The 57,671-nt window shown below is 39.1% G+C and carries 47 protein-coding genes, 3 tRNA genes and 2 pseudogenes; 33 read left to right on the top strand and 19 right to left on the bottom strand.

What is annotated here, in order from left to right; translation table 11 throughout:
- Positions 1 to 280: 280 nt before the first annotated feature.
- Both ACDG22_RS04080 and ACDG22_RS04075 read right to left on the bottom strand, forming a co-directional pair.
- Positions 281 to 1,984, bottom strand: coding sequence for a S41 family peptidase (locus tag ACDG22_RS04080; protein WP_270212597.1), 1,704 nt, complete (start codon positions 1,982 to 1,984; stop codon positions 281 to 283).
- A 42-nt stretch (positions 1,985 to 2,026) separates the two neighbouring features.
- Positions 2,027 to 3,013: an adenosine kinase gene (locus ACDG22_RS04075; protein WP_007570322.1), complete on the bottom strand. Its 987-nt coding sequence runs from the start codon at positions 3,011 to 3,013 to the stop codon at positions 2,027 to 2,029.
- Positions 3,014 to 3,091: 78 nt separating this feature from the next.
- Here ACDG22_RS04075 and ACDG22_RS04070 point away from each other — a divergent pair.
- The 3 genes from ACDG22_RS04070 (at position 3,092) to ACDG22_RS04060 (ending at position 3,363) form a co-directional block, all read left to right on the top strand.
- Positions 3,092 to 3,165: transfer RNA gene (locus ACDG22_RS04070), tRNA-Asn, on the top strand.
- Between the two features lie 25 nt (positions 3,166 to 3,190).
- A tRNA-Asn gene (locus ACDG22_RS04065) sits at positions 3,191 to 3,267 on the top strand.
- 22 nt (positions 3,268 to 3,289) lie between these two features.
- A tRNA-Asn gene (locus tag ACDG22_RS04060) sits at positions 3,290 to 3,363 on the top strand.
- 82 nt (positions 3,364 to 3,445) lie between these two features.
- On the opposite strand, the gene ACDG22_RS04055 is transcribed toward ACDG22_RS04060, so the two are convergent.
- Together ACDG22_RS04055 and ACDG22_RS04050 are read right to left on the bottom strand one after the other, a co-directional pair.
- A complete protein-coding gene (locus ACDG22_RS04055; RefSeq protein WP_155162804.1) occupies positions 3,446 to 4,438 on the bottom strand; it encodes an ISAon1 family transposase in 993 nt (330 codons plus the stop codon).
- Entirely contained in the window at positions 4,404 to 4,790 is a 387-nt protein-coding gene (locus tag ACDG22_RS04050) for an ISAon1 family transposase N-terminal region protein (RefSeq protein ID WP_007565224.1), read from the bottom strand. Before ACDG22_RS04050 ends, ACDG22_RS04055 begins: the two co-directional genes overlap by 35 nt.
- A 190-nt stretch (positions 4,791 to 4,980) precedes the next feature.
- Between ACDG22_RS04050 and ACDG22_RS04045 the strand changes: the two genes are divergently transcribed.
- The 3 genes from ACDG22_RS04045 to ACDG22_RS04035 all read left to right on the top strand — a co-directional run bounded on the left by ACDG22_RS04045 (position 4,981) and on the right by ACDG22_RS04035 (position 8,607).
- Positions 4,981 to 5,910 (top strand): magnesium transporter CorA family protein, encoded by a 930-nt coding sequence (locus ACDG22_RS04045; RefSeq protein ID WP_022126102.1) that lies wholly within the window; start codon positions 4,981 to 4,983, stop codon positions 5,908 to 5,910.
- 46 nt (positions 5,911 to 5,956) lie between these two features.
- A complete protein-coding gene (locus tag ACDG22_RS04040) occupies positions 5,957 to 6,904 on the top strand; it encodes a 2-hydroxyacid dehydrogenase (protein WP_336312496.1) in 948 nt (315 codons plus the stop codon).
- Positions 6,905 to 7,110: 206 nt separating this feature from the next.
- Positions 7,111 to 8,607, top strand: a complete 1,497-nt coding sequence (locus ACDG22_RS04035; protein WP_370858789.1) for an arylsulfatase — start codon at positions 7,111 to 7,113, stop codon at positions 8,605 to 8,607.
- A 152-nt stretch (positions 8,608 to 8,759) separates the two neighbouring features.
- Here ACDG22_RS04035 and ACDG22_RS04030 read toward each other — a convergent pair whose 3' ends face one another.
- Positions 8,760 to 9,485 carry a hypothetical protein gene (locus ACDG22_RS04030; RefSeq protein WP_177593482.1) on the bottom strand — a complete coding sequence of 242 codons (726 nt, stop codon included), beginning with the start codon at positions 9,483 to 9,485 and terminating at the stop codon, positions 8,760 to 8,762.
- Between the two features lie 245 nt (positions 9,486 to 9,730).
- Between ACDG22_RS04030 and ACDG22_RS04025 the strand changes: the two genes are divergently transcribed.
- Positions 9,731 to 11,599, top strand: coding sequence for a tetratricopeptide repeat-containing sensor histidine kinase (locus ACDG22_RS04025; protein ID WP_177593480.1), 1,869 nt, complete (start codon positions 9,731 to 9,733; stop codon positions 11,597 to 11,599).
- Complete coding sequence (locus ACDG22_RS04020) at positions 11,596 to 12,222, top strand: response regulator (protein ID WP_177593478.1); 627 nt, start codon at positions 11,596 to 11,598, stop codon at positions 12,220 to 12,222. The genes ACDG22_RS04025 and ACDG22_RS04020 overlap by 4 nt, the downstream gene beginning before the upstream one ends.
- Positions 12,223 to 12,784: 562 nt before the next feature.
- On the opposite strand, the gene ACDG22_RS04015 is transcribed toward ACDG22_RS04020, so the two are convergent.
- The 8 genes from ACDG22_RS04015 to ACDG22_RS03980 form a co-directional block, all read right to left on the bottom strand.
- Entirely contained in the window at positions 12,785 to 15,265 is a 2,481-nt protein-coding gene (locus ACDG22_RS04015; protein WP_442439630.1) for a family 78 glycoside hydrolase catalytic domain, read from the bottom strand.
- Between the two features lie 144 nt (positions 15,266 to 15,409).
- Positions 15,410 to 17,191: an IS66 family transposase gene (tnpC, locus tag ACDG22_RS04010; RefSeq protein WP_370858787.1), complete on the bottom strand. Its 1,782-nt coding sequence runs from the start codon at positions 17,189 to 17,191 to the stop codon at positions 15,410 to 15,412.
- A gap of 86 nt (positions 17,192 to 17,277) precedes the next feature.
- The gene (gene tnpB, locus ACDG22_RS04005; protein WP_370858786.1) at positions 17,278 to 17,622 is read right to left on the bottom strand and encodes an IS66 family insertion sequence element accessory protein TnpB; all 345 of its coding nucleotides are present in this window, start codon (positions 17,620 to 17,622) and stop codon (positions 17,278 to 17,280) included.
- Between the two features lies 1 nt (position 17,623).
- Positions 17,624 to 17,992 carry a hypothetical protein gene (locus tag ACDG22_RS04000; protein WP_227994625.1) on the bottom strand — a complete coding sequence of 123 codons (369 nt, stop codon included), beginning with the start codon at positions 17,990 to 17,992 and terminating at the stop codon, positions 17,624 to 17,626.
- Between the two features lie 19 nt (positions 17,993 to 18,011).
- Positions 18,012 to 18,689, bottom strand: a complete 678-nt coding sequence (locus ACDG22_RS03995) for a hypothetical protein (RefSeq protein ID WP_370858785.1) — start codon at positions 18,687 to 18,689, stop codon at positions 18,012 to 18,014.
- A gap of 91 nt (positions 18,690 to 18,780) precedes the next feature.
- Positions 18,781 to 19,113, bottom strand: a complete 333-nt coding sequence (gene tnpB, locus ACDG22_RS03990; protein WP_148330882.1) for an IS66 family insertion sequence element accessory protein TnpB — start codon at positions 19,111 to 19,113, stop codon at positions 18,781 to 18,783.
- The gene (locus ACDG22_RS03985) at positions 19,107 to 19,472 is read right to left on the bottom strand and encodes a hypothetical protein (protein ID WP_270230878.1); all 366 of its coding nucleotides are present in this window, start codon (positions 19,470 to 19,472) and stop codon (positions 19,107 to 19,109) included. Before ACDG22_RS03985 ends, tnpB (ACDG22_RS03990) begins: the two co-directional genes overlap by 7 nt.
- A 251-nt stretch (positions 19,473 to 19,723) precedes the next feature.
- Positions 19,724 to 21,376 (bottom strand): DUF6377 domain-containing protein, encoded by a 1,653-nt coding sequence (locus tag ACDG22_RS03980; protein ID WP_270231004.1) that lies wholly within the window; start codon positions 21,374 to 21,376, stop codon positions 19,724 to 19,726.
- A gap of 231 nt (positions 21,377 to 21,607) precedes the next feature.
- Here ACDG22_RS03980 and ACDG22_RS03975 point away from each other — a divergent pair, with 231 nt between their 5' ends.
- The 6 genes from ACDG22_RS03975 to ACDG22_RS03950 all read left to right on the top strand — a co-directional run bounded on the left by ACDG22_RS03975 (position 21,608) and on the right by ACDG22_RS03950 (position 27,179).
- A complete protein-coding gene (locus ACDG22_RS03975) occupies positions 21,608 to 21,817 on the top strand; it encodes a Sec-independent protein translocase subunit TatA/TatB (protein ID WP_270231003.1) in 210 nt (69 codons plus the stop codon).
- Between the two features lie 23 nt (positions 21,818 to 21,840).
- Complete coding sequence (tatC, locus tag ACDG22_RS03970; protein WP_270231002.1) at positions 21,841 to 22,638, top strand: twin-arginine translocase subunit TatC; 798 nt, start codon at positions 21,841 to 21,843, stop codon at positions 22,636 to 22,638.
- A 27-nt stretch (positions 22,639 to 22,665) separates the two neighbouring features.
- The gene (locus tag ACDG22_RS03965) at positions 22,666 to 23,739 is read left to right on the top strand and encodes a Gfo/Idh/MocA family protein (RefSeq protein WP_270231001.1); all 1,074 of its coding nucleotides are present in this window, start codon (positions 22,666 to 22,668) and stop codon (positions 23,737 to 23,739) included.
- A 43-nt stretch (positions 23,740 to 23,782) separates the two neighbouring features.
- Positions 23,783 to 25,258: a Gfo/Idh/MocA family oxidoreductase gene (locus tag ACDG22_RS03960; RefSeq protein ID WP_270231000.1), complete on the top strand. Its 1,476-nt coding sequence runs from the start codon at positions 23,783 to 23,785 to the stop codon at positions 25,256 to 25,258.
- A 42-nt stretch (positions 25,259 to 25,300) separates the two neighbouring features.
- Positions 25,301 to 26,176, top strand: coding sequence for a 3-keto-disaccharide hydrolase (locus tag ACDG22_RS03955; protein ID WP_270230999.1), 876 nt, complete (start codon positions 25,301 to 25,303; stop codon positions 26,174 to 26,176).
- A gap of 88 nt (positions 26,177 to 26,264) precedes the next feature.
- The gene (locus tag ACDG22_RS03950) at positions 26,265 to 27,179 is read left to right on the top strand and encodes a sugar phosphate isomerase/epimerase family protein (RefSeq protein WP_270230998.1); all 915 of its coding nucleotides are present in this window, start codon (positions 26,265 to 26,267) and stop codon (positions 27,177 to 27,179) included.
- 248 nt (positions 27,180 to 27,427) lie between these two features.
- Here the strand turns inward: ACDG22_RS03950 and ACDG22_RS03945 are convergent, their stop codons facing one another.
- Positions 27,428 to 27,829: a transposase family protein gene (locus ACDG22_RS03945; protein WP_270230997.1), complete on the bottom strand. Its 402-nt coding sequence runs from the start codon at positions 27,827 to 27,829 to the stop codon at positions 27,428 to 27,430.
- Between the two features lie 17 nt (positions 27,830 to 27,846).
- Positions 27,847 to 28,335, bottom strand: coding sequence for a helix-turn-helix domain-containing protein (locus tag ACDG22_RS03940; protein WP_270230996.1), 489 nt, complete (start codon positions 28,333 to 28,335; stop codon positions 27,847 to 27,849).
- A 197-nt stretch (positions 28,336 to 28,532) separates the two neighbouring features.
- Between ACDG22_RS03940 and ACDG22_RS03935 the strand changes: the two genes are divergently transcribed.
- From ACDG22_RS03935 to ACDG22_RS03925, 3 genes are all read left to right on the top strand, one after another.
- A complete protein-coding gene (locus tag ACDG22_RS03935; protein WP_004295325.1) occupies positions 28,533 to 29,879 on the top strand; it encodes an IS1380-like element IS616 family transposase in 1,347 nt (448 codons plus the stop codon).
- A gap of 253 nt (positions 29,880 to 30,132) precedes the next feature.
- Positions 30,133 to 33,276: a SusC/RagA family TonB-linked outer membrane protein gene (locus tag ACDG22_RS03930; protein WP_270230575.1), complete on the top strand. Its 3,144-nt coding sequence runs from the start codon at positions 30,133 to 30,135 to the stop codon at positions 33,274 to 33,276.
- Positions 33,277 to 33,294: 18 nt separating this feature from the next.
- Entirely contained in the window at positions 33,295 to 35,274 is a 1,980-nt protein-coding gene (locus ACDG22_RS03925) for a RagB/SusD family nutrient uptake outer membrane protein (protein ID WP_270669200.1), read from the top strand.
- Positions 35,275 to 35,527: 253 nt separating this feature from the next.
- On the opposite strand, the gene ACDG22_RS03920 is transcribed toward ACDG22_RS03925, so the two are convergent.
- A complete protein-coding gene (locus ACDG22_RS03920; RefSeq protein WP_370858784.1) occupies positions 35,528 to 36,886 on the bottom strand; it encodes a transposase in 1,359 nt (452 codons plus the stop codon).
- A 397-nt stretch (positions 36,887 to 37,283) separates the two neighbouring features.
- Between ACDG22_RS03920 and istA the strand changes: the two genes are divergently transcribed.
- Together istA and istB are read left to right on the top strand one after the other, a co-directional pair.
- Entirely contained in the window at positions 37,284 to 38,891 is a 1,608-nt protein-coding gene (gene istA, locus ACDG22_RS03915; protein WP_007566682.1) for an IS21 family transposase, read from the top strand.
- 6 nt (positions 38,892 to 38,897) lie between these two features.
- Positions 38,898 to 39,620: an IS21-like element helper ATPase IstB gene (gene istB, locus ACDG22_RS03910; RefSeq protein WP_040311749.1), complete on the top strand. Its 723-nt coding sequence runs from the start codon at positions 38,898 to 38,900 to the stop codon at positions 39,618 to 39,620.
- A 271-nt stretch (positions 39,621 to 39,891) separates the two neighbouring features.
- Here the strand turns inward: istB and ACDG22_RS03905 are convergent, their stop codons facing one another.
- The 3 genes from ACDG22_RS03905 to ACDG22_RS03895 all read right to left on the bottom strand — a co-directional run bounded on the left by ACDG22_RS03905 (position 39,892) and on the right by ACDG22_RS03895 (position 46,931).
- A complete protein-coding gene (locus tag ACDG22_RS03905) occupies positions 39,892 to 43,038 on the bottom strand; it encodes a glycosyl hydrolase (protein ID WP_270230384.1) in 3,147 nt (1,048 codons plus the stop codon).
- Between the two features lie 33 nt (positions 43,039 to 43,071).
- The gene (locus ACDG22_RS03900) at positions 43,072 to 44,826 is read right to left on the bottom strand and encodes an alpha-L-rhamnosidase-related protein (RefSeq protein WP_270230385.1); all 1,755 of its coding nucleotides are present in this window, start codon (positions 44,824 to 44,826) and stop codon (positions 43,072 to 43,074) included.
- Between the two features lie 68 nt (positions 44,827 to 44,894).
- Positions 44,895 to 46,931 carry a glycoside hydrolase family 71/99 protein gene (locus tag ACDG22_RS03895; protein ID WP_270230374.1) on the bottom strand — a complete coding sequence of 679 codons (2,037 nt, stop codon included), beginning with the start codon at positions 46,929 to 46,931 and terminating at the stop codon, positions 44,895 to 44,897.
- 540 nt (positions 46,932 to 47,471) lie between these two features.
- Between ACDG22_RS03895 and ACDG22_RS03890 the strand changes: the two are divergent.
- The 14 genes and pseudogenes from ACDG22_RS03890 to ACDG22_RS03825 form a co-directional block, all read left to right on the top strand.
- Positions 47,472 to 47,791 (top strand): annotated as a pseudogene (locus ACDG22_RS03890) (ISAon1 family transposase N-terminal region protein); the annotation flags it as partial.
- Between the two features lie 332 nt (positions 47,792 to 48,123).
- Positions 48,124 to 48,234, top strand: a complete 111-nt coding sequence (locus ACDG22_RS03885) for a transposase (RefSeq protein WP_370858783.1) — start codon at positions 48,124 to 48,126, stop codon at positions 48,232 to 48,234.
- Positions 48,206 to 48,685, top strand: a complete 480-nt coding sequence (locus ACDG22_RS03880; protein WP_370858782.1) for a hypothetical protein — start codon at positions 48,206 to 48,208, stop codon at positions 48,683 to 48,685. Before ACDG22_RS03885 ends, ACDG22_RS03880 begins: the two co-directional genes overlap by 29 nt.
- Before the next feature lie 455 nt (positions 48,686 to 49,140).
- Positions 49,141 to 49,380: pseudogene (locus ACDG22_RS16520) on the top strand (transposase); the annotation flags it as partial.
- Between the two features lie 320 nt (positions 49,381 to 49,700).
- Positions 49,701 to 51,161 (top strand): site-specific integrase, encoded by a 1,461-nt coding sequence (locus tag ACDG22_RS03870; protein ID WP_270669221.1) that lies wholly within the window; start codon positions 49,701 to 49,703, stop codon positions 51,159 to 51,161.
- A gap of 43 nt (positions 51,162 to 51,204) precedes the next feature.
- Positions 51,205 to 51,645 (top strand): hypothetical protein, encoded by a 441-nt coding sequence (locus tag ACDG22_RS03865; protein ID WP_270669222.1) that lies wholly within the window; start codon positions 51,205 to 51,207, stop codon positions 51,643 to 51,645.
- Between the two features lie 193 nt (positions 51,646 to 51,838).
- The gene (locus ACDG22_RS03860) at positions 51,839 to 53,056 is read left to right on the top strand and encodes a transposase (RefSeq protein ID WP_007566665.1); all 1,218 of its coding nucleotides are present in this window, start codon (positions 51,839 to 51,841) and stop codon (positions 53,054 to 53,056) included.
- Positions 53,057 to 53,089: 33 nt separating this feature from the next.
- Positions 53,090 to 53,413 (top strand): hypothetical protein, encoded by a 324-nt coding sequence (locus ACDG22_RS03855; RefSeq protein ID WP_270669245.1) that lies wholly within the window; start codon positions 53,090 to 53,092, stop codon positions 53,411 to 53,413.
- 85 nt (positions 53,414 to 53,498) lie between these two features.
- Positions 53,499 to 53,807 (top strand): helix-turn-helix domain-containing protein, encoded by a 309-nt coding sequence (locus ACDG22_RS03850; protein ID WP_270669246.1) that lies wholly within the window; start codon positions 53,499 to 53,501, stop codon positions 53,805 to 53,807.
- A complete protein-coding gene (locus ACDG22_RS03845) occupies positions 53,804 to 54,382 on the top strand; it encodes a hypothetical protein (RefSeq protein ID WP_370858856.1) in 579 nt (192 codons plus the stop codon). Before ACDG22_RS03850 ends, ACDG22_RS03845 begins: the two co-directional genes overlap by 4 nt.
- Positions 54,300 to 54,686 (top strand): ISAon1 family transposase N-terminal region protein, encoded by a 387-nt coding sequence (locus ACDG22_RS03840; protein WP_040312234.1) that lies wholly within the window; start codon positions 54,300 to 54,302, stop codon positions 54,684 to 54,686. Before ACDG22_RS03845 ends, ACDG22_RS03840 begins: the two co-directional genes overlap by 83 nt.
- Positions 54,652 to 55,644 carry an ISAon1 family transposase gene (locus ACDG22_RS03835; RefSeq protein WP_185150252.1) on the top strand — a complete coding sequence of 331 codons (993 nt, stop codon included), beginning with the start codon at positions 54,652 to 54,654 and terminating at the stop codon, positions 55,642 to 55,644. The genes ACDG22_RS03840 and ACDG22_RS03835 overlap by 35 nt, the downstream gene beginning before the upstream one ends.
- A 112-nt stretch (positions 55,645 to 55,756) precedes the next feature.
- Positions 55,757 to 56,713: a hypothetical protein gene (locus ACDG22_RS03830; RefSeq protein ID WP_270669234.1), complete on the top strand. Its 957-nt coding sequence runs from the start codon at positions 55,757 to 55,759 to the stop codon at positions 56,711 to 56,713.
- Positions 56,714 to 57,063: 350 nt separating this feature from the next.
- Positions 57,064 to 57,594, top strand: coding sequence for a hypothetical protein (locus ACDG22_RS03825; RefSeq protein ID WP_370858781.1), 531 nt, complete (start codon positions 57,064 to 57,066; stop codon positions 57,592 to 57,594).
- Positions 57,595 to 57,671: the final 77 nt, after the last annotated feature.

Raw genomic sequence — 57,671 nt, 5'->3', positions numbered from 1 at the left:
TAAGCTTATCTCTGCTTTTATTTTGAGATTCTTTCTCTGTTCTTGCTCTTTATAAATAAGAAGCCGCAGGTATAAGCTTTTGTCAATAAAGAACGCGTCAAAACAGAAAAGGTCTTACTTTAAAAGCATAAACTAAAAGGTTAAAAAAGGGTCGTATCAAACCTCATTTTGAGTAATGATACGACCCTTTTCATCTATAAGTGATGTGTAAGCTTCAAATTAGAGATTCCATCTTTTCCTATAATTTGATTTGATGGCTCATCTTCTATCTTACAGTTTCCTATTTCTGCTTCTCTGCAACTTTCACTGGAACCGACAATATCTCCTTGTATTTTTCTGGAGAATTCAGAACTTCAATAGCTTTATCCAAGTCCTCATCGTCTTTCAGACGTTGCATAACAGCTCCACGCTGATAAAAATATCGGGTTGCTATTTCTTCAGCAATTTGTTCTTTTATCGGTTTTGCAAAATAATCAAGATCACGGTCCAAGTTATGATTCAACTTTTGTTCCAAAGCCTTAAACTCCTCTGCTGCCCCTTCCATATAGCCTTCAAATTCGGCAACTTCTTTCAACGTCTTTAAAAGTCCTTCACTCTGACGGTCGTAAGTAAAATTAGCAGCCTTGACTTGTTTCTTAAATTCAGCATAATCAGCATCAGTAATCCGTATCGAATCGACAGAAGTAACAGCAGGATGCGTCAGACAATACTGAGTAACATAATCAAAAATCAAATCATCGTTCATCAAATAGAACAATATATTCGGGAACTTATCCCCTTTCACTTCAATATCCGGACGAATACCTCCACCGTCACGAACTTCACGTCCGGCAGCTGTATGGAATACAGTTGTCAAACTATCAGGGATACGTGCTACCGAACCGTCTGCATTCTTCTTTGCATAATCGATAGCCTGAATGCAACGGCCACTTGGAATATAATATTTAGATGTAGTAACCTTCAATGTACCATTATACGGCAATGGGCGAGTAGTCTGCACCAGACCCTTTCCATAAGTACGCATACCAATAATCACCGCACGATCCATATCTTGCATAGAACCGCTCAAAATTTCAGAAGCAGAAGCCGTATTACCATTTACAAGCACAGCCAGAGGCATTTCTGTATCTATTGGTTCATTCTGAGTTTTGAATGAACTGGCAGCCTGACGAATTTTTCCTTTCGTCACTACTATTTCTTTTCCTTTCGTCACAAAAAAGTTAATAATTTCTACAGCTTCCTGCAAAGAACCTCCTCCATTATCTCGTAAATCTATCACTAAAGACTTAGCTCCACGCTGCTTTAACTCAATAAATGCCTTTTTCACATCCTTGGCACAATTATCTGTAAAACCAGTCAGCGACAAATAGCCTATACTATCTTTAATTATACCATAATAAGGAACCGGATTGTTACGGATATTCTTGCGCGTAATTTTAAACTCCATCACGGTACTATCGTTCTTCAATGGACGAAGCACTTTTAAAACAAAAGAAGTACCCGGTTCACCACGCAAAGCCTCACTTACTTTCGATGAAAATTCCTGAGGTTTCATATTTCCTCTCAGCATTTCCTTTCCACCAACCGAAAGAATAATATCGCCCGCCTTTACACCAGCTTCTGCAGCCGGCATACCTTCAGTAGGTTCCACAATGGCAATACGATCTTTTTTCTTATAATATCGTATAGCAGCTCCGATACCACCATACTTTCCCGTAATCATTTCTTTCAGACTGTTGATACCCTCCTCCGGATAATACTCGGTATATGGGTCGGTCAGAGCCAGCATACCGTTAACCCCATTTTGAATCATTTTTTCAGGATCGATAGTATCTACATAAAATAAATCCAGCTCCTTAAAAATAGAATTGAAAATATCCAGATTCTTTGATATCTGAAAATTACGGTCATCATCTTTAAAGCTGGAAAGTCCCAAACCAAGAAAAATGATAAAAGCTCCAATCAGCGTTCTTTTTGTATTCATAGTTATCATGATTTTAGCTTGCAAATAAACATATTATTCTGCTCAAGCCTGCAAGACGGACTCAATATTTAACTTTATTTCGTTCCATTTCTTCTTTGTCAGGGCTGTTCCCACTGTCTGAATAACATACCCAGCCAAAATGGAGCTTATCTGTGCACACTTTTCAAGTGAATAGCCACATGTAAGACCATATAAGAAACCTGCTGCATAAAAATCGCCAGCCCCCGTTGTATCAACTACTTTCTTGACAGGGAAAGGATTTACACGAATAACCTCAGTACCTTTTTTTACCAATGAACCACTTTTACCTGTTTTTATGACTACAATGCTGCATTTAGATGATATTTCCTGTAAAGCTTCTTCAGGTCCTTTACCCGTATAGGCGCGTGCTTCGCTTTCATTAGCAAATACAATATCCACATATTTTGTAATCAACATATCGAAAAACTCACGCTCGGCCTCAACCACATTGTAGCTAGCCATATCAAGACAGATTTGCAAACCAGCCTCTTTTGCTAATTGCATGGCACGTACAATAAGATCATGATCCTGCAACAAATAACCTTCAATATAAAAATAGGAATAACCTTCGAACATTGAACGCGACAAGTCATCAGCACAAAGTTTGGCTGATGCTCCCAAATATGTACCAAAAGTACGTTCACCACAAGGTGATACAAATGTGGAAGCAACTCCCGAAGGGCAGTCACATTTCAACAAAGAAGTTTCTATTCCTCTTTTTTTTAATGTCCGCTCAAAAAATTGTCCGAATTCATCTGTACCAATTTTCCCAATAAATCCAACTTCTGCATCCAGCCCTGCAAGTGCACATATTGTATTAGCTGCAGCTCCTCCAGTTGCCCGATGAAGTTTCTGCCCAGCTGTCTTAGTACGTATATTAAATAATGTGTCCTCGTCTATTAACTGCATACTTCCTTTAGGCAAATTCAGGTCATTTAGCACCTCATCACTATCGATTAAGACCAAAACATCGACCAAAGCATTGCCCATTCCAATAATTTTATCCATTTATCAATATTTTTTTTGCAAAGATATTGCATATTTCAAAATATCCTACTACCTTTGCCACGCAATTGAGAAAAACCTTCTTCAGTAGCTCAGTCGGTTAGAGCATCTGACTGTTAATCAGAGGGTCGTTGGTTCAAGTCCAACCTGAAGAGCAAAATACTCAGATTGCAAAATGATTCTTCAGTAGCTCAGTCGGTTAGAGCATCTGACTGTTAATCAGAGGGTCGTTGGTTCAAGTCCAACCTGAAGAGCCATTCTTTTTAAACATATTAATCTTCTTCAGTAGCTCAGTCGGTTAGAGCATCTGACTGTTAATCAGAGGGTCGTTGGTTCAAGTCCAACCTGAAGAGCAAAAAAGTTCGTTCACAAGACGAACTTTTTTTGTAACCTAAAAATAAAAATAATCATGGACGATTCAGGGTCAGTAGAAATTTAGTGGGGATACGCATATAGCTTCGCAATGCGGAATAAAAAGAACTTCTTATCAGCTACTCCTCTTAGATTTGCTCTGAACAGTTTAATTTTTGCATTGAACGATTCTGCCATCGCATTTGAAGAACGATGGTTGTAGAAATTCAGTATTTCATCATAGTGCTCATAGAAAGTAGCAGCAATGACATTAAAAGAATGCATCCCTGCTTCTTCTACTTTATTATACCATCGTGCCATAGCCAGACGTGCAGCGTCCTTTATGGTGTTCTTAGAGAAAATCATCCGCAGGGAATGGCACAAACCGTATGCCTTTTTGATGTCAGGGTATTCCTCAAATAGGATTGCTGCCCTTTGCTTCTGTTTTTCTGTCCATTTATCAGCTGACTTGAAAAGCAGATACCGGGAGCGTATAAGTAATTCCCTACGGGTATCGCCATTGGAATATCGGTATGGGACATAATCTTCGTTCTTCCGCTTAGCTTCTTCCATTTCCTCATTGGCCTGCTGTATGGCATCCCAACGGTGTTTGATGCGTAATTCCTGCACAGCATCACAAGCTAATCTCTGAATGTGAAAACGGTCTATCACACGGCTGGCTTCAGGAAATGCAGTCCGTACAATCTTGCGCATGGAGTCTGAAAGGTCAAGTGTCACTTCTTTAACGGCATAACGGCTTTCCTCGTCAATTCGTTGCAGTACAGCTATTACATCCTCTGATTTAGTTCCTGCCACGACAGCTACCAGGGAGCACTCTCTCGTACAGGCATCACGGTTGGTTACAAAGGTGTAAAGTTCACCGTTGGAGAGTGAGGTCTCGTCAATCGCCAGATACGGTCCCATATTTTCCGGAAACAGCATCCATTCACCGGCATGGGATAACTGTTCCCAATTACGATATCCGCTGAGAACCTCCTTGTACTGTTTTTCAAATGTATGACCATCTATATGATAGAATTCCTCAAGCGTACGGCAGGTCACTGGGGATGTCTCCATACGTTTCTTTTAAAAAAGCCCCAAATTCTTTGGAGTATCTGGTTCCCTTGGCTACAACATCGAGGTCGATGGGAATACTGAAACTTTTACCTGTGCGCAAGTCCGTCCAACGACGACGTCTGATCTTGAGGATTACCTTATGGTCCCGTATGGGAAAGTCTGTCACATTAACAGCTTCCATAAAACCTTTGGATTCAAAATGTTCGTCATTGCTTAACTTGGAATTCATCTTTTCATCCAGACTAATATGAATCTCTTGAGAGGTTTGTTCAACTCCAGAGATAAGAAAGTAATCTAATATCTGAGCCGGCAACACGAGGCTGGCTAGCATATTCAAATAATCGTTTTTCATAATGCGAAGTAAGCAATACTTTACGAGTATAAAAAATAATCCCCACTAAATTTCTACTGACCCACGATTCAAACTCGCGAACGTGCACAAGTAGTATTAACCTTCTCCTCCGGGGGTAAGCGAGGTTTTGAATCCATTTATTGCCTTGCTCACACCACCGGCGGATACAAAATAAGAAAGGAGCAACGCAATGAGAAAGTATCTTTACAGTGAAACAGGAGGTTTCGTAGAAAAAAACAACTGGCTTCCTAACTGCTGGGTAAATGTAGAATGCCCTACCGATGATGATTTCAAATTTTTAAGAGAAGATCTAAAAGTTCCAACTTCCTTTTTAAACGATATAGCCGATACCGACGAACGTCCTCGTACAGATACAGAAGGGAATTGGCTACTTACCATTTTACGTATACCCGTACAAACACCTAATCAGAAGGTGCCATACACAACTGTACCCATTGGTATTATTACTAACAATGAAATTATAGTATCCATCTGCTACCATTCAACCGAAATGATACCTGATTTCATTCAGCATATCTGCCGTAAATCAATCAATATTCCGAATAAATACGAGCTGATCTTACGCATTATCTATTCATCAGCTGTATGGTTTCTAAAATATTTAAAGCAGATAAACAACGAAGTAAGCATGGCAGAAAAAGAATTAGAGCAAAGTATCAGAAATGAAGACTTGCTCCGATTAATGAATCTGCAGAAGACATTGGTATACTTCAACACTTCCATCCGCGGAAATGAAGTCATGGTAGGGAAGTTACAAAACATTTTCAATGAGAAAGATTACCAAAATCCAGAACTGACAGACGACGTCCTGATTGAACTGAAACAGGCTCACAATATGGTAAATATCTACAGCGATATCCTGACCGGAACAATGGACGCCTTTGCATCAATCATATCGAATAACGTAAATACCATCATGAAACGTATGACAAGTCTATCTATCATTCTGATGGTCCCTACACTGATAGCCAGTTTCTACGGTATGAATGTCGACATACATATAGAAGAAGTTCCACATGCTTTTTCTATCATTGTTTTTTCATCGATCTTCCTATCGGCCATGGCTTTCATCATTTTCCGCAGAATAAAATGGTTCTAACTGAACATACCAAGAACCTTTATACAACTATAAATAAACTAAGAAAATGAAAATCGTATTATTAGAATCATTGGGAATCAGCGAATCATCCCTGCAACGCCACATAGCTCCACTAACAGAAGCCGGGCATGAATTTAAGGCCTATCCTAAAAATACCGATCCAGCAGTTCAAATAGAAGAAGCTAAAGATGCCGACATTATTATGATAGCCAACATGCCGTTGAGAGCAGAAGTTATCAACAGCTGTTCAAAACTCAAATATATTGATGTTGCCTTCACAGGTGTAGACCATGTTGATCTTGAAGCAGCCCGCGCCAAAGGAATACAAGTAAGCAATGCTGCAGGATATTCTACACAATCGGTAGCAGAGCTGGCCCTTTGCATGATGATTTCCTTACTCCGAAACGTACCTCAGGTATCTGAACGCTGTCGGGAAGGAAGGACAAAAGACGGCCTGGTAGGATGTGAACTGAGAGGAAAGACTGTCGGTATCGTAGGAGCAGGAGCCATCGGAACACGTACAGCCGAACTGTGTCACGCTTTCGGATGTACAATTTTAGGTAACAAACGTCATGTAACGGGTAATGAACCTTCCTTCATTCATTTCGTAACATTGGATGAACTGCTGGAACAATCAGACATCGTATCACTTCACTGTCCGCTCACTCCCGAAACTCATCACCTGATTAATGCAGAACGTATCAGCAAAATGAAACAGGGAGCTTATTTAATAAATACAGCCCGTGGAGGAGTAATTGATTCGGAAGCACTAGCCCAAGCCTTAAACGAAGGATATCTAAGCGGAGCCGGAATCGATGTATTCGAAAATGAACCTCCACTCGATACAAATCATCCGTTACTGCACAGTAAAAATACAATTGTAACTCCGCATATAGCCTTCGCTTCTGCCGAGTCAATGGAAGCGCGGGCAGAAATTGTATTCCAAAATATCAAAACATGGCTGGAAGGAAAGCAGCAAAACATTATCTTATAAAACAGAATACTAGATACCAACTTGAAGAACACTCAAGCTGATATCTAGTATACTATATCCATAGGCTCATCCCTATTTACACTATTTAAGATCATGTAAGGCAAAGAATTACAACGATTTAATTAACTTTGTAATAATATACCTTGGAGAAACCTTACAATAGCATATTTTACACAATACTTATCGAATAAAAACCTAACAATACCATGAAAAAAGAATGCTTGATTTTATCTGCCCTAATAAGTACTGCCAGCGCCTTCTCCCAGCATAAAGCTCCTAATATCATCTTTATACTATGCGACGACATGGGATATGGCGATCTGGGCTGTTATGGACAAAAACTAATCAATACCCCTCATATCGACCAAATGGCAGCAGAAGGGATGCGTTTTACACAAGCATACGCAGGAAGTCCTGTAAGTGCTCCTTCACGTGCAACCCTGATGACCGGGCAACATAGCGGCCACACTCACGTACGAGGCAACAAGGAATACTGGCCTCAATCGGCAGTCGTAACCTACGGAGAGAACCAAGATTACGCAGTTGTCGGTCAGGAACCATACGATTCAACTCATGTTATCCTCCCCGAAGTCATGAAGAAGAACGGATACACAACCGGTATGTTCGGCAAATGGGCAGGAGGCTACGAAGGCTCCTGGTCTACTCCCGATAAACGAGGTGTAGACGAATTCTACGGATACATATGTCAGTTCCAGGCACACTTATACTATCCCAATTTTTTGAATCGCTATAGCCGTTCGAAAGGCGACAAGGAAGTGAAACGTATCGTACTGGAAGAAAATATCAAGTACCCGATGTTTGGTGACGACTATTTCAAACGCCCGCAATATTCGGCAGACCTTATTCATCAAGAGGCACTGAAATGGCTGGACGCACAAACCGGAGAGCAACCGTTCTGCGGCATTTTCACATACACCCTTCCCCATGCAGAACTGGCACAACCACACGACTCCATCTTTAACGATTATAAAAAGAAGTTTTTTACCGACAAAACTTGGGGTGGAGACGAAGGTTCACGATATAACCCTTCGGATCACACTCATGCACATTTTGCCGGCATGATAACACGCCTGGACGCTTATGTAGGAGAAATTTTCAAGAAGCTGAAAGAAAAAGGACTGGACGAAAACACAATTGTTTTCTTCAGTAGTGACAACGGGCCTCACGAAGAAGGAGGAGCCGATCCTGAATTCTTCGGACGAGACGGTAAGCTAAGAGGCCTGAAGCGCCAATGCCATGAAGGAGGCATCCGTATTCCATTCATCGTACGCTGGCCAGGACACATCGCAAGCGGAACAACCAACGACCACCAGCTCGCTTTTTATGATATTCTGCCCACTTTCTACGAACTGATAGGTGACAAAAAATTTCCAGATAAAAATAAAGATTATTTCGACGGAATATCCTTTGCCCCTACCCTTCTAGGGAACGACAAAAAACAGAAAGAACATGAATTCCTATACTGGGAGTTCCATGAAACCGATCAGATGGCAGTACGTATGGGCGACTGGAAACTTATCGTCAAGAAAGGAGTCCCATCACTATACAATTTGAAGGAAGATCTACACGAAGATCAAGATGTGGCCAGTCAAAATCCATCAATCGTAAAGACTATGTTAGGTATTATCCAACGTGAACACCAACCCAGCGACCTCTTTAAAGTAACATTACCTACTTTCTAACATAATTCATATCTGATACACTTAAAAAAAATAATCCCCTCACTTAGCTTTACACTCCAAAGTCAAGCTAATGTGAAGGGGTTTTTTACAACCATTTTTAAATAAAAAGGACATTCAGGCTTCTTCCAAAGCCCCAATATTTCTATCAGTCATTACTGTTTTTCTTCCGGAGTCATTTTCGTTTCATACTCCTTAATCCATTGTTCCATCTGCTTATTAATAGTTTCACGCTGTTCTTCATAAGTAGCTTCTGAAACAAATTTCAAAGTGTGAAATTTATTCAAGACATCAGCAGATACCATTGCTATTTTAATATCATCAGCAACCGTTACCGTATCACCTGCGGCTATAGGGTTCCCTTCAGCCTTTCCGGTAAACGAGGCACAATCCAGATTATTTCCTTCCGTATCCGTTACAAAGCAATATGTAAAAAGATAACGTTCTGATATGTCTTCCGTAGCAACAACCTGATATTTCAGCTCAACTTTCAGTTCGTCGAACATGAACGAATTGAAAGTAAAAGAAGGTAATTCAATATCCGTAATAGTTACATCCGATACAACTTTATAAGGCAAGCCCTCCGTTTCCTGATAACTTACAACCTTCCCAATCAACTTATCAGCCAGTGTCTTTCCTTCTTCCTTGCTTTTCTCCGAAAGATCCATTGCCAGTTTAACCACTTTCTCAACTGTTTCCTGATCTTGCGAATACCCACTTGCCTTACCTATTTCTGATACCTGAGCACAAAAATCCAATCCCTGCTTTTCATAATATGCAGGAATTTCACCCAACATACCTTCCGAAGAAGATGTACTTCCACCACAAGAAGATAAAATCAATGCAACAATAGAACACGCTGTTGTTCCTAATACTCTCATATACATATGCCTTTATTTTTATGTTATTAGCTTTCCCACCCCGGTTCACCCGCTCCATATTGAGCAAGCAAACTTCTCTTTATTGCTGCTTTTGCAAATTAACAAATAAAACAGATTACTATTTGTCACCTAAAAAGGTGATTATTTTTTAAATTATAAGTAAAAAGCCATTATCTCTTCCTGATAAAGAAATAATGGAAATAAAAGCCGTATATTTGCTCTCAGAACATTCACGGCTAAACACTATGAAAAAAATATACCGCTATTTACTGTTAATACTGCTATTATCGGGAATCTGTCCGCTCCATTCAGAAACAATACCAGCCGACACATTGCTGATGAGGTTATATGAACGTGCAGCCAGCTTAATGGAAAAAGGTAAACTTGATCAAGCCCAGCAGACTTTCGACAGTGCCTTTGCCATGCCCGAAGCAAAACAATCTCCTGTATACCCCATCCTATTGAACGAACAAGCTACCCTTATGTCGTACGTAGGAAAAGATGACGAAGCCTTCGACATGAAAAAAAGTGTTCTTCCTTATCTGCCACAAATCAAAGATCTGGAAAAACACATCAGCGTATACAATGACCTTGCTATCTTTTATCGCCGGCAGCACATGAACGACTCAACCATTTACTACTACAATAAGGCCCTCGATGCTGCCCTAAAATACAAAGACGAAGGATGGATTACACATATTTACAACAACGTTTCTATATTTTATTTCAACATACGTCTGTTAAACGAAGCCGAAAAATATACAGATCTGGCCGCCCAGCATGCACAAGACAGCAATGACATATTTGTAGCATTCCATACCTGGCAGCTTCGTAGCGGCATTAAAGTTGAAGTAAACAAGCTGGACGAAGCAGAATATTCAATCCGAAAAGCCTGGGAAATAGCCAGTCAAGCCGGCAATAACTCCACGACATGGAAAATAAGATGTATGCCCTCATTATTAAGAATATTCGAAAAGAAAGAGCAAGCAGATTCGGTAAACTGGTATCTTCAGCTTGGCGACAAGCTTCTGAAAGAAATTCCATCTTCCGGAATCGCAGCCATTGGCTATATTCAGGTACGTGCCAGTATGGAGATGAAAAGGGGAAACTATGCAAAAGCCCTTCAAGATCTGTTGTGGCTGCGTAAAAGGAACACAGGCAGCGAACCCAAAACACTACTGACACAAATAGCCCAATGTTACGATGCAGTAGGGAACAAGCAACTGGCATATATATACATGGACAGCGCACGTATGTGGACAGACACGCTAGCGCAGCATAATCTGACTCAGAAAATGGCAGAACTTAATGTCAAGTTCCAAACTCAGGAAAAAGAGCTGCAAATCAGCAAACTGGAACAAGAGAAACTGGCACATCAAGCTTTCCTGCTCAAAGCCTCCGTATGCGTCGGATGCCTGCTGGTTATCGTATTGATAGTTATACTGACATTACACTACAAAAAACGAATGGCAGAAAGAAAGATCAAACTGCTCCAGCAGGAAAATGAGCTGAATGCAGCGCGACGCTACATAGAAGGCCTGGAAGAAGAATGCAAATATTTTGCCAAAGAGTTGCACGACGGCATTGCCAACGATCTGCTAGGATTACAAATGAAAATAGAGAATACCACAAATTCTGACAACGTACAGGAACTAGGTACGCTCATCAAAGAGGTAAGAAACAATGTACGTAATATTTCCCATGAGCTGATGCCTCCCGAATTTGAGCATTTAAGTCTGGATGAAATATTATATCAATATGCCGAGAAGTTAAGTGAAAACACAGGCATACAAGTCACATATACATCCGGTTCGTGCAACCCGATACCGAATGAAACAGCATATGAATTATACCGTATAGTTCAGGAAATCACCATGAATATTGTCAAACACGCCAATGCACACTGCATTTCCGTCAGCCTTTATTCTGAGCACGAAAAGCAATATACATTGAAAATAACCGACGATGGTACCGTAACTACCCCTCATAAAGCAAACAGCAGAGGAATAGGACTTCGGACTGTAAACGACCGTGCCAAAGCAATCGACGGTACTATCCAAAGAGAATCGTCTGAGAACAACAATATATTCACACTACAATTTAAAGTAAAATGAATCCAGATATATACAAGTTACTGATTGTCGACGATCATCCGATTGTAGCAGAAGGCATTGTGAGCATCGCTTCACAGCAAAGCAACATACTATGCAAAAGCATAACTCGCATGGAGAATCTACTGCCAACAATATCCGCCGAAAGTTTCGATCTCTGCATTATCGATCTGGAACTTCCTGAAATAAACGGCTTTCAGCTTATTCATCTTTTGCAGGAACAAATGCCCGACTGCAAGATTCTGATTTATACCATGCATGAAGAGCCATGGGTTATAGCTAAATTAGCAGAAGAAGAAATATCAGGAGCCGTATCAAAAAATGCAAGTACAAGCGAACTGAAGCAAGCTATCAATCAAATCAGACTTGGGCATAAATATTTCAGCGAAGTATTCTCCATTCTTCATAAAAAACAGATAAATATTGACTTACATAAAATACCAGAATTGTCAAAACGCGAAAAAGAGGTGCTCACCTATCTCTCCGAAGGTCTCAGCACTTCCGAGATATCAGACCTGCTGTGCCTCAGCACAAATACGATACAAACATACCGGAAACGTCTGATGGAAAAACTGGAAGCAAAAAATGTAGCAGAGCTCGTATATAAAGGAAAAGAAATATTCTAACTGCATCTTTCACACCCTTCACATATCATAAAATATTATTTGCTGACTCATGTCTGCAAGACTTCGTGAAGGGTGCGAAAGGGAAAATGCCTAATAAACTTTATTTCTAAAAAAACATCAGCATCTTTTGCCCAAATCTTCGAGAATTTTTCTAAAAATTTGTACAAAAATAATCCATAATAAGGCGTTATTTTAGAAGGATTTGTTAGTCGCTCATTTTCAGGAGAATATATTTAGTACATATAGTTAAAGATACATTGCAGACAAACATTGTATACTCTTTATTATTTGCTCACGCAATGATTGTGGAGAAATAACTTCCACATCAGAACCCAATCATCTATCATAAAGCAAATATCTGTAACTTTATACTTTAAGAACATTTGTTTAATATCATAATCCAATATTCAAAATGCTTATTACTATATTAATTTTATTTACCTATATTGAATTCTCATTAAAATATTATAATTTTACGCTCATCGAAACGGATGTGTTTCCATCTCTTAGCTAATATGCCTCAGCAAAACAACGTATGATACAATTCAACTTTACACTATTTTTATTCAATTATCATATTATATAATCCTGATGGGAAATGATACCATACATAGTTTTCACTTTCCTCAACAACAGGATAAGACAAAGAACTTAATCTCATATTATTAACTATAATTTTTTTGTTTGCAGGCAAAGCTACTAACCCTGATGAATTAGCCGGAATTCTGATTTTCCAATTCAACTTTCCTTGCTCATTTCTCCAACTACTTGATATCGTTCCATAAGGGGATTCAACAGAGCCTTTTGCCCACTCCATATAAGAAGTCATTGTTGGATTAAAACGAATTATTTTAAACCCAGGGCCTGAAACATCTGGACGAATTCCCAAAATATCTTCATAAAACCAAACATCATATATAGCTTGCATTGGGTGATTCAAAGAAGCTTTCATTCCAACAGACATGCTAGCAGTGCTAGTAGGTAAAATCTCCCAAAGAGTTGTAGCATCAGCTTTCTCCCACATCCACGAGAAACTATATTCTCCTTTCTTAGTAAATGCATTCCATGCAATCTGTGGATTCCCATAACGCGAAAGAGCCTTTCCTATATTTCCTAGTCCGAAGATTCCTGTATAAAAGAAGTTATTATGTTGCTCTTTCATATTATATGCAATTGCATCAGACACCGCATTCTCCTCCCCAACAGGTACTAAACCATAATCTAAAGCCATTGAATTAGCAGTTTGACTACCATATGTATGACTTTCCTTATCATAAAATTTTTCAATGAAAGCAGTTTTTATACTATCCCGCAATGTCGTGTATCTAATAGCATCATTTACTTTTCCCAATACTACTGCAGATTGAGTCAACAAATCAACATCATGATAATGAAAAGCTGTCGAACTCAACGGAATAGGACAATCAATATTGGAATTACCCCCTGGTGGACACCAATCCCCAAGTCCGTAAGGAACAATATGATTTTCAGCTAAATTCGCTACATGGTTCACCCACAACTTCATCTTATCATAATAAATATCTAAAGCTTCCTTATTACCATAATAAATATATATATTCCACGGAATCTGAACTACTGCCGTCCCCCAATCTGGAGATGCTACACCACATAACCGACGTCCCGGAGAAATCATAAATGGAATACCTGATTGTTTATCTGCAAAATAGAATTCTGAATTATAAAGCTTTTGATATAATGTATTTCTTAAAAATACAGATGAAGATGAACTAATATCTTCCATATATTTCATCCAAAAATTATTCATGCTATAATTATAGTTTTCAAAAGGAAATACAGCATGAGCATCACCTAACCAACCACAACGTTCACGATGAGGGCAGTCTGTCGGCAGACCATGAATATTACTAAGCATTGTGCGAATAGCCATCTTATGCAAACGGTTAATCGTAGAATCAGAACATTCAAATGATCCACACTTTTCAACATCAGTATATACCGTAACAACTTTAAGCCAAGAAAGTTCAGGATTATCTTTCATACCAGACAGTTCTATATATCGGAATCCATGATAAGTAAAACGTGGAGTCCACCGTTCTTTTCTCTTTCCTGCACAAATATACTCATCTGTCTGAATAACACCGGTTGCAGCCACACCCGTTGTACTAAAATCAATAGTTCGGTCAGGATTAAGCAACTCTCCCATTCTCATCTTAAGTCTCGTACCTTGTGGCTGCTCAACTTCCAATAACGGAATCCCAGCTACATTAACTCCAAAATCAAATATCCAACTTCCGGATGGTGTCTGCCATAACTTAACTGGTTTTATAGTTTCTTGCATACGAATCGGTTCAACAAGTTGTGGATCAAGACGTTTTGGTATAATTCCAGAAGCTATACAAGCATGTTTCCAACCATCAAATACAGTTTCAGCCTCAGCCCATCCTTCAATCTCTTTATTAGCATCATAAACTTCCCCAGCATAAATATTTGAACTCAAAATAGGACCAGGAGCCCATTCCCAGCTCTCATCGGTTGCAACAGTCAGAACAGAACCGTCACTATAAGTAATATCTAATTGAGCGTATAAAATTGGTTTACCATAGCTGAAGTTCGGCCCCCAAACCAAATCTTGATTATACCACCCATTTCCAAGCATCACACCTATGCAGTTATTTTCTTTCTTCAATAATGAAGTAACATCAAACGTACTATAAAAAGCATAATGCTCATAATTAGTTTGTGCTGGATCAAGAACACGAGTTGAATCCACTCGATTACCATTAAAAAACAAATCACTACACCCTAATCCAGATAAGTAAATTACAGCCCGAACAGGTTGGGCATTGATTTTCGAAATATTAAAGATCTTACGAAAATAAGGAAGTGGAGACTTATCTTTCCATTCAGATGTAATCCATTTGCCTTTCCATTGTGAAGAATCTGGCCCCAAAGAAAAATAAGCAGGTTCACTCCACAATGTTTCGTTATTATTAGCATCCCAAATACGGACACGCCACCAATACCCTTTTCCTGCTTTCAATTTTAATCCCTGTGGCTTAATGTTTAACTGTTGTTCGGAAAAATTTCTTCCTGACTTCCAAACGTCAGCGCTTCCATTGTAACCATTCTATTTTCCGCCACGACAATTTTATCGGCTGTTTTTCAGCCGATAAAATAAAAATGTCCGCAAGAAAATAGTTTAGTTTTAACATTCCGATTTATAAAAACATGGCAGAAGGACCTTCTTGTCGCAGTCCTTACCATGAAGAATACATTCAAACAAGTGCTTCAGGTAATCCTGAGGGGCTATATCATTAAGCTTGCAGCTTTCTATCAGAGAAAAGATGAATGCCGAGTTTCCTGCTGCATCCTCACTGCCTATGTTCATACAGTTCTTGAGCAGCAGCTTTACAGGTTTCATCCTTTGCTCACAGAGGTTGTTCGATATTTCCGCAGAACCGTCCTTGAGGATATTTTTCAGGGATTTCCACTGGTTTATCGTATAGTTCACAGCCTTTCTCATCAGTTCGTTTGCCATGAGTTTGGTATCCTGCATCATCATGACCACCTTATGATGGATACGTTCAAGAATAGGTCTCGTAAGCTTAAGTCTTTTTTCCTTAATCTGCTCACCGCTGAGTTTCATTGTGCGGAACAAGTCTTCATTTCTGAACATATCACCGATAGGGTCTATTATATCCATCGCAGTTCTGTCTGATGGCAAGGCATCGACCCACAGCCTCCTGCAGTGTGTCCAGCATCCTATATGAAGCACCTTTGAGTCTTCTCCGTCGAACATCCTGTAAACCGTATATCCGTCTGTAGATACAGATCCCATAAAATGTTCAAGGAAGGTCTTTGCTACATCAGAGGCTCTGCTGCCGTTATTGTAATGATAGTAAACCAACTTGACATGCTTTGCAAAAAAAGCCCATAAATACTTTCTCCTGTAAGCCTTGCCTTCCGGTGTTTCAACTCCGACAAGCTCGGTCGTCTCGTCAACCATAAGGTATTTTGCCTGTTGTACAAACTCCTTGAAGACATCTTCCATAAACTCCCTAAGTCTGGAGATTCCGTTATGGATATAGCTGTTCAGCGTGGTGTTGCTTATGTGGATGCCTTCTCTTGCAAGCAGTCTTATCTGTCTGTTCTCAGGCATACTGAAGTCATATTTCAGACAAAGCAGACGGGCAAGCAAATCAGGGGAAAAGATTCCTCCAAGGTTTTTCAAGGGATGCTCCATCGTGTTAGTGAAAGTGCCGTCTGCAAGCTTTACCCTTGCCACCTTGTACACATGCTCCACGTTATGAGCACGCACATGTTCTATAAACCTGTATTCCCACACATCAGCCATTCCGTTACGCTTCATAAGCCTTGCACCATCCGGGAGTTGGTAATAGTCTTCTATTTCATGAACAATTACCTTATCCACCTTCAGCCTGGTCTTTGCTGCACGGGGAGCAGTTTCCTTTTTCCTTGAAGGCCTGCAGTTCTGTGCAGGTACGTTACCGGAAGAGGTATTGCTGCCGGTACCGTTACCATCGGTCTTATTATCATCATCACCTTTCTTGCCAGAACCGTCGTACTCGGACTTCTCCATTGCAGACTTGTCGATGTTACGGTTGTTCAGCAGCCTTCTTTGCTCTGAGGTACGGCCGAAACGGTGTTTCCTGCTGCCCTCAAGCTGAAGCCTGAGATTGGATATCTCATTTGCCAGCATCATGTTCACCTCGTCTTTTGCCTCAAGCTGCTTTCTCATAAGTTCCATCTCTTTCCTGTAATGTTCAACCGTACTCGATTGCTTTTCGAGGGATTCTTTGAGGTCATTGATTGTATCAACCAGAGCCTTGGAGTTCTCTTTGTTTGATTCTTCAATAGCCTTAAGCCTCGCAATCAGTTCGTTTACTTGTTTGCGAAGCCCTGCCTTTTCCTCATTCGCCAGACCCAGCTGGCAGCAAAGTAACTCGTATGCCCTTTCATCAATCATGATATAAAGGTACGAAAAATCAGGCAGTTACGCAAACTCTTTATCGTTTATTTTGTATCATTTTGTTGATAATCAATGTATTAATATTAATCTTTCGGACTGACGTACATCTTGTCAACTACTATACTTTCAGTAAGATAGGTCATGTCCGACCATTGTATCCGGTAGCATTTGGAAACTTCATCAAACACAGGTTTCTTGAACTTTCCCATGACAGGACGTTTCTCGTAAAGCACATAAAATCCGCGTTCATAATGAAGTATCTTAACGACCTTCCGGTTCCTGGACATGAACATATATACATTGGATGCATCGCTCGGGTCAAGTGACATCTCTTCCCTTATACTCTCACACAGGCGGAAGATTCCTTTCCGCAAATCCACATTACCGTTAAACAGGTAATAGTTCAGGTTAGCACTCAGTCCAAGCATATCATCCTATCATTTTATTAAGCAACAGGCTCAAGTCAAGAACTGTGGTGTTTCTCAGGAACAGTGTGGCACCTGATGTCAATTGCAGCTTAACCCATCTTATAGGAGATTCACCTTCAGGTTGTTTCACCTCCAACTTTACGGTTGGACTGTTGCAAGGCTTGCCGGTTATCCGGACTTTGGCAACCTTGGGTTGCTCAACCTGAACTGTCTTGCCTAACTTTTCGCTCCATAGCTGATGACGCTGCCAGTTCATGAACTTGTCGTAATTTACTCCATAATCCGCACAGAACTCACGAAGATCCTTGGTCTCACTGCATAACTGATAGAGGTCATATACCTCCTGGTAGTTTACTTTTTCTTTTGCCATAATCATTGTTGTTTAAGGGTTACGGCGCAAAGGTAGGTTTAGGGAACATGCGTGTCAAGGCGGAAAATAGAATGGTTACCTTGTGTATAATCGGTGTACCTACACAAGCCTTATTGTATGTCATTCCTTTCCTGTATGGTCTTTCCTTGGAAAGGGAAGCCTTCGGAGTATCCTGCGTGCCGCATGATGCGGAAGAGTCCGGCTGTGGAACCTCGCCTGATGGAGCAGTAGGAGTACCGTCAAAATCATCCTTGTCATCATGCTTCCCTTTTACGACCCTTTTACGGTCAATACCTTTGAGGCTTCCGGAAGAGGCATAGGCCTGGGTATTCATAATGGAAAGACGTTCTAAAAGGGCATTATACTTCTTCTCAAGCTTTCTGTATTCCTTGTCGCGAAGTTTGTATTCAAGAACAACCTTCTCCGCATTGCTGTTTGCCTCAAGCAAGGCTTTCAAAAGAGAGGCATTCTCACGTTTGACTTCCTTCAGGTCTTTTCCTATTTCATCAAGTCGTGCTATCATTTCATCAAGCTGCCTGCTCTTTTTCTGATTCTCCTCAAACAGGAACAGGGCGAACCTCTTTATCTGCTCATTATCCATACCTTCAAGGGGTGTATGCTCCTTTTCGGGTCTGTTCATCATCTCTTCAAGATGCTTGCGTCTGAGTGTGTTTTCTATGAGTTCTTCCAGTTCCATGTTCTCTGATATTTTATGTAAAGATACTCATTTTCAATGAGATATACAAATATTTAGAGAACTTCTATCACTGATTGCCAGAGTTTTATCTTTAAATTCTTATACTCGTTATTACTGGAGTTTCAAGTATCGTGACCAGGTCTTTCCAGTCTATTTTATATACTGTCACATCGTCCTTGCGCTCTATTTTCATGAACTTATAGCCCTTAATGAAAGACTTCTCATGAAGGTAGTAGGCATTGCGCTCATAGTGTATCATACGAACCTTGCGCTGGTCTTTAGACATGAACATGTAAACATCACCATTCAATGGATCACGGTGGTATCGACCTCGGATTATCTCGCATATACGCTGAGCCTTGCATCTCATATCGTGAAGCTCAGGAAGGTAGTAGAAGTTGTGAAGACCGTTGATGCTCAGCATAAGCCCTCCAGTTTCCCTACCAGTGTTTTCAGCCCCTGATAGTCTAAGCCTTTCTTCTGTATGCACAAGCCCTCACGAGTTCTTATCGTCACCATAATGCTTCCTTTATGGGGAGTTGTACGTTTGGGCTTGTCTTTAGCAACCTCCTGTCGTTCTTCATTACCTGTCCGAATCAGCTCTTCCGGAATTCCTTCAACTTCTACAGGTACAACCTTTTTCTGTGTCTTCTTGAACCAGTCATAGAATGCCGTGTATGGAATATTGTTGCCAATGCAGGACGAGTTGATGGAAACTCCATTGGGCTCACCCTCGGTTTTGTAGAGGAACCACAGTCTTTCAAAATCTTTTTCGCTAAACATAATCTTTCGAGTTTTAAGTTTAGCACGAAGGTATGCGAAAGAGACATGCTAGTCAATACGCCAATTTTGGAAGCTTACTCAAAGAACGATTCAGATGCCATAAATTCGGTTTCGAAGATATGGTGATTCTTATTGCTTGTGGATTACACAACTTCAGAATCAGACACAAAATGAGTCATATAACAAATTAATCTATATAATGTCTAATGTAAAAAAGAAAATTTACCGCTCCAATCCCTATGCAGTAAAGCTCACTTACCTATCTGTAATACCTTTTCTTCAAACTCATCTCGGTTTCCTAGAGCCTTATTCCGAAGTTTTGTACGATAATTATAAATTGTACTCATGGAGCAACGTAAAAAGCCTGCTATTTTCGCACTATCGGTAACACCTAAACGCAGCAAAGCATAAATACGAAGTTCCTTATTCAACAAGTGTCCAGATTTAGGAAATACACGTTCTTTCTCTTCCAACAAAGCATTGAATTTATCAGGGAAATTAGGGTACAGACTCAGGAAAATACTATCAAAATGCATATAAAGTGAATCAAGCTCTTTATCGATAAACGTGGTCGACTTCAATCGTTTCAGCAATGCTTCATAATGTCTATTAATAGTCAGTTTATAAATCTCAGTCTGATAGATTTCCATTTTATCTATATATTCGGAACATAACTCAAAGAATTGGGCAATATATTTCTCTTTTACCTCATTCAATTCCATTAACGAATCATTATGCTTATTTAATTCCTGATTCATCTCATTCAATGTTTCATTCAGCTCCTTTAGCTTTTTATGACTCTTAGACAAAGCCTCTTTCATCCGTACCGTTTTGCGCATCTGATAATAAATGATAACAAGCAGAAGCACCAATAACACAGCAAGAAAACAAGCTACTGCAAGATAAGCCAACAAATTCGACTTCACCTTAGCCGCTTTTATCTTATAAGAAGTATTAATGACAGAATAAAAATGATACATCTGTGCAGCTCTAAAATGGATATTCGAAGCCATAGCATCATCTATCGAAGATTGGGTGTATTTATATGCCAGGTCTATATTCTTTTCCTTATAAGCAATATTTGCCAAACACTGGATGGAGAAGTTCTCACGTGTAGCATTCTGCAAATCGGCAATGGTAGAAAGAAGATAATATTCCTTTTCCTTTTTAAGAATTCCCATATTCCCGTACAGTCCCGCCAAATAACAAGTTACTATAGCGTATTCGGGAGAGCCCAACTCCTCCGTTGCAAGCAATGCCAACAGTATCTGTTGGGCCTTCTTTGGATCTGTTTTCGACAAAGAACCTGCATAATGAATCTTATAAAGATAAGAATCAGGAGAGGCTGTAGCTAAAATCGAATCCGAATAAATCTGCTCATATCTAGCAGCATATTGGTTATTTGACGTAGAAATTGCATAATATTCCCAATAACATCGATAAGCTTCATAGTAATAAGGATACAAATGCTTTAAATTTTCCGGAATAGAGATACTTTTTAAGATATCTTCCGCTTCCCTATACTTCCCACACATCGAATAAAGTATCGAAAGGTTAAGATTTCCAGTGAGTTCGTCCTCATGTTTTCCTAGTGCCAAAGCTATTTCAATATTTCTCTGCTGATAATGCATCGCAGAATCCACATTAAACTTTTTATATTCTAAATATAGCCTGTCATTCAAGTCGTATTCTTGTAAAATAGAAATATTCGATTCTTGAAGCAATTGTTTGATAGCCTGTATCTTCTGCTCTTTTTTTTCCACATATACTTGTTTGTTATCCAATACAACATTCAGCGAATCTACCAGTTGCTCCAAAGGTATATCAGCATATCCCGATAAAGTGTTCCCCAATAATAATATAATAAAAAAGATGCTTTCCCGTATGTGTTCTTCCCAATTCATGTTTTTCAGTATTACAAACCCTGCCAAATATATATATTTTCTCCCAAACACCAATAAAAACACGATATATATATTTTAACGCATCTACATTTTTCTCTCATCACAAAACAGCAAACCAACTAATAATCAAGAAATAAAAGAAAATAATAATCTACAACTATCATTCAAAAGTAAATACGCATATAATCATTCACTATTTTTGAGAAACCAAACAAAATAAAAAATAATATTATGAACACATTACTTTTTTTAGGTTCAATAGGAACTTCAGAGATTCTTCTCATTGCATTTGTAGTTTTATTGCTATTTGGAGGTAAAAAGATTCCAGAACTTATGCGTGGCATAGGAAAAGGAGTCAGAAACTTCAAAGAGGGAGTAAACGGAATAGAAAAGGATATCAATAAAGATATAGAAATAAAAGATACGACAGAATCCAAATAAGACTTATAATATAAAAATATACAATGGAAAGCAACGCAGAAATGTCTTTTTGGGACCATCTTGAAGAACTAAGATGGATGCTGTTCAGAGTACTGATAGGCTTGGTATTTTTCATGATACTTAGCTTTATCTTTATGCCTTATCTATTCGAAACAATAGTAATGGCTCCCTGTAACAAAGATTTTTTCCTTTACCAGCTGATGAACAGAATCGGTTCATCTACCCATGTTATTCCAGACTTCCTGCATAAGCCTTTTCAGGTCGAAATAATAAATATCAAACTTGCTTCCCAGCTTTTCATACACATGTCATTATCGTTCTGGACTGCACTATTTATTACTTTTCCTTATTTAGTATACGAAATATGGAAATTTATATGTCCAGCACTTTATGAAAATGAAAAGAATGGAATCAGGTGGACTTTTTTGTTTGGAACCATTATGTTCTTTTTAGGAAGTTCTATCGGATATTTCATTGTATTTCCACTTACATTAAGGTTTTTATACACCTATGAATTGAGTTCGTTAATTACCAATCAATTGGCATTGGATTCATACATGAATAACTTCCTTATGTTAATTTTCATGATGGGAATCGTATTCGAACTGCCGCTTCTATCGATGTTGTTTTCCAAGTTAGGATTTCTTAAACGCTCCTTCTTCGGAAAATACAGACGGCATGCTATTACTGCCATATTGGTTATAGCAGCTATTATCACGCCATCTTCCGATCCATTTACATTGATGATCGTATTTATACCGATTTATATTTTATGGGAATTAAGTGCTCTGCTTGTAAAAAAAGAAGAGAAAGAAATATAACAGAATTCAACCAGTTTTTTGCATACTATGGAAATAAATAAAATACGCATAGGAATCATAGGATTAGGTAGAATGGGAAGATTCTATCTAAACGAAATGAAGAAAAGCAACCGATGGGATATATTATATATCTGTGATATCGACCCTCGTTCCAGAGAGTTGGCACAACAACTTTCTCCCGAATCAATTATAGTTTCGGATGAGCAGGTCGTTTTCGAAGATCCGAGAGTGCAGGCCGTAGGTTTATTCACACTAGCGAATTTAAGAGCTAGGCAAATTAGAAAAGCATTACAATACGGAAAACACATCCTGTCCGAAAAGCCGATAGCAGATACCATAGAAGACGAACAGGAAATGGTCCGGCTTACAGAAGCATCAGATAGAATATGCACTGTAAACCTATATCTGCGTAACTCTTGGTATCACCATCAGATAAAAAATTTTATCCAATCGGGAGAGTTGGGAGAACTGGCTATTATCCGTATATGCCACATGACTCCAGGGTTAGTTCCCGGAGAAGGGCATGAACACGAAGGTCCAGCTTTTCATGACTGTGGCATGCATTATGTAGACATCGCACGCTGGTATGCTGAAAGCGAATATGCAACCTGGCATGCACAAGCTGTAAAAATGTGGAATTACCAAGAGCCCTGGTGGTTACAGTGCCACGGTACATTTCAGAATGGAATTACTTTCGACATTACGCAAGGGTTCGTTTACGGGCAATTGGCTAAAGACCAGACACACAATTCATATATAGACATCATAGGCACCAAAGGAATAGCTCGGATGACACATGATTTTAAGACTGCCGTTGTGGAACTACGAGGGGTAAGCAAAACTCAACGCATTGAGAAACCATTCGGAGGGAAAAATATTGATGTGTTATGCGATTTATTTGCAGACAGCATACAAGCAGGAAAGGCATTGGATTCACTTCCGCAAATGCGGGATTCTGCCATTGCTTCCGAATATGCATGGCAATTCCTGCAAGACGCCCAAACACATGCATTGCCCGCCATAGGTAATCTGGAAACTCTTGAACAAATCAGAGAACGAAGACGAACAATGAAAAACGGATATGGGTTACTAAGAAAATAACAACTATCTTAACTTATTAATTAATAACTTTAAATGTAAGATTATGTCAAACTTAACAAGACGAGATTTTCTAAAATCAGGAGCTGCCGCTTTAGCTGGTATAACCATTGCTCCAAGTTCAATTCTAGGAAAAAGCTTCGGCCATGTTTCACCTTCCGACAAGCTTAATATTGCTGCTGTAGGAATTGGAGGTATAGGACATGCCAACATAAATGCAGTAAAAAACACAGAAAATATTGTTGCGCTTTGCGACGTAGACTGGAAATATGCTAAAGGGGTATTCGATGAATTCCCAAATGCAAAGAAATACTGGGACTATCGCAAAATGTACGATGAAATGGGAAAATCAATCGACGGAGTCATCATTGCAACTGCCGACCATACCCATGCTATCATTACAGCCGATGCCATGACAATGGGCAAACACGTTTATTGCCAGAAACCTCTAACACACTCAGTATACGAATCACGTTTGCTTACCCGACTGGCCAAATCGACAGGAGTAGTAACTCAGATGGGAAACCAGGGAGCATCCAATGAAGGAACTGCCCTCGTATGTGAATGGATCTGGAACGGTGAAATTGGAGAAGTAACCAAAGTGGAATGTGCTACCGACCGCCCTATCTGGCCACAAGGACTGAATATGCCTGAAAAAGAGGACAGAATTCCCAAAACATTAGATTGGGACTTATTCACAGGACCTGCCAAACTGAATCCATACAACTCTATCTATCATCCATGGAACTGGCGAGGATGGTGGGATTATGGAACAGGCGCATTGGGAGACATGGCTTGCCACATCCTGCACCAGCCATTCAAGGCACTCCATCTGGGCTACCCTACTAAAGTAGAAGCCTCATCTACACTGCTTCTGAATGCTTGTGCTCCTCAGGCACAACACGTGAAAATGATTTTCCCAGCACGCGACAATATGCCGAAAGTAGCAATGCCGGAAGTAGAGGTACACTGGTACGACGGCGGTATGATGCCCGACCGTCCGAAAGGTTTCCCAGAAGGCAAACAACTGATGGGCCCCGGTGGTGGTCTGACCATCTTCCACGGTACCAAAGATACACTGATTTGCGGATGCTACGGCGAACAACCTTTTTTGTTGTCCGGTCGTGTGCCTAACGCACCTAAAGTATGCCGCCGCGTAAAAACTTCACACGAAATGGACTGGGTAAGAGCTTGTAAAGAATCGCCAGAAAGCCGTGTCGCTACCTTGTCCGACTTCTCGGAAGCAGGTCCACTGAACGAAATGGTTGTAATGGGAGTATTGGCAGTACGCCTGCAAGGCTTGAACAAGACTTTGGAATGGGATGGAACCAATATGCGTTTCACCAACATTAGCGACAACGAAACTATCAAGACATGTATCAAAGACGGATTCACTATCCACGACGGTCATCCTTCATTCAATAAGACTTGGACAGATCCGGTAAATGCAAAAGCCTTTTCAGAAGAATTAATTAAACATCATTACCGCACAGGATGGGCTTTGCCAGATATGCCTAAATAATTAACACACTGATATTAATAAAAATCATTAAACGACAATATTATGAAACGAATTTTTTATTCTTTGGTTTTTGCTACATTGGCAGGAGGAATGACTGCTTGTGGCGGTGGTGCTAAAAACAACAACGCAGCTCAGGAAGAGACAGCGGCTACAACTCAAATGATTTCTTATTCAAAATTACTGAAAGCTCCCGAAACAGACAGTTTGTCTTTACCTGTTGATAAAGACGGATATATTACCATCTTCGACGGAAAGACTTTCAACGGATGGAGAGGTTATGGGAAAGACCGGGTACCTTCTAAATGGACAATTGAAGACGGTTGTATCAAGTTTAACGGTAGCGGTGGCGGTGAAGCTCAGGACGGTGATGGCGGCGACTTGATTTTTGCACATAAATTCCGCAATTTCGAACTGGAATTGGAATGGAAAATCTCTAAAGGAGGTAACTCAGGTATTATGTATCTGGCACAGGAAGTGACTTCAAAAGATAAGGATGGAAATGAAATCATAGAGCCTATCTATATCTCTGCTCCGGAGTATCAAGTATTGGATAATGCCAACCATCCGGATGCAAAATTGGGAAAAGACAATAACAGACAGTCGGCTTCTCTGTATGATATGATTCCGGCAGTTCCACAAAACGCAAAACCTTTCGGTGAATGGAACAAGGCTAAAATTATGGTATATAAAGGTACTGTAGTACACGGACAGAATGGAGAAAATGTATTGGAATATCACTTGTGGACTCCAAAATGGACAGAAATGCTTCAAGCCAGCAAATTCAGCAAGGAAAAATGGCCTCTTGCCTTCGAACTGCTGAACAACTGCGGCGGAGAAAAGCGCGAAGGATTCATCGGTCTCCAGGATCATGGCGATGATGTATGGTTCCGAAATATCCGCGTAAAGGTATTAGACTAACTCACACATAACATTTTCATTTCTTTTTAAGTCGGCTTAGCATACAGACTCAGTCTATCTGAGCCGGCTTGCTCTATCTTATATCACTATGAAAAAGGCATATCTTATACTCTGCTGCACAACCCTTTGTGCATACGGACAAGTTCAATCTGAACAGCATACCGAAATTCAGGTTTCCAAAGAAGTATCCATTCAGCTTTATTCGGTAAGAGATTTACTCAACCAGCTACACCAAGAGCAGACTGCTTCCGAGCAATATCTCAAGGTGTTGAATGAACTCAAGCAAATGGGATATACCAGTATAGAAGCCGCCAACTATCACAATGGTTTGTTTTATGGGCGCACGCCCGAGGCCTTCAAACAAGACATTGAACAGGCCGGAATGCAAGTTTTGTCTTCACACTGTGGCAAAGGCCTGAGTGAAGAAGAACTGAAATCAGGCAATTTTTCTTCATCATTGGAATGGTGGAAAAAATGTATCAGTGACCATAAAAAGGCAGGAATGAAATACATCGTCTGTCCATGGATGGATATTCCTAAATCATTGAAAGATTTGGATACTTACTGCAAATATTACAATGAAATTGGTAAACTCTGCAAAGTAGAAGGTATTTCGTTTGGCTACCACAACCATGCACATGAATTCCAGAAAATAGAAAACCAGACCGTTATGTATGACTATATGCTGGAACACACCAACCCCGACTATGTATTTTTCCAAATGGACGTATATTGGGTAGTACGCGGTCAGAACAGTCCGGTAGACTATTTCAAGAAATATCCGGGAAGATTCAAGATCTTACATATCAAAGACCACCGCGAAATAGGTCAAAGCGGTATGGTAGGATATGATGCCATCTTCAAGCATATCAAACAAGCAGGTGTACAGGCGATTGTAGCCGAAATAGAACAATACAGCACTCCAAATGTAATGAAGAGCGTGAAGGAAAGTCTGGAGTATTTGCAGGAAGCAGATTTCGTACCTGCACAATATAATCAATAGATTCATATATTGGCGAATTCTTTTTACAGTAAAATTCAACAATTTTTCAGAATATAATCAATAACCTTTTACTTATCAACAAGTTTTATTAGAATAGTCTATTCAGCAAATAATCCAAACTCAATAATGTCAAAAGTCAAAGGCAGTCTTGATTAGACTCGTTTATTTGATAATTTAAAGTTTTAGTCCACCTACTATTTTTTTAATAGACACTACTGATGTTATATGAATAATAGACATTATATAGATTAATTTGTTATATGACTCATTTTGTGTCTGATTCTGAAGTTGTGTAATCCACAAGCAATAAGAATCACCATATCTTCGAAACCGAATTTATGGCATCTGAATCGTTCTTTGACAATACGGCATTTTTTCATACCACCTATGGCATGCTCCACTTTAATCCTGATTCCGGAAATCCGCTTGTTCTCTTGTTTTTCAACAGCAGTAAGCTCTTTTCCTTTTGGTTTCTTCCTGGGCATGCATATTTCAACTCCATCCGGTCTGTGTCCGATGAAACCTGTATCTTGCCAGAGCCTAATACCTCTGGGGAGTAGAAGAGGTTCTTCATCACAAATCTTCTTATCATGGACATGACCTTCGTATGTAGAACTCAGCCATACAATCCTAAGATTGTTGGAACACAACAGGTTATTCTTTTATGCTATGAGTTTTTTTTACCACTATAGCATGCAGACTGCCTGTCTTCATCCAAAGGGCGTTGAATAGGTCGCTCGGTTCCGTCCAGCAAGACTTCTTCGCATCCTTGAAGGATGTGTATCAGACGTTTGGAGTTACGGTCGGGTAATTCACCAAGCGTTTTCAATGTACGACGGAGAATCTCAGAAAGAAGGTGAATCCACCTGTCGACCTGGGGCTGGGTCATCTCAAACTGAATGGCATGGAGTTCCTGAAGGGGGGTGGTCTTCAGATATACCAATATGAAGAACATTTTGTCCTGAATCAGAGGCAACACACTGGTCTTCCTGTTGTAAGATATACGTTGACGCACTTTGCCTTCCAAAGTGAAATGGCTGTAATATTCATCCCAATGGTACTTGAAAGTTACCAGCAAGGCATCAAACTCAACAGGAGTTAATCCTGTCGCTGCAAGCACTTGGCTATGACGGTGGCGAATCTTGTCGTAATACATCAATTGAACTTTTTAGACCACAAAGAGAAGTCAAAGAACGCTTTAATCAATTAGTCGATATAAACTCTAATTATTATTTAAATAATCTAACCTGAATAATTCATAGTCTCCACAAAAAAGAGAACGCCCTTCTTGTATATTTGCAAGAAAAGCATTAACTTTAAGGTGTTAAAAATAAACTTAATACCGGCGTTCTCATGTGCAAAGATACAACAAATAACGGAGTCAGTCAAGAGAAAAATCTTTTTTCTTTTCAAGACGTGCTTCCTGACAGGAAAATTCAGGTCGATTTCAATGCCCCGGACATCTCGTCCAATGGAGGACTGGTGCTTGTCGGTCTAATGAAAGACAGCATAGCGCGAAAGATAGCGCGCCTAATTCCGGATTATCGAAATCAACTTTTCGTACAGCATTCCTACGAAGAGATGGTCTGCCAGCGTGTCGGACAGATAATGTGCGGCTACGAGGATGCCAACGACTGCGACCGCCTGCGCCACGACAGTGCCCTTAAGATGAGCGTGGGCCGCAAGGCATCGGATCCCGGCCTGTGCTCACAACCGACGATGACACGGCTTGAGAATCATATTGACAAAAGGACCTTATGGAAAATAGCAGAACTGTTTGTCAAGGACTACATCTCATCCTTCGACAAAGCTCCGCGTAAGATTATTCTTGACGTTGACGATACAAATGCCAACACATACGGGGCGCAGCAGCTGTCGCTGTTCAATGATTACTATGACGAATACTGCTACATGCCGATGGTTATTTTCGACGGTATGAACGGCAAGCTGATACTTCCTCTACTGAGACCGGGACGACGCAACAAGTCGCTGAACATCTTCGGTATACTGCGCAGAGTCATTGAATACATCCATAAGGAATGGCCTCACACAATAATAGAACTCCGCGGGGACAGTCATTTCTGCAGCCATGAGTTTATGGACTGGGTCAAGACACATCTTTATGTGAGATTTATCACAGGGCTGTCGGGCAATCCTGCGCTTATGAAGAAAATCGACAAGCAATTGCGCCGTGCCAAGGGGGATTTCGAACTTCACCATGAGGATGTACGCCGTTACTACAGCTTTGAGTACAAAGCCAAATCATGGAAATACAGACAGAGGGTGATTGCAAAAATCGAAGTCTCCGACAAGGGTGTAAACGTCCGCTTCATAGTCACAAGCAACCGTAACAACAAGCCCGAGACAGTATATCGACGTTACTGTAAGCGCGGCACAATGGAGCTATGGATAAAAGACCTGAAGTATTTTCGAGCCGACAGGATGTCGTGCAGTTCTTTCAGAGCCAATATGTTCCGGCTGTTTCTATATGGCGCGGCATATGTGACCGCATACCGTCTCAGGTCGAAGGCTTTCTCCAATACAGAGGTCGGCGCCTTCACGATGGACAGCTTCATGAAGCGGATTATGCTGAGTGCCGTCTTCATAGTCGAAAAAAAGACTTTTATAAGGTTCAGCTTTTCCCCACACCATCGACACCTTGAAGCTTTGTCGCAAGCCTTGACGAGACTCTCTGCCTGACAAGTGGAATAATCTGAAATCAACCTGAGTCCGATTCTGTAATCGGACTTATAAGTCATATCCGCTCCATAAAAATGGACGTGATAATCAGACCTGAGCATGCCGAAATCAAGGCTTCGGACAGGATTATAACTCTACATCAAGCGGTCATTCGATGATAGACATTAGTTGGAGGCTTCAGATTGTCCCCATATCTGTTTTGATAACCTGAAATGAATCCACTATGAATAATGTAGGCTAATATATTAAAAACATGCTTAAACTTAAATCATACTTCGTTATAGGAATAACAATATCCACTTGTATTCCTTATGCAAACACAATAGCAAACTCTAATGTAAAAGGAAGTAAAATTCACATTACATCAAAAGCAAACTCTTTTCTAGACCAAAATCCTTCTCAAAAGAAAATTATAATCAATGGTATAGTAAGAGATGCTCAACAAGAACCATTAATTGGGGTGAATATTCGTATTAAAGGAACTGGAGATGGAACTATAAGTGACTTAAATGGTCAATACTTTTTGGAAGTTCCTAACAAACAAGCCATATTAGAGTTCAGTTATGTCGGATATGAAACCCAAGAAATAGTTGTTGGAAATCAGATTAACATCAACGTAAATTTAAAAGAAGAATCTAACAGTTTGGATGAAGTTGTCGTAGTTGGTTATGGTAACCAAAAAAAGGTGTCGGTTGTAGGTTCTATTACATCTGTACGCCCCGAAGCCTTACAACAAGGAACGACACGTGCCGTATCCAATAACTTAGCAGGACAATTAGCCGGTGTCATTGCCGTACAGCGTTCCGGTGAACCGGGAGCAGATGGTTCCAACTTTTGGATTCGCGGTATATCTTCTTTCCAAGGAGCCGGTCGTGATCCATTGGTACTGGTGGACGGTATAGAACGTACACTTGATGACTTATCCGCAGCAGAAATCGAATCCTTCTCCGTTCTCAAAGATGCCGCTGCCAGTGCTGTATATGGTGTGAGAGGAGCCAATGGAGTAATCATTGTAAAAACCAAACGAGGACAAATGGGAAAACCTCAAGTAAACTTCCATCTAGAACAAGGATTTACCCAGCCTGTGCAACTACCGGAGTATATAGGTTCGGCCGAATATTTGGACTTGATGAATGAGTTATATCTAGATGCCGGAAACCCCAACCCTCTTTACACGGCAGAAACAATTGACAAATACCGCAACAACGCTGATCCGGAATTATACCCTAACGTAAACTGGCTGGATGCTGTATCCAAGAACGTAGCCTCTAACACTAGAGGAGATTTAACCATTACCGGAGGTAGTGATATTTTAAGATATGCTTTGGTTGCATCCTATTATGGCGAACGGGGAATTATGGAATCCGACCCTAATCAAAATTGGGGTGGCATGAAGTTAAACAAATACAATGTACGCTCAAATGTAGACATCAACATCACCAAATCTACAATTGTAGGAGTGAGTATAGGTGGTTATTTACAAGAAACCAACAATCCCTCTACCTCCATCAGTGACATTTGGAATTGGGCATTTGAAACTCCTCCTTTCCAACACCCTATTCAATATTCTGATAATAGAAACGTACGAGTAACAGAACGTCATAATCCATGGACAGAATTAACCCAACACGGATACAGTAAAGGAACCGCCTCAAAGATTGAATCTCTCTTTTCTGTAGAACAGGATCTATCCTTCCTGACAAAAGGACTTAAAATCAAAGCACTGTTTTCTTTTGACCGTTATGCCAACTCATGGGTGAAACGTACTCGAACTCCGACCTACTACAACCCAGCTACCGGCCGAGATGAAAACGGAGATTTAATTCTTTCCGTAGGTACGGACGGACAAGATTTTCTTGACACTTCAAAAGAATCTGAATGGGGAAATAAAGCAACCTATTTTGAAGCCAATCTTAACTACGAACGTACTTTTGGGAAACATGCCATTGGAGCCATGTTCTTGTATAACCAGCGTGATTATAGTGATGGAGACGTAGTACCCTACCGTAGAATGGGGATTGCCGGACGTGGCTCATATACTTATGACAATCGTTATATCGCAGAAGTAAACTTTGGATATAACGGTTCCGAAAACTTCACGAAAGGACATCGCTTTGGTTTCTTCCCTTCTGTCGCTGTCGGTTACCTGTTATCGGAAGAAAAGTTTATGGAACAATTAAAAAATACATTTTCCAAAATCAAATTTCGTGCTTCATGGGGGTTGACTGGAAATGACCAACTCTCCGGACGTCGATTTGCCTTCCTTCCAACCATTGACACAGACGGTTCTTATAAATGGGGAATCAATAACGACTACAACCGCGCTTCACGGTTTGAAGGAGAATATGGAGTAGAAAACCTAACTTGGGAAACAGTAGAAAAGCTCAATGTAGGATTGGAACTCGGATTATGGAATGCGTTGGAATTACAAATCGATTGGTTTAAGGAACAGCGAAGAAACATCTTTATGCAGCGAAGAAATATCCCTAGCGCTGCCGGATTCAGAAAGGCCCCATGGGCAAACTTCGGAAAAGTCAATAACGGTGGAGTAGACGTTTCATTAAACTATAATAAAAACTTTGGCAAAGATTTATATATAGGAGTAAGAGGCACCTTTACCTATGCACATAATGAAATTATCGAACAAGATGAAACTCCCGGAGTTCTAGGTACCAACAGACAGCGTACCGGTCATTCCGTAGACGAACTGTTTGGACTTGTAGCAGAAGGACTATTTACAGAAGATGACTTCATCACCAATGAACAAGGAGAATTAGTCCTGAAAGAAGACATACCTGCACATACATTCAACAATGTAAGACCAGGTGATATCCGCTACAAAGACGTAGATGGAGACGGAGCCATTACTACAAAAGATGAAGTAGCAATGGGGGGAACCGTAAATCCTGAAATTGTCTATGGATTTGGAGCCAATGCCCGCTATAAGAATTTTGATTTCAATATCTTTTTCCAAGGAAATGGACGTACGTATCGATTCATTGGAGGAGTTGCTGGAAATTTCCTACCGGGAGCTTCACAGGGTACTATTGGAAATATCCTTACTAACTACAACGATAGATGGACGCCGGAAAATCCGACCCAAGATGCATTTTACCCACGTTTGTCGTATGGTCCAAACACTAACAACAGCCAAAACTCAACATGGTGGTATCGCAATATGAGTATGTTGCGTATGAAGGATGTCGAAATCGGATATACTTTCCCTCAAACTTGGGTAAATAAAGCCGGACTAAGTAACATCCGCCTTTATGTAAAAGGATCTAACCTACTCACATTCTCAGGATTTGATTTATGGGATCCTGAACTGGATACACAAACCGGTGCAAAATACCCTATTATGAAATCTATATCTGTGGGATTCGATATAAACTTTTAATCATTTAACTAATAGAATATGAAAAAACTAATAAACAATATTGGCTTATCTTGCTTAGGACTTTGCCTAAACAGCTGTGTAGACTTCATTGACAATGCCCCTGATGATACCCTGACACTTGAGATGGTCTTTGATGATAAAGTACGAATGGAAGACTGGCTTTCCGGAGTATACAATAAAATACCAGACCCATATTGGGGAATGTTGAGAGATTATGGCTATGATTCTATGGGCGATGACCTAGACCCCTCACAACGCTGGTATCAATGGTGGGGAAACACACTGAACTTTGTCATCGGACAATGGTTTACCAATTCAACATGGGATGCCGGTCTGTGGAACGGATGCCCACAAAGAATACGTTCTGCTTATCTTTTCATCGAAAATGCCCATCCGATACCGGGGCAGCATGTCACTGAACAGGATGTGGAAACTATGAAAAATGAATGTCGTTTCCTGATTGCCTACTATTATTGGATGATGCTGGAAGCCTATGGTGGTATTCCTTTCTTTGACGGACTGGCTGACGTAGAATCTCCCAATCTTATGCGAGGACAAAAAAGTTTTGACGAAATGGTCACATGGATAGACAACCAATTGGTGGAGCTTTCAAAAGTATTGCCGGAAACTTGGCTTAATAAATCCGCACAATATTATGGCAGAGCAACCTCTATTATGTGTTTAGCTGTTCGCGCCCGAATGTTGCTATTCGCTGCAAGTCCCCTAGTTAATGGGAATGAATGGTATAAAGGCTTCAAGAATTATGACGGACAAGAGCGTTTCAATTCAACATACGACCTAAAGAAATGGGAAAAAGCAGCTACTGCTTGTAAAGAATTGATTGACGCAGCACATGCAGCAGGACATGATTTAAACCGTGATTATAATGATGACGGTAGCCTTGATCCTTTTATGTCTTGTTACAATGTATTTTTCAAACGTGGCGATGTTAATAAAGAAGCTTTATTTGTTCGTCCGGACAGTAACTTTGGAGAATTTGAAAAACACTGTGTTCCACGAGGAGCTTCCGGAAATGGTGGAGTAGGTATTTACCAAACCTTAGTGGACGCATTTTCTATGCAAAATGGTAAACTTCCTATTACCGGATACAATGGCAATTATGGTACTCCTATTATCAACCAAGAATCTGGCTATACAGAAAAAGGGTTCTCGGCAGAAAAAGATATTCGTAAAACAAAATATAACTTATACCGCGGATGTCCCGGAGCTACTGTTGATTCCATTGGCAGTGATGGAGCAGTCTATAATCAAGTCGCAGCTTCCGGCACATATAATATGTATGTAAATCGCGAACCTCGATTTTACCTCACCGTAATGTGGAACCGTCAATGGTACCATCAAGCCTCTCGCGAAACTCAATTTATGTCTAACGAAATGGATGGAGGTCCAACTCATGATGCTCCACAAGCCGGTTATTTAAATAGGAAACGAGTATCCTTGGAAACCAACCAACGAGACGGACAGCACCCCTATCGTCCGGGTATCTTATATCGCTTAGGAGAAGCTTATTTAAACTATGCAGAAGCTCTGAATGAATCGGATCCCAGTAATCCAGATATTTTGAAATATCTGAATTTAATCCGTGAACGTGCAGGGGTTCCTCAATATTCCGGCAATGGTATTTCCGACGGCAAAGACAGCAACGGATTTGACCGGATTCCTTTAAACGGACAAGACGAAGTAAGAGAAGCAATCTACCATGAACGCCGCGTTGAATTATGCTGTGAAAACGGACTTCGTTACTTTGACTTACGCCGTTGGAAAAAAGCAGAGGAAGTGCTTGACCAACCAATGTATGGTATGAACTTCTCAGGAACTAAACTTTCTGATGACGAAAACGATGCAAGCTCATTCTACAAACGAGCACAGTATATTGTAAGAAAATATGAACGTAAATTCTACTGGTATCCTATCTATCAGGATGAAATTGATAAAGATCCGACTTTAGTCCAAGCACCATTTTGGAATAATCAATAATTAAACAGCTATAACAAGTATAGTTTGGCATAATATCGTTATCAAACGATAACACTGTCCAGAATTTTGTGTAGGGATATTCAGTAAATGTCCTTAAAATATATGATGGCATATGAAGATGATATAACATAATCCTCCATATGCCATTTTTCTTGTAGTTTTTCTGTATTTTCTCTCTTGATTCTAACCGTTAAGACATGACTCTCCGGAAGAAGTCTGATGCCCTCTTCAGATTCTGGTTATGAAAATCATGTCATGCCGTTTTAGCTGTTCTGGTCCTGATTTTGTCTATCATCAGTACGGCATTTGCCGTATGTATTCCGAAAAAAATCCACAGTATTTCCGTTTTCATGTTCCGTGCCTTTATCCTTGAAAGTGAATAATGTTGCTTTTGAGTTCCGAAGCTTCCTTCAAGTCTGGTGGCTCTCTCCCTTGACAGCTCACCTCTGAGAACCTTTCTCATGTGTTCATCCTTTGCAGCCCTTCCTTTGCGTACGAAGGAAGTTGATATACCATATTTAGTACAATATTTTCTGTTGGCATTATTGGCATATATGGAGTCGCCAGCCGCACATGTTACTCTCACTTTCATGAGCTTCTGCTGCATACGGATACAGTTCTTCAGGCGTATACCCTCATTGAAAGCCTTGAACGAGATGTGTTCAATGAACGATATGCCGTTTATCTGTATATTATTGACCTTCGCACCGAATTCGACGGATTTCGTTTCTTTACCTCTTACGATGGGACGCACATAATGACGGTCAACGCTGACGATACGGTCACTGACCTTACGGCCTTCAAACATTTCTTTTTCCTGTACAAGAACTTTTCTGATGATGGAAAGACGCTTCTGGTAATCCTGTGTATATTGTAGTACGGCTCCGTAATCTCTATGAATCTCATCCATCTGTATGAGAAGTTTCTCAAGAAGCCTGATCATACGACGCTTGAGCATCCTTGTTCTGGATGCTTTTCTTTTTCTTTTCTTACAGTAGGACAGATAGGTATCTGCAACATCAGCATATTTGTTGCGTGGGCGTCTTATGTCAAGCTTCTTGCAATGCCGGCAGATATGTCTGTAAAGCCATTCGAGACATTCCCAAAGGAGCTTCATGTCTGTAGGGAAACGCATATGACTCTCATAACAAGTGGCATCTGTCATGCACACGTGAAGGTTCTCAAGATATGGCTTCCAGTGTGTGGCCAGTACCTCCTGAAGGGATTCAATGTCAAGACGGGCTGCTATCTCATTACGGATGGCGCTGACTATCTTGTAGTTGGTTATGGGGGAAGACGGATCTATCATGATTCCGCAGAACATCTGGTAATGTAGGTTGTCGTTAAGATGTTCCACAAGATGTCTGTCAGAGAGTCCGGTATAGGCTTTTAGGACCATAATGGCAATCTTTGCGGAAGGACTGAATATGTTCCTGCGGCCAAGACGATTTTCAGACAGCCCCATGTTTTTTGCCATAACTTCAAAAGGAAACACTGAATGAAGCCTGCCCGGTTCACTCTCATTAAAACTCTTGCGATATTTTTCCAGAATATCAAATTCTGTAAAACCCAAGGTAGGGTGAATATCCGAAATATTTTGTATCTTAGCCATATCTTTGTTGGAGGATTTCCCCTGTTTTGGCCGTCTACATATTCCGGAGCATACCCGTTCACTTTCCGGCAGCTTATTAGGGTATAAAACCATACCTTAAAAGCGTAATTTTTATCCGTTCATCCCCTAAAAGGATGAAAAAATGGATAACCAGACATTAAAATCTCAATTTTTCCGGAGCATATCCGTTCACCTCCGAGAATTGCAGGTTGTAGCACCCTTTTTCCGGAGCATACCCGTTCACTTTAGACGTATGCTTTCAGATTTTCCGGAGTATATCCGTTCAGCCGTGCATGGAATTGTGAGCGTATATCTTCGTTTCCGGAGCATATCCGTTCATTCTTTCCCCGGTTTCAGTTTCCTTTGTGCTGGTAAGCTAACAAGAAACAGCACAGTCATGGCAGGAACAACAAAGGATATGAGTCTGATAAAACAAGTACTCCAGCTCAAGCAGGCCGGAGAATCCAACCGCGGTGTAAGCCGCAAGTTACCGATTGACAAGGAAACCGTCAACGGTTATGTGAATACAGTAAAAGCCAACGGATGGAACATCAGCGACCTCCTTGAGATTGACGATCCCGAGTTGGAACGGATGTTCCATGCTGGTTCTCCGGCATATACGGACAGGAGAATGGAAGAGTTTCTGATCCTGCTACCCAGATACAGGGAACTGCTGGCGGACCCCAAATCCCATGTAAGCCGTCAGGTCCTGTTCGATGAATACCGTGCGACTCATCCCGATGGTTACGGCAAGTCACAGTTCTATTACCATCTGAAGCAGAATCTCGTTGCGAAGAAGGATGTTACGGCCGTACTGGCCAACACCTACAAACCGGGTGAAAAGCTCATGGTGGACTTTGCCGGTGACAAGCTCAGCTATGTGGATGCCGAAACCGGAGAAATTGTCAAGGTGGAGGTGTTTGTCGCCTGCATGCCTTACAGCGACTATACCTATGTGGTATGTGTACCTTCGCAGAAGACGGAGGACTTTCTGTATGCCATAAGGATGTGTCTGGAACATCTGGGCGGTGTACCTTCCATACTGACTCCTGACAACCTCAAATCGGCTGTAATCAGCAATGACCGGCATGAGCCGAAGCTGAACAAGGCTCTTGAGGACATGGGCAACTACTACCATTTCGTGGTACTGCCATGCGACCCGGCATCGCCGACACAGAAGGCTCTGGTAGAGGACTCCGTAAGGATTACATATAACCGTGTCTATGCCAGATTGCGTAACCGTACCTTCCATTCACTCCTGGAACTGAACCGTGCCGTATGGGAGCTGATGGAAAGGCACAACCAGACCCGTATGCAGAAGCGTCCCTACAGCCGTGAGGAGCGTTTTCATGCCATGGAGAAGGAGCTGCTGAAACCCTTGAAACCGGAACCCTATGAGATGCGCCTGTATGCCGATCTGAAAGTACAGGCAAACTGCCATGTGGAGCTGAGACAGGACAAGGTGACCCATTTTTACTCCGTCCCCTATATCCATGTAGGAAAACAGGCAAGAGTAGTCTTTACGCGTTCATGGGTCAAGGTCTATGTGGAGCAGAAACTGGTGGCCTCACATATCCGCAGCCATACATACGGCTATACCACAGTCAGGGAACATCTCGCATCCAGCTGCAGGGTGATTATGGAGCGTTCGGCAGCCTATTATGTGGAGAAAGCAAAAGATATATCACCTGACTGCCATGAATATGTAAAAAGAATCTTTGACCCCAAACGTACCGCACAGCCTGAAGAGGTGTATTACAAGCTGTGCAACTCCATAGTCAGCCTCAGAAGGAAGTATGACCTTGCCACGTTTGACCTTACCTGCCGTCAGTGCATGGAGTACGGTATTTACTCCTACAGCAAGTTTGAAGCCATACTCAGACGTAACGGCATGAATGCATCCGCAGACGAGACGGTAATCTTCCATGCGCCTACACCGTCAAACCACGGGAACATGCGCGGAAAAGACTATTTTACAGGAAATGACATAAACCAACAACAATAAATGATTATGAGCAACGAAACAGAAAGAACACTGCACGAGCTGAAGCTTCCGGGAATGGCAAGCTGCTGGAGCTCTCTGGAAGAAACACATCAGTTGGACAAGCTTACCCTGCGTGAAGGCATGCAGATCATGCTCCAGTACGAACGTGACACGAGAGGGAACAACCGCATCCAGCGTCTTATAAAGAATGCCGGCTTCCGTCTGAGAGCCTCGATGGAAGAACTTGAAACGGACACGGCAAGGGGCATACAGACCTGCTCTGCAGCCGACCTTGCAACCGGAAATTACATCACGGGCGGAATGACGGTCATCATTACCGGACCGGCAGGAACCGGGAAGTCCTACTTTGCCTGTGCCCTGGGTGACAGGGCATGCAGGAACGGCCGGAAGGTACTGTACTTCACGATGAACATGCTCATCGAGAACCTGAAGCTTGCACATCTGGAAGGACGGGAAACAAACTTCTTCCGGAAGCTGAACGCACATGACCTGCTGATTATCGATGACTTTGGGATGGTCAAGCTGGACGGCCAGATACAGCATGACTTTGAACAGATCATAGATGACCGGTACAACCGGAAGGCACTCATCCTGGCCAGCCAGCTTCCCGTTGCAGACTGGTATGATGTGTTCCAAAGCGAGCTCATTGCGGAAGCCTGTCTGGACAGAATCGTGCATAAGGCAATAAAATTTGACCTTAAAGGAGAGAGCCTAAGAAAGAAGTATTAACTTTGCCAACAACACTGAATACTAACTGGGGACTGAACAGATATCACCGGAAATGCTGAACGGGTATCCGCCGGAATATGCAGCCGTCAAACCTTATTTTCGGGGGAATACCTAAAGATACAAAAAAGCCAACTAATTTGCAACACTTTGTGTATGAATTAGTTGGCTAATTTTATACTATTTACTGAATGTCCCTATAAAATAAAAAATACGAGACTCAAACTTGAATCCCGTATTTTCCATTTACACAAAATATTTTATAGTGCCTATTTTATTTAACATAGTGCATTCCAGAAATACCAATTAACTTTACTGGTCCTAAAAGGCCAGATTTCTGAAGTTCTGATTCAGGTTTCCACGTAATTACATTAGCCCAAGTTGTACGACTTTCAATAGGCTTGTTTAAATCACCGATGATACGGTTAACCCAATTATTCACTACCTCTATTTCAAGAGTATTTTCACCTTCTTTCAAGCCCTCTGTAACTAATAAACGATAAGGAGAAGTCCATACACCACCTATATATTGACCATTCAGTTTCACTTTTGCCATCACCATAACCTTACCTAAATCAAGATAATACGATTCTGAATTCATTTCTTTTACATGAAAAGTAGTTTTGTAAGTAGCTGTTCCTGAGAAATACTTTATATCCTCATCCTCAAATTCTGTCCAACTATTAAGTTCGTTCATTTTACAATTCTTATCTACCGTAGCATTCAAAGACTTAAAATGAACATCCCACGTACCGACAATATCTAAAATTTCAGACTCTCTTGGATAATTCTTACCTCCATTAAAAGCTTTTTTAGAAGAACGAAATACCACAAAAACACTTTCGTTTTTATCAAGATACAAATTTACCGATATTCCATTCTTTGAACTTTTATATTCAGGTAAATATCTCATTTCCCCTGTAACCGGATTCCAAAGCTCTGGCTGCATGTCTTTGACCCTAAATTCAGGAGTTATTTCAATATAAGATTCTGATTGATTAGAAACAAAATAGATTTCCCCATCTGTGAGATGACGATGAATAAAAAGAACAGGATCATTATCTTTCGTCTTCATATCTGGAAGGATTCCATTCTCAAGCAACAAAGAGTCCAAAGAATAAGAACGACTATATACCATTCCCTCACCATATTTATGAACAGGCAAGTTTTCATTTCCCCACAATTCAGATGCCATTGCAAGTACCTTTTTGTCGGCATCTGGATAATTTTTAAGGCTTGGTGACTTCATAGGAGCATCTCCCATTACAATCAAGCCCTCATCAACAAATGATTTTACTTTCTCCAATATTTCTGGACGCATTGTATTCAAATTCGGAAGAACCAAAACTCTATATTTCATTCCACTTTGCAAGGTCAGCAATCCATCCTCCACTGAAGCATACTTCATTAATACCTCACCATTAATATAATCAAATGAATATCCTTTTGGTAGTGCTGGATCAATGGTGCCTGTCATTTTGGGAACATCTTCACCTATAAAATAGGCAACATCAGCAACATAAGTACCTCTTTGAAGCATTATATTACAGCGTTTTAAATAATCTATAAACAAATCCAAATGACTAAACCAAGTGTTATGTCGATTAAACTCATTTCCAAACGGAGCATTTATACCAGGAAAACAATTCTCATATGGCTGATGAATATAAACATGAAGAAGTGTAGCATTAATACCCTCTGTAAAAAATCTATCACCACGTTGCTTCATTTCATAAGGATAACGAGCAAAATCACCTCCTCCAACAGTAAAGGACTCAGCCCACACTTTACGTTTCCCATAAATATGAGCACAAGAAGATGCAGCTCTGTTTTCTATATTCCCCAAATCACCTGTACTCCAAAACTCTCCAGCAACTTCATCAGACTGTCCACCATACTGTAAAAACTCACCAGGGAATCCCCAATGTCCATAGTTTTCTAACCAGGTAGTAAGACCATGCTCATGACTTATATCTCTAAGAGCCCCCACATACTCATAAGAAACACAGTCTGCTATCAATCTTCTTAAATCCCAAAGGAATCGATCCGATACGTCAGGGCTTTCCACAACTTCACCATGTAAAACCGGTAAAAAAGGCACAGGACTATAACCATAGGCTTTTATAAATCTTTCCTCCATATCATCTGTCCAATTCAAACCTCCAGTTTCATAACTATCCATAACAGTAACTTTAAGACACTTCCTATCTTCTATCGGAATACGCTTGAGAATCTCACCTATAAATGAATCAAAATGATATTTTAAATGTTCTTTATTCATCTTATCCACTTCCAAGCCTGTAGCTTCAGGACTTGCTGGAGAGTTAGTCACTCCTGTTGTACTCATTGCATAACGTACAATCTGCCATTTCCCTTCAGGTAAAGAACATCTCACAACACTATCTTTTACATATGTTGTCAAATCTATTACTTTTTCTGCATCAATCAATTGTGCCTTGTCTCGTACTATCGGTTGTTCATCCCACAAATAATCATCCCACATTGGAAGAGGTGTTGGAAACATTTTAGCCAATGTTTTCTCTGCATAACGTTCTGTATATGGTTTTGAGGATAAAATTACCGTACAATCCCCATTACCTGAATTGTCCATTTCAAATTTATACACATCTGCAGCATTCTCAGGCAAAGAAATTACAATAGGAGCATCAGGAATGAATCCTACATTCAATGCAAAATTACTTCTATCAATATCAAACTCTTTTAATAACTTGAATGAATCTCCTTCTTTTGCAAAAAGCCTTCCATAACTCTTTATAGGAGTCTTTATTTTAAGAATAAAGGAACGCATATTCTTATCCGGAGCTTTCATTTCCATACTTACACTCTCACCAATTTTTTTTGTAAAACTCCATTTTTCAGAAACTTCAGGAATACAAGGATAAGCCAGTACTTTTATACTCTGAGTATTCTCCATCTTTGGTAACGTAATCTCCAGATTATTACCACCATCCACTAAAACAGATGCATGATCAAGATATCTCATACTTTGATGTTTTTTTATCCAAGGCCCTCCAGATTGACTCCAACCCGGACTATTAAATATACCTATTTCTATTCCGAGTTCCGTAGCTGTTTTCAAGGCCGTATGTATAACTTTCCACCATTCATCAGTCATGACTTTACTCTTACCTTGCGCAACCTCTGTCAATCCAATATTTCCAATAAAAGCCCTATTTATGCCAGCCTTTTTCATAGACTGTAAATCTTTTACCACTCCTTCTGCTGAAATATTGTTCGAGATCCAATACCAATATACTCCTATTTTCGTAGAATCAGGAACTGTTTTGAAAGCCTCTTCTAATTCTGCAAATGTCATATCTCCCCTCTTGTCTTTAACACAGCCCGTCAAGCTCAAAAGGCTTCCACATAAACAAAGAAACAAAACGTATTTTATTTTCATACCTTTCATTTAAGATTTTATTTTATATATTTATTATTCATCGAGAACAGTCACACCTGATGGAGCATCAACTTCTGTGATTACTTCACCATCTTCCCCCACTTTATGGCTTATTGAAATAACTCCATAAGGAGTTGGAAATGTTCCTTTAACCCATTTTAGATCACCTAGATGAGGAACTATACGCACTACTTTGCAGCCCGGCTCCACAACTTGAACTCCCAAAACATATTCACTCAACCAAGAAGTAGGGCCAGAAGCCCATCCATGACAGAAGCTATGACGGAAGTTCTTATAACAATAAGCTCCAAAGCTACCATGAATGTCCTTTTTCCCTGCTGGAACAATTTCATCGATTCTTGATGCATTAGGCAACCAATTTAAGTCAAAATCTTCCCAAAAGGTTGTTGCACCAAGATCAAGCATTGCTCCCCAGTAATTACGTATTATATCCAAAGCACCCTTATAATCTCCAGCCTTAGCCATAGCTCTCAGCATATAATATCCATAAAATGTTGAAAAGCCATGAGCGCCATTCACTGAAATGATATTCTTGTTAGCATCTTTTGCATCCATCAATCCCGCAAGTACCATCAAAGCTGCTCCTTGTTTCATCCCAGCCTCTGAAGGATCTTTAATTGAATTCAAATATGCTTTACGTACTGCAGGAGCAGCCTTTCTCATTTTCTTAGCTATCATTTTAGCTTTATTTGCCAGTTCAGGCTCATCCAATATCAAACATAATTCATTACTTGCATCCATGGCCATTACCATCATTGATTGTAAACCTGCATGAATTGTTTGTGGTTTTTCAGAAGAAGGCCAGTCAAGAAATCTGGTTCCATCAAGTTTTTCCACACCTTTTTCATCAACATGCTTTATCAAATGGTTTACTAAGTCAACAATATAATTTTTCTGTGACTTCAAATAATCAATATCTCCTTGATAATAAAACCAGTCTCTCTGTATTAATAGCCACCATATTGAATAAGAACTCATTCCATTCATCCAATTAGGCAAAGCAGTAACATCTTTAATAGCATTCAAACTTTTAGGAACTACTTCATTATACCCAAAAACACTGTTAATAGTCATCACCTCAGGATGCATATCACCAACCCAAATAAGTCTATCTCTTTTTATTCCATCCCATAGGAACTCCTGCATGTTCAAATGCACAGTGTAAGCTCCAGTTTGCCAGATTTTATTCAAACATTCATCATTAGAGATAAATGAACCTTTATAAGAAATATCTCTATAAACCGATATTGCTCTAACTTCTTTAATATGCAACTCTGCATTATCATCAAGCATATCAATCCTAACAAATCTAAATCCTGAATTTCCTACTTCAGCAACACCAAGCCACGGCAATTTCATCTCAAAATCCCGAATTGCATGATCATTAGAGGCACCATTTCTCCCATTAATCTCACACATAGCCTCACTCACAGACTCTCCAAAACGCACACGTATAGCCCTTGGCACTTGAGAAGACGGCATTCCTGTAACAACTTGGATACCACCTTGAATTTCTTTTCCGAAATCAAGTAATATTGATGGTTTTCGTCCATTTTCAGATCGCATTACGCACATATATGCATTTACTAGATCAGGTTGCCCATTACCCTTACGGAATAAATTCTCAGTACCATTCATAAGATCCGTATTCTGTTGCCAAACAATACGTATTGGAGCTAGATACTCACGAACACGAGTATCTAGCTGAGAAGCATAACTATTTAATATACAGGATACCAACAAAGACAAAGAGAGAATATATTTCATTTTTGTTTGCATAAAAACTTATTTTTATTATAGGTTAAAAATTAGTAATTGTTTTTTAATCAAATCAATTATTCACTCCATATAAAACGATAATTAAATCTCCTATTAGGAGCTGAATCTCCGTTTATACAGAAAGATATAGGATCTTTTAAATCTGAAATATTGTCAGCCCATTTAAAATCAAAAATAAACTTATCTTTATGACATCCCAATAATTTCCTATTAACCTTCAATTCCATCTTATTTTCTTTAACTCTATATCTCAAAGTTTCTACTTTAATCCATTTATTTGTCTCTATTTCATATTTCATCAATTCAGTCGTTTTATTATCAATAATATTTTTATTGATAACAAAATCATATCCATACCATCCAGTAGTAGAATTATTGTCCGCATCAATAAATAAAAGCATCCAATTACTATCTGAAGAATTTGTCAAATTAGAAGCTGTTTCTACATAAAAATATATATTATTTTTATCTACTGCTACTTTTGATCTAAGAATATCATTTCTCCCAGAGTTATTTATATAATGATTGCCTCCATATCCATTATAATCACGATGAGTCACATCACCTTTTGTATCACGATATTCTATTTTTACATTATCCCAATCCGAAAAAGTTCCATCAATTTTTATCTTCCTATAACCATTATGCTTTGGAATTGCTCTAGCTCCTTTATATCGACGAATATTTTGAGCCATTTGCATATAATAATTATCAGTATAACCACCTTTCATCGGCTGAATAGTTCTATTAAATTCTGCATTATATTGATCTACAAAATAAAAAGGATTTTCTCTTCCTAAAAATGTTGCAGGTCCAGGAAGGTCTGATCCCGGAGCTTTGCCTGCCACATATTTACCCGCAGTCCATTCATTCCAATCATTTATATAAAGGAATGCAGGATCTACTTGTAGAGCCTCATCCCAACGTTCTTGAAAATAGATACCATAGGCAGTAGGTGAATTAACTTTTTTACCCAACCAAGAAACATAAGCAGAATCTGGCATATCATATTCATCAAGAACAGGCTCACCGTATTGACGACTCCACGATTTACCTATTATACTAATGGGATGCTGTGCCGGAGTAACAGCCATCTGCTCAACTTTACCGTTATGTGTAGATGCTAACTGCATAGGAGTTAATTCAAAAACGCGCTTATCTCCAAGATCATAACCAAAACTCCACTTATCTTCTGTTCCAACAAATCTCTCACCAGCCCATTCATAATATCCCCACCACATAGTTCTAAGAGTAAAAAAACTCTTCACTTCTTTAGTATAATCCTCATAAAATTCATCAGTATAATCTTTATCACCATAATGAGGATTCGATAAATCAGTAATTGCCGCCGGATCATAGTGAGGATTAGGATTCTTTACACCACCACCATTAGCATCCATTTTAGGATTTCCACTATAAAGCAATAAGGGCTTACCTTCCCAATAAAACCATAAATCTTTATACTTATTTAATTTATATACCTTATCATATAAATCTTGTACAACAGATATAACTGGACCATTAAAAGCCCAAAAACAAAATTTAGGGACCTTATTACCTTCTGCTTTCATTTTTAGCATCGTATTAAATAGTACATCCCACTCATCCCAATATCTTACAGCATTTGTAACGTCCATAATCAATACATCAACACCTGCATCCGCCAACATTGACATATCTTTTCTTATAACATATTCATCTTTACTAAGAAAATATCCCATCTCCGGTTCTCCCCAATGATAGGATCCTGCAGTCCATTCCTTATGATTTCCATCCAATCTTGCTTTTGGATCCTTCTTTAAAACCTTAGAAACATCTGCTTGATAAGGAATATTAAGACTAGCCAATGCATCAGAATGCCAAGTAACATAGAAAATACCAACAATACGCTGCTTATCTCTTTTAACATCACCAACCTTTTTATGATCTGGCATCATACGACCTAAAGCATCTGTCGCGACCCAAGTATCAGGATAAATATCCCAATAAAGAGAATCATCTGAATTCTCAATGTATTCACACCCATTTATCCTATCCACATATCCAAATAGGACAAAAAAACATAAAAACAAATTATAAAAAATATTCTTCATAATATAAATTATTTAAAGTCATTTCTTAAAATGCAAATTTATAAGATGGAGAATCGATATATTTATACTTTTTGATACAAATACTTAAGAATATGATATAACCATAATATTTACTTTACTTGTTCTTTTATAATAGTACTTTTGGTAGTCATTGTAAAGAATCGAAAAATTTTATATTTTCTGAGAGAATGTGCATCTGACTTTATCAAGTCTATCACAACTAAGTTATAAGTACGTAATATTCCTAAACATATGTTTACCATATCTCTACCCATGTAACAAAATTCATAATCTTTTAACCAATACATCTCTATTCTTAAAAAGAAATATCTCAATTTCCCTTGATTTTCAACTGCGAAAAATAACAGACTGAAAAAGAGTATACCTTAACTAAATTCTTATCAACAGATGAACAATCTATTCTTTGGGCTCTTACAGATGAACTAAGTGTTTCAATAATGTATTAGCAACTCAATATAAGAGCTAAAGGGTAAATCCCAAAAATCACATCTTTATTTGAAGAAAGACTTAGTAAAAAATATGGAAGCCAACGATTATCTTCTCCTTCTTCCTGAAGAAACATTAAATTTTATCAGATATCAAGGAAACATTAGGGAAATAGCAATTTACCAAGAAGAAAAAAAATGAAGTACCAAACGAATATTCAAAGATGAAAGTGGAGGGTAAGGGATTTTATAATCCGATAGTTGCCCAGGATTTCTCAGTTCGCGAAAAGACGTTTTTTTAAACATCCGTCATCCCAATGGATAATAAAGGATGATGACCGCTATGTAAGTCGTAATTGGAAACTGGTAGCCGAAGGTGGCCGTATGACGCATGAATTTGCGTCTTTTTTAAAGAACTATATTGATACTCTTCCGGTAAGCTACAAGCTTCTGGGATTTCTTTTCGGCGTGGACGGTGAACTTCTTGAACATCAGTACCGCGACCATCTGGGCAGTTATATGAGCTGGTCCCAGCTCCCGCATGCAGAAGAATGGATTCTTTTCGAAAAGAATATCGGCCCGTATGTGGATATTGATGAAGTCAGCTTTTCACAAGGTGAGCTTTATATAATCCTGATAAGCCAAGGAGACAAGGAGTCGTTCGGGAAGTGTCATTGCAATCATAAAAGGTACGGATATCAAGACTGTTACAGCCGTCCTGCTAAAGCCTTCCAGACGCACACCGCATGATGGACCGTTTTCATGTACAGAAGCTGGCTTATGAGGCAGTTCAGGAAATGAGGGTAAAGGCACGCTGGGAAGCTCTGAATGAATCGAGTAGGAGGAAAACGAAGTAGTTTTCTTCCTACTTTCGTTTTCCGACCTCTCACACCACCGTACGTGCCGTTCGGCATACGGCGGTTCTTTACTATGGATGCCTTTCGTATTCTTCGAAAGACACTTCCACGACATCTTCTTCAACCATCCATTTGTAGGTCTGCGCTCCTTTATACCCTTCGGATTCCGTCCTATCTCTTTAAAGGTAGCCCAATACTTCTGTTTTGGTTTTATGCATTCGTTCCAACAAACGGTAGTTTTCAGTTATGCCGTTTAAATAAAGTTTGGTCCTTCCCTATAGGCATACATGCCTTGGGTACTACGACCTCTGCTGACTTCTCACGGCAAGCTTTACTCCATCATGGTACTTCGAATCATTCATCCTCACCATATGTCCGTGAGACATCCTCGGATAAGGGTATTAACTTTCAATCTTATGTCTGCTCCATTTACACTAACCGTCCCGAATAGCTATAGGGCTTTAGTTTGTTTCGCAACCTTACCCACGGTCATATGCCTTATATGAAGTTTCTGTTCGTCAGACCAGATGTTTGCCGCCAGCTTCTTTCAGATTCCAACTCGCGATGGACACCCTTGCTTTTGGCTGTATGATTCCCGCTATTAGGGCTCATTGGGGACTTGCACCCGTTAGCTAATACTCATGCCGAGCATACGAAATCCATACCCTGGCATATGCCAGGGTATGCGAAAAGCCTTATCATGCTCCAGTCTTCGAAAATGGGGATCCAAGAAAGCAGCTGCTGGTAAGAAACATCTATCTTCTCTATTAGAAAGAATCCCTATGAACTAAATCACAACGTATCCGTGCCGCCATCCTGTTCAGGGAATATCCTGATATAAAGAAAGCATATTATCTTTCTATGAGACTCGGACTGATATATCACTAGTGCAGGCATAAGGATACTGCATTAACAAGACTTACAAGATGGTATGACGAAATAAACAAATCAGGCTTCCTTGCCTTTGAAAGAGTGGCAAGATCCATACAAACACATTATCTTGAAATTATAAACTACTTTGAAAGACGTTCTACAAACGCTGCATCAGAGTCTTTTAATGCTAAAATAAAGAACTTTCGCTCACAATTCAGGGGAGTGAAGGATAGAGCTTTCTTTCTATTTAGACTGTCTAAAATTTATGCGTAATTTGAGAATCCCTCAGGTTTTTACGTTGATCCGTTTTTACGTTGATTCCAAATGTGGTGCAAGTATATAAAATAAAAATCGCAACTACCTGCTATCCAGATAATTGCGATTTTTATTTCGTACTCGAAGCGGGACTAAGAAAAATACATTCTACTTCTTCTTACTATTTCTATATTATACTAATTTTCAGTATATTAGACAAGCCAACAACACAATGCAAATGTAATAAAATATAATAAATACACCAATTTGTTTATGTAAAATGTTTATGTAAAGCCATTATTTACTATCTTTGTAGTGGATATTAAAATGATAAAATTATGGCAATAACATTTAATTTTGAAATTGACAAGAAAAAGAATAGCAAAGGACATTATGCTATTTTTATTCGTATTACTGAAAACAGAAAGCATAAGAAAATCAAGACTACCATAGAGTTGGAAAGTTTATCTCACTGGCAAAAGAAAGGACAAAGAATCTCTAAAAAAGAGCCTAATTACATCTCATGGAACAACACCTTAGACAAAGAAATGGAAAAGGTTAAGCAGACTTATAGAGAACTAAAAGATGAAGGAAAAGCCTCAACTGCCAGCACAATCATCAATGCTATAAAAAAAGAGGATAAGACATTTAACTTTATTTCTTATGCAGAAGAATATGCTGAAAGAACATTTGCAGCTGGTAATTATAGGACAGCCACAAAATATGTCACATTTATAAATAAGCTAAAACTATATGTGAATAGAGTTAGCCCCAATGATGTATTAAAGCTGCCTAAAAAGAAAGATGAGCTTAAAACCTATATGTCAAAGCTAAAAGGACAACTACTTTTCACTGATATAACACTTTCATTCCTTAATAAATTCAAGACCTACTTACAATCACTTCCAAACTCAAAAGATGCAGAATTAACACTACAGCAGAATACTATAAGTAAGATTTTTGACAACTTTGCATCTATCTACAAAAAAGGTGTATGGGAGTTGGAAGCTGAAGGACTTAATATAAAAAGCAATCCTTTTGAAAACTTCAAATGTGAAACAATAGATACAAACAAAGAAAAGCTCACAGAAAATGAAATAAAACTCATAGAGAGACTTCCTTTAGAAAAGGATAGTCTGATATGGCATTGTAGAAATTATTTCTTATTTGCCTACTATTGCGCTGGCATGAGAGCTGGAGACTTAATACAGCTAAGAGGTATCAATATAACATCAGACAAAAGACTGATATATCGCATGGATAAAACCAGCACACAAAAGAATATCAAATTATTTGAGCCAGCCTTAAATATTCTTTCTCATTACATGGATATAGAACAGCCTACTACTAATTATATATTCCCTCTATTAGACAATAATGCTATATATGCAAAGGCAATCTCATGGGAGGACAAAGAAAAGCTACCAGCAGACATCAAAAAGAATCTAATGCAGCAAGTAAACTCTAAGAACAGTCTGATAAACAAATACCTTAAACAAATAGCTGATTTAGCTGGAATAAACAAGAAACTATCAATGCACATAGCAAGACATTCATTTGCCAACATAGCAAGACAAAAGAATGCTAATGTATATGACATCTGTAATGCTTTAGGACACTCTGACATTAAAACCACAGAATCATATCTTTCTAAATTTGACTACCAATCACAAGACCAAACAATGGCTATGGTTTTTGATAGTAGCAAAGAAGATAGCAGTAAAGAAGAACTGATAAGGCTTATTCAGAACATGAAAGCAGATGAAATTGAAAGCCTCATCAAACAAGCTAAAAGATAAGAATAGTTATCCTTTTTAATAACAATAAAAAATATATAGCATTATGGATAAAAAAGAAGAGTTAAAAATAAAATCAGCGAAACTTACAAATGAACTAAATAAATACCAAAACGACATTAAAGATATATTTAGCAATTATGGTTTTGAGGTAAATAGTAATGAATTAAAGCCTTTTATATCCACTACATTACAATATGAATCTATCATATATAGTCCAACTGAAAGTATTATTAATGATATTGACCTACTAAACTTTCTTCTCAACAATGAAGATGGTTGTAAACTGGTATCTTTAAAAAATAAGGATTATTATACTATAAACATATTTCAAAGGATTAAACTTATAGATTCCATTCAAAAGAAAATATCCAAGGAAATCAGTGATTTTTTAAATTACGCAAGTTCACGTACTAATATAAACCTTTCAATATTAAAAACGTCACAATTAAATCAATACTTCGGTAAATTTTTACCGAAAGATTAAAAGTTAAACAACAGAACCGGCAAAAGCTGGTTCGGAAACACTAAAGAGGTCATTGAAATGTTGTCAAAAACGAATGGTTAAGCATGAAGAAATGTGCTGAAAAAAGAGAGCTAACCTGCTGATAATAAAGGAGGAAAGTATTGCATAATTCGTTATTTCTTAGTAAATTAGAAGTCTCTGAACTCTTCTGATTATGACTAAAGAAACACTCCTTATGCAATACCAATCCGAGTGCCTGTCGGCTCTCAAATCAGTAGCGAATATACACAAACCTTTTGAAAAAGCATTCATGGACACCATGAAATTATTCATGGCCATCCCGGATCGTATAAATTTCCTTCAATTGGGCAGATATGGCTGTTTCTCAGAACAGACTTATCGCAACCTTTTTGAGCATGAAACTTTCGACTGGTTTGCGTTCAACGGATCTATCATCAGCAAGTATCTCACAGGCAAAAGAAAAGCCATCGCCATCGATCCTTCCTATATTCCCAAATCAGGCAAGAAGACACCTTGGATAGGTTACTTCTGGTCCGGTTGTGCAGGAGAATACAAGCGTGGACTGGAAATCATGGGCATCGGTGTCATTGACATCGACAACCATGAATGCATGACTTTAGGTTCCATTCAGACGCCGGATTGTAAGACCTTGGATAATATGGACAAGAACCTTGTTGACTGGTACAGCTGCTATCTTATCAGCAGAAAAGACAAGCTGCAAAGCATATCCAAAACGGTGGTTGCAGACGCATTCTTTTCCAAGGAAACTTTCGTAACACCTATGTGTGAGAACGATTTCCATGTCATCAGCCGCTTTCGGAATGACGTAATCCTGTACTATCCGACATTGGAACAGAAAACAGGAAAACGTGGCCATCCCAAGTGGTTTGACGGCAGGATTGACTTTGCCAATCTGGATTTGACCCGGTGCAAGGAATACGAGGTGAACAAGGGAAAGCTATACGGATTGAGGGTATATGCAAAAGCTCTCAAAAGGTATGTTTCCTTAGCCATCTGGTATCCGATGGACGGGAGGACAGACAAGTGGCAGCTTTACTTCTCTACAGACGATTCCATGGATGGACGTGAGGTGCTGGATTATTACAGAACCAGGTTCCAACTGGAATTTTGCTTTAGAGATGGCAAGCAGCATGCAGGAATCACCAGCTGCCAGTCTACCGACTTCAGGAAATTGGATTTTCACTTCAATGCATCGCTTGCTGCTGTCAACTTGGCCAAAGCGGCATGTAAGAGGCTCGGAATAACCTATTCCATATCCTCCTGCAAGTCTTTCATACACAATGCTTATATGCTTGAACGATTTATTTGCGTGTTTGGGATTAGCCCAGACCCGCAAGTTATTGACAAACTTTTCAAAGAACTCATTTTATTTACTGCCAGAGCCGCTTAGGCTTGGCGAATTTTTAACGAACTATTGTTAAATATGAGTGAATGGTATAAACTTTTAAAAGAAATGGATAGAAAGATAGAAAAAGACAAAGAACTACAAACCATTGAATATATTCTTAGGTTTTCTACTACAAAAGGGTTTATTACAAGCAAAATAAACAAAAAAGGTACAAAAGCAATAAGCAATAACAATTTAGCCTTTATATATGATTTATTATATTATATACAAAATAAAAATAGAGATAGTACTTTAAACCAAAAAGAAAAATCTGACCATATAAGATATAGATTAAGGAAAATCTCATGGGAAAAAATCATGGGGAAAAATCAAAATATTTCCCAAGAAACTAATCCATAAGCCCCAAATTCATTATAATACATTTGCCATATCATCAAAGCAAAAGTAAGGATGTCCCTTACTGGGAAATTTGATATAATAAAATATGGCAGAAACAACAACAATGGTAGTAATACCACAAGCAATTTGGGAGAACATCTCAAGAACATTATCAAATGTAGAAAACCTTCTTCAAAAGAAATCAGAAGAAGAAGTAAGTAACCAGTGGATTGAATCCACACAAGTAAGAAAGATTTTAGGTATATCTGCAAAAACATGGCAGACTTATCGAGACGAAAGGAGAATACCCTTCAGTCAGTTTGGTAGAAAAATCTATGTAAAGCAGTCTGATTTAGAATCTTTCATGCAAGAACATTACATTAATTCAAGAAGTCAGAAAGGAGGCAGAGTATGAACAAGCAATTTATACAAAACTGCCTCCAAAAGGCTACCTATGAAAGAAAGCCCAACACAAACACAAGCTATATTTGGGATAGTGGCTTTACATTTCTACCTAAAACAATTTCAATATTCAGAGGTAGCAACAATGTCAAATGTGCCAAAAAAGGCAGAAATCTACAGAATGTTGAGGCTCAACTAAAAGGTACATTCAGCAAAAAAGAGGAATCACACCTTAAACAATTTGCACCCTACAGAGTAAGTACACAAATATGGGAAATAGAAAATTATCCTTCATTTATAGGATATGGCAGTATTGGGATAACTGGCGAAAGTGGTACAATAACAAAAGAATCTGATACTGGCGACCTTATTATCCTATATAGTAAAGATTATAATTGGGATAAAATAGAGATATTCTATTTCAAAGGAATGCTTCCATTTCGGGTCAGTAGAAATTTCGTGGGGATTATTTTTTATACTCGTAAGGTATTGCTTACTTCGCATTATGAAAAACGATTATTTGAACATGCTAGCCAGCCTCGTGTTGCCGGCTCAGATATTAGATTACTTTCTTATCTCTGGAGTTGAACAAACCTCTCAAGAGATTCATATTAGTCTGGATGAAAAGATGAATTCCAAGTTAAGCAATGACGAACATTTTGAATCCAAAGGTTTTATGGAAGCTGTTAATGTGACAGACTTTCCCATACGGGACCATAAGGTAATCCTCAAGATCAGACGTCGTCGTTGGACGGACTTGCGCGCAGGTAAAAGTTTCAGTATTCCCATCGACCTCGATGTTGTAGCCAAGGGAACCAGATACTCCAAAGAATTTGGGGCTTTTTTAAAAGAAACGTATGGAGACATCCCCAGTGACCTGCCGTACGCTTGAGGAATTCTATCATATAGATGGTCATACATTTGAAAAACAGTACAAGGAGGTTCTCAGCGGATATCGTAATTGGGAACAGTTATCCCATGCCGGTGAATGGATGCTGTTTCCGGAAAATATGGGACCGTATCTGGCGATTGACGAGACCTCACTCTCCAACGGTGAACTTTACACCTTTGTAACCAACCGTGATGCCTGTACGAGAGAGTGCTCCCTGGTAGCTGTCGTGGCAGGAACTAAATCAGAGGATGTAATAGCTGTGCTGCAACGAATTGACGAGGAAAGCCGTTATGCCGTTAAAGAAGTGACACTTGACCTTTCAGACTCCATGCGCAAGATTGTACGGACTGCATTTCCTGAAGCCAGCCGTGTAATAGACCGTTTTCACATTCAGAAATTAGCTTGTGATGCCGTGCAGGAATTACGCATCAAACACCGTTGGGATGCCATACAGCAGGCCAATGAGGAAATGGAAGAAGCTAAGCGGAAGAACGAAGATTATGTCCCATACCGATATTCCAATGGCGACACCCGTAGGGAATTACTTATACGCTCCCGGTATCTGCTTTTCAAGTCAGCTGATAAATGGACGGAAAAACAGAAGCAAAGGGCAGCAATCCTATTTGAGGAATACCCTGACATCAAAAAGGCATACGGTTTGTGCCATTCCCTGCGGATGATTTTCTCTAAGAACACCATAAAGGACGCTGCACGTTTGGCTATGGCACGATGGTATAATAAAGTAGAAGAAGCAGGGATGCATTCTTTTAATGTCATTGCTGCTACTTTCTATGAGCACTATGATGAAATACTGAATTTCTACAACCATCGTTCTTCAAATGCGATGGCAGAATCGTTCAATGCAAAAATTAAACTGTTCAGAGCAAATCTAAGAGGAGTAGCTGATAAGAAGTTCTTTTTATTCCGCATTGCGAAGCTATATGCGTATCCCCACTAAATTTCTACTGACCCTCCATTTCTGGAAGAGGTTGCTGAATATATAAGCACAATCATATAAATAAACAAAGGGTGGAGACAAAAATCTTCACCCTCTAAATTTGGATATTAAAATGATTGATTATATAGCAGTAACCAAACATTTTCAGAACAAAGATAAACCTTTTCTGAATAACTGCCAAATAAAGGTTTTCTACAAAGATACAGGCTGCACCAAATACATCTTACATGGTTGCAATGACTTAAAGTTATATTGGTATGAAAACTCAAATACACTAAAACTACAAGGCAGTATCACATATTTCATTCAAGGACACAACTTTACATATTCCAATTCTATATTTTGCGAAGCCATAAAAACCATTGAGAATATGTTAAAATGCCATCTATGGGATGCCTATGTAGATGAGTTTGAATTTGGAAAGATAATCAAAGTAGAATATGAACCTAAAGAATATATTACTAAACACTACAGCGATGACAAGAAACTTACAATGAATGAAAGAGGAAAAGACAGAGGATATTTCAAATGGTGGGAAGCTCAAAACCTATCACTTAAGATGTATGATATAAATAGAAACATAAAAAACAAACAAAGCAATATAGGAAAACAAACACTTATAGATATTGGCTGGAATCCTGCAGAGCATTATCTTAAATGGGAGGCACATTATAAAAAGCCTCATCAATACTTTAATAATGGCATAGGTATAAAACTTTCTGATTTAGTTAAGCCAGCATTTCAGACAACTATAAGTACTGACTTAATATATCAATATTCAAGGCTATCTACAATGAAATCCATTGTTACTCCCAACGACAAAAAAAGTCTAAAGACAGCTGATATTATCCTATTGGAGCTTGCAGAGAGTATGATAAACAGCAATTTTTCAATTCAGGAGACCCAAAAGAAGTTATACAACAGAATAAACAATATATCTAAGGATATTCTTTCTGATAGTGATAAAAAAGCAAGAAAAAGACAAATAAACTCATTAATAAAGAAACTGAAAGAAGAAAAGACCAGCAAATGGGATATTACTGAAAAATTAAAAGAACAATGTAGTTAAGGCAAACCCTCTTTATATATACATATCGCATAAATATATTTATATAATATATATATTTAGTATTAGTATATAATAAATATAAGGGATAAAATTTCTTATTATCAAAAACTTAAGCTATTTTTGCGATGATTTAGCAAGCTTATTGCTATTTCAAGACATATATTAGAACTTTAGCGTTTGCTATTGTTTTGGGCTGATAAAATCGCCAATTTAGTCAATGCCCCAATAACAATCAGTGAATGCTCACGATATGCGTGGGCGTACTTGTTATGGGGCAAGGTGTTTGGCGATACCTATCAGCGTAGCATAGTATTTGCTCACGCTATTTTTATACTTTTAAATACAAAACTATGAATGTAATAAATGTAAAAACTCTGGCATTGTATGCTATATCTTTACTGCTATTGCCAATTACTACAAATGCACAAAACAATGTCAATGGAAAAAGACCTGACTCTGTTATAATATCAAGATTGCCTAAGTTAGGCAATGCGTCTGATATACTAAGGAATTCACGCTCCAATATTGACAAAGAGCCTAAGTTTTTGGTAACATCAAATGGATTTTCTAACACACAAAACAACAAAAGAAATTTTATTGTTTATGAGTTTACAGGGCTTAAAGCCTCTGATATGAAATCTTCTATTATATCTAAATTAACTACAATGTTTAAATCCCCTAAAGACGCAATACATACAATAAGTGATAATATTATTTCAGTAGAAGGTTATTCATCCAATGTCTTTAGATATAATGGATATAGCTGTGATATTCTATTTAATCTTACTATTGAATTTAAAGATGGGAAAATACGATACAATTACCCTGTTATAAAACAAAATGTATGTAGATTCTGGAGTTATTGGCATGTTGCGTCTTGATAGTAGTAAAACTTTTCAAACTATTGCAGAAAATAACAATGAACAAATTGTAGCAAATTATTTTAATTCTATTGTTT

It is taken from the genome of Phocaeicola coprocola (genome assembly GCF_041333015.1).
Classification (GTDB): domain Bacteria; phylum Bacteroidota; class Bacteroidia; order Bacteroidales; family Bacteroidaceae; genus Phocaeicola; species Phocaeicola coprocola.
The sequence above is the reverse complement of the archived record's forward strand: the minus strand, read 5'-3'. Positions and strand labels throughout refer to the sequence as shown.

Coding starts and splice junctions, on each gene's coding strand:
- ACDG22_RS03885 (WP_370858783.1), top strand. CDS start 48,124: ATGATGGACCGTTTTCATGTACAGAAGCTGGCTTATGAGGCAGTTCAG.
- tnpB (WP_148330882.1), bottom strand. CDS start 19,113: ATGCTGAGCATCAACGGTCTTCACAACTTCTACTACCTTCCTGAGCTT.
- ACDG22_RS04045 (WP_022126102.1), top strand. CDS start 4,981: ATGAGAAAGTATCTTTACAGTGAAACAGGAGGTTTCGTAGAAAAAAAC.
- ACDG22_RS03860 (WP_007566665.1), top strand. CDS start 51,839: ATGACTAAAGAAACACTCCTTATGCAATACCAATCCGAGTGCCTGTCG.
- ACDG22_RS03880 (WP_370858782.1), top strand. CDS start 48,206: ATGAATCGAGTAGGAGGAAAACGAAGTAGTTTTCTTCCTACTTTCGTT.
- ACDG22_RS03900 (WP_270230385.1), bottom strand. CDS start 44,826: ATGAAATATATTCTCTCTTTGTCTTTGTTGGTATCCTGTATATTAAAT.
- ACDG22_RS04030 (WP_177593482.1), bottom strand. CDS start 9,485: ATGAGAGTATTAGGAACAACAGCGTGTTCTATTGTTGCATTGATTTTA.
- ACDG22_RS03935 (WP_004295325.1), top strand. CDS start 28,533: ATGTGCAAAGATACAACAAATAACGGAGTCAGTCAAGAGAAAAATCTT.
- istB (WP_040311749.1), top strand. CDS start 38,898: ATGAGCAACGAAACAGAAAGAACACTGCACGAGCTGAAGCTTCCGGGA.
- ACDG22_RS03855 (WP_270669245.1), top strand. CDS start 53,090: ATGAGTGAATGGTATAAACTTTTAAAAGAAATGGATAGAAAGATAGAA.
- tnpC (WP_370858787.1), bottom strand. CDS start 17,191: ATGATTGATGAAAGGGCATACGAGTTACTTTGCTGCCAGCTGGGTCTG.
- ACDG22_RS04020 (WP_177593478.1), top strand. CDS start 11,596: ATGAATCCAGATATATACAAGTTACTGATTGTCGACGATCATCCGATT.
- ACDG22_RS03825 (WP_370858781.1), top strand. CDS start 57,064: ATGAATGTAATAAATGTAAAAACTCTGGCATTGTATGCTATATCTTTA.
- ACDG22_RS04050 (WP_007565224.1), bottom strand. CDS start 4,790: ATGAAAAACGATTATTTGAATATGCTAGCCAGCCTCGTGTTGCCGGCT.
- tnpB (WP_370858786.1), bottom strand. CDS start 17,622: ATGCTTGGACTGAGTGCTAACCTGAACTATTACCTGTTTAACGGTAAT.
- ACDG22_RS03840 (WP_040312234.1), top strand. CDS start 54,300: ATGAAAAACGATTATTTGAACATGCTAGCCAGCCTCGTGTTGCCGGCT.
- ACDG22_RS03870 (WP_270669221.1), top strand. CDS start 49,701: ATGGCAATAACATTTAATTTTGAAATTGACAAGAAAAAGAATAGCAAA.
- ACDG22_RS03845 (WP_370858856.1), top strand. CDS start 53,804: ATGAACAAGCAATTTATACAAAACTGCCTCCAAAAGGCTACCTATGAA.
- ACDG22_RS03960 (WP_270231000.1), top strand. CDS start 23,783: ATGTCAAACTTAACAAGACGAGATTTTCTAAAATCAGGAGCTGCCGCT.
- ACDG22_RS03865 (WP_270669222.1), top strand. CDS start 51,205: ATGGATAAAAAAGAAGAGTTAAAAATAAAATCAGCGAAACTTACAAAT.
- ACDG22_RS03950 (WP_270230998.1), top strand. CDS start 26,265: ATGAAAAAGGCATATCTTATACTCTGCTGCACAACCCTTTGTGCATAC.
- tatC (WP_270231002.1), top strand. CDS start 21,841: ATGGAAAGCAACGCAGAAATGTCTTTTTGGGACCATCTTGAAGAACTA.
- ACDG22_RS03995 (WP_370858785.1), bottom strand. CDS start 18,689: ATGGAACTGGAAGAACTCATAGAAAACACACTCAGACGCAAGCATCTT.
- ACDG22_RS03980 (WP_270231004.1), bottom strand. CDS start 21,376: ATGAATTGGGAAGAACACATACGGGAAAGCATCTTTTTTATTATATTA.
- ACDG22_RS04055 (WP_155162804.1), bottom strand. CDS start 4,438: ATGGAGACATCCCCAGTGACCTGCCGTACGCTTGAGGAATTCTATCAT.
- ACDG22_RS03895 (WP_270230374.1), bottom strand. CDS start 46,931: ATGAAGAATATTTTTTATAATTTGTTTTTATGTTTTTTTGTCCTATTT.
- ACDG22_RS04035 (WP_370858789.1), top strand. CDS start 7,111: ATGAAAAAAGAATGCTTGATTTTATCTGCCCTAATAAGTACTGCCAGC.
- ACDG22_RS03985 (WP_270230878.1), bottom strand. CDS start 19,472: ATGTTTAGCGAAAAAGATTTTGAAAGACTGTGGTTCCTCTACAAAACC.
- istA (WP_007566682.1), top strand. CDS start 37,284: ATGGCAGGAACAACAAAGGATATGAGTCTGATAAAACAAGTACTCCAG.
- ACDG22_RS03905 (WP_270230384.1), bottom strand. CDS start 43,038: ATGAAAATAAAATACGTTTTGTTTCTTTGTTTATGTGGAAGCCTTTTG.
- ACDG22_RS03830 (WP_270669234.1), top strand. CDS start 55,757: ATGATTGATTATATAGCAGTAACCAAACATTTTCAGAACAAAGATAAA.
- ACDG22_RS03925 (WP_270669200.1), top strand. CDS start 33,295: ATGAAAAAACTAATAAACAATATTGGCTTATCTTGCTTAGGACTTTGC.
- ACDG22_RS03920 (WP_370858784.1), bottom strand. CDS start 36,886: ATGGCTAAGATACAAAATATTTCGGATATTCACCCTACCTTGGGTTTT.
- ACDG22_RS03940 (WP_270230996.1), bottom strand. CDS start 28,335: ATGTATTACGACAAGATTCGCCACCGTCATAGCCAAGTGCTTGCAGCG.
- ACDG22_RS03850 (WP_270669246.1), top strand. CDS start 53,499: ATGGCAGAAACAACAACAATGGTAGTAATACCACAAGCAATTTGGGAG.
- ACDG22_RS03955 (WP_270230999.1), top strand. CDS start 25,301: ATGAAACGAATTTTTTATTCTTTGGTTTTTGCTACATTGGCAGGAGGA.
- ACDG22_RS03930 (WP_270230575.1), top strand. CDS start 30,133: ATGCTTAAACTTAAATCATACTTCGTTATAGGAATAACAATATCCACT.
- ACDG22_RS04080 (WP_270212597.1), bottom strand. CDS start 1,984: ATGAATACAAAAAGAACGCTGATTGGAGCTTTTATCATTTTTCTTGGT.
- ACDG22_RS03965 (WP_270231001.1), top strand. CDS start 22,666: ATGGAAATAAATAAAATACGCATAGGAATCATAGGATTAGGTAGAATG.
- ACDG22_RS04025 (WP_177593480.1), top strand. CDS start 9,731: ATGAAAAAAATATACCGCTATTTACTGTTAATACTGCTATTATCGGGA.
- ACDG22_RS03975 (WP_270231003.1), top strand. CDS start 21,608: ATGAACACATTACTTTTTTTAGGTTCAATAGGAACTTCAGAGATTCTT.
- ACDG22_RS04000 (WP_227994625.1), bottom strand. CDS start 17,992: ATGGCAAAAGAAAAAGTAAACTACCAGGAGGTATATGACCTCTATCAG.
- ACDG22_RS04040 (WP_336312496.1), top strand. CDS start 5,957: ATGAAAATCGTATTATTAGAATCATTGGGAATCAGCGAATCATCCCTG.
- ACDG22_RS03835 (WP_185150252.1), top strand. CDS start 54,652: ATGGAGACATCCCCAGTGACCTGCCGTACGCTTGAGGAATTCTATCAT.
- ACDG22_RS04075 (WP_007570322.1), bottom strand. CDS start 3,013: ATGGATAAAATTATTGGAATGGGCAATGCTTTGGTCGATGTTTTGGTC.